The organism is Terriglobus sp. 2YAB30_2, from assembly GCF_052114765.1.
Classification (GTDB): domain Bacteria; phylum Acidobacteriota; class Terriglobia; order Terriglobales; family Acidobacteriaceae; genus Terriglobus.
Window position 1 is genome coordinate 228,823 of the sequence record NZ_JBFRFJ010000003.1, and the last position, 57,671, is coordinate 286,493.

Genomic DNA, 57,671 nt, shown 5'->3' on the forward strand with positions numbered 1-57,671 from the left:
ACTCCGGCGGATTGTGACTGGAGGTGATCATCACACCACCCGCCGCTTTGCGGCCACGCACGGCGTAAGAGAGCGCAGGTGTCGGAGTAATGCCGTTTGCCAGAAAGACCGGAATCCCGGCAGAGGCCAATACCTCGGCTGCTACTTTGGCAAAGCTCTTCGAACCGAAACGGGTGTCATACCCGATGCAAACGCCGGCTGCCGGATCTTCGTGCTTCAGCACGTAGATCGCAATTGCGCTGACAGCAACGCGGACATTGGCATAGGTGAAATCATCGGCAATGACACCGCGCCATCCATCCGTCCCAAACTTAACAACGGTCTTCACTTCGCTCATCTAGATCAGCTCTTTTCTGCCGAGTTCCTGCAGCGCCTTGACTACCTTGCCTACATCCTGGGAGTGCTCGCGGGTGGTAACCAGCAGAGCGTCTTCCGTCTCAACCACCACAAGGTCGTTGACACCTACCAGCGCCACCGTGCGCTCCTTCGCATAGACGTAATTGCCCTTGGCATTCAGAGCGATCACGCCCTGACCATCGACGACGTTACCGTGCTGATCGCATCCCGGCGCGGCAATCGAACGCTGATGCTCATGCAGGGCGGCCCAGGAACCGAGATCGTTCCATCCGAACTCCGCGGGGATGCAATAGATACCCGAACTCTGCTCACCCTTACCCGACCGTGGCTCCAATACGGCATAGTCGATGGAGATGTTCTCGCACTCCGGATAAAGGCGCGCAAAGACCTCGTCAAACTCCGGCGTGCCATAGGCCTGCGCAATCTCGTCCAACTTCACCGCGACCTGCGGCACATGTTCGCGCAAGGCATTGGCAAGCGTGCGCGCCGTCCACAGGAAGATGCCGCTGTTCCAGGAATAACGCCCGGTCGCGACGAATTCAATCGCCGTGGGCTTGTCCGGCTTCTCCGTGAAGCGATGGACATGACGTACAGGCAACAGCAGGCCCGGCGCCGGCATGGCGACGTCGCCCTGCTCGATATAGCCATAGCCAGTCTCCGGCCGGGTCGGCGGAACACCCATCACGACGATGTTGTCTCCAGCAGCGGCAACGGCAATCCCGGCACGCAACGCAGCAGCGAAACGGCCGGCGTCCTTCACGACATGATCGGAAGGAAAGATACCGATGACCGTGTCCGGCTCATCACGCTCCATCAGAAATGCAGCAAGACCGCACGCCGGCGCCGTATTACGGGCTGCCGGCTCACACAGAATGTGACCCACCGGTACATCCGGCAACTGTGCGCCGATCTTCTCCGCGAGGACCGAGTTCGTGATCACCCAGATGTTCTTGCGTTCCGTGGTCAGCGCCAGGCGGTCCACAGTCTGCTGAATCATCGTCCGTTCGCCATCAAGCGCCAGGATCTGTTTTGCTGTGGCCTTCCGGCTGCGAGGCCAAAAGCGCGTACCACTGCCGCCTGCCAGAATGACAGGCACAAAATTGGGGGCTTTCGAGGATGTCTGTTCCATCAGTCTCCGCTGGAGTTGTTGCCTATGGCTACGACAGTTTCGCGAAGAATTCCTTCATGCGGGCGACACCCTTGTCAATGACGTCCTCTGACACAGCGTAGGAGAGACGTACATGCTCGGTGGTACCGAACGGCTCACCAGGTACCGTGACCACATGCGCTTCGCTTAACAACTTAGATGCAACATCTGCCGCCGAGTTGAGTCCGCCCTTACCAAGAAATGCCTTGATATTGGGATACACATAGAACGCGCCCTCAGGCACAGTGCAGGTGAGGCCCGGGATAGATTTGAAGCCTTCCAGTACACGGTCACGCAGACGGATGTAGTCCGCACGCATCTCCGCAATGCACTCCTGGCTCGCCGTCAGTGCTGCAATCGAGGCATACTGCACGGGCGTAGAGACGTTCGACGTGCTCTGGCTCTGCAGCTTGCTCATCGCCGCGATCAGGGCCTTCGGTCCAAGCGCATAACCCGCGCGCCAGCCGGTCATGGCATAGGTCTTCGACAACGAACCAAGCACCAGGACATGCTCCTTGCAGTCGGTGAACGATCCGCCGCTGATGCAGGCGCCGGTGAAGTTGAGATACGCGTAGCACTCATCCAGCAGAACGTAGATACCCTTGGCATGCGCCAGGCGGACGATCGACTCCAGATCAGACGGAGCGATGATCGCGCCCGACGGATTCGACGGCGTGTTCAGGATGATGACCTTGGTCTTCGGCGTAACGACCGCTTCGATCATCTTTGCGGTGATGCGGAAGTTCTCCGCCTCGCTGCTCTCGACGTATACGGGAATGCCGCCCGCGTACTGAATGATGTCCTTGAAGCTGACCCAGTACGGTACCGGCAGCACAACCTCATCGCCATGATCGACCAGCACCTGGATCGCGTTGAAGAGCGCATGCTTGCCGCCAACGGAGAAGACGCACTCCTCTACGGAGTAGTCGGTGCCAAAGTCTGCCTTGTGGCGCTCGACGATCGCCTTGCGCACCTCGGGGATACCGGCAACAGCGGTATAACGCGTGTGGTTATCCTCGATCGCTTTGATCGCCGCATCTTTGATGTGACGCGGAGTCGCGAAATGCGGCTCACCTGCGCCGAAGTCTGCCAGGTCAATTCCCTGCGACTTCATCTTCAGAGCCTCAGCGGTAATCGCCATGGTCGCTGAAACTTCGATGCGGTTGATGCGGTCGGTCAGAACCTTCTTCTGCGTTGCTGTTGCGGTGGTCATAGTACCAGTGTCGCAGATTCAGCCGTGGGAGCGAAACCCCCAAAGAGCGTCATCCGACTCCTGGCTGCGCTACACTTTCGCCCGCAGACGATCCATGACCAGCGCCGGCACCAGGCCGCTGACGTCCCCGCCCAGCTCAAACACGCCCTTAATGAGCCGCGAGCTCACATAGGTGTACTTTTCATGGGGCAGCATAAAGATGGTCTCAAGCTCGGGGTCAAGCTTCCGGTTCATCATGGCCATTTGGAACTCGTACTCGTAGTCGCTGATCGCCCGGATACCACGCAGCACCGCCACGGCTTCCTGCTGGCGGGCAAAGTCCACCAGCAGGCCGTCAAATGTCTGGACGGAAACATTCGGGAAGGCCTCCGCAGCTTCGCGGATCATCTCCAGCCGCTCTTCCACCGTGAAGAGTGGCGTCCCCTTGTTCACATTACGCAGAATTGCCACCACCAGGTGGTCCACAATCTTGGAGCCCCGTGCGATCAGGTCAAGGTGGCCGTTGGTCAACGGATCGAAGGTTCCGGGATAGATGGCTCGTACGGGCTTCATCGCAAATGCAGCATACACGCTTATGCTGGAGAGGTATGGTGAACGGCTTCCTTTGCTCGGTCTGCGGGCAGATTCATCCTCCAGCTCCAACCAGCTACAGCATTCAGGCTCCTGATGCCTACATCGCCATTCCGGACGAGGAACGAGCCAGCCGCGCCCAGATCTCGGCCGAGCAATGCATCCTCGACGAACGACAGTTCTTCCTTCGCGGACGCATCGTTCTGCCCATCCTGGATCAGCAGAACCAACCCGCACCGGAGCTTCTGGACCCACGCTCAGGCGCAGCTCCGGAGATCCGGATCGAAGCTCCCTACTTTGCCTACGGCTGCTGGGTAGAGGTAAGCCCGAAGAACTTCTTCCGTGCCCATGAACTCTGGAAGACAGCCGGCCGAGAGAACGGGGCCCCCTTCCCCGGCTACCTTGCCAATGATCTGCATCACTATCCCCGTACGCTCGGTCTTGAAGTACTGGTGGCAACACAACCGGTAGGAAGACGCCCCCATCTGACGGTCCTCGAGCAGACGCATCCTCTGGCACAGGAACAGACGGTGGGACTCAGCACAGAGCGAATCCAGCAGATCGCGGAACAGATCCTGCATCACCCGCAGTCCAGATAAGGTTGGCTGCTCGCGCCTCCATTTCAGTAACCGGGTGCCCCACCCTCACAACGTTAGGGTGGGCAAGGAAGCCACAGATACCCGTCCTAGCGGTCGTAACAATACCATTCGAGCTCCGCTCGAACGTCCCATGTCCCCGAGGGACATGGGGCACCCGATGTATTGCTACTCAAGGCTATAAACGCAACAAAGCCGCCCGAAGGGCGGCGTTGTTGCACACACGCTCGATTACTTGCGTCCGCGGACGACTTCCTGGGCTGCCGCCTGACCGTTCTCCGGCACGGCCGGCACATCCGCCGGAGCAGCGCCGATCTTCAGTTTCGCGCGCAATTCGCTGTTGATTCGTTCGAAGGTGTCCTTGTTCTCCTTCAGGAATCCGCGCACGTTCTCACGGCCCTGACCGATGCGCTCGCCCGAGTAGCTATACCATGCGCCGCTCTTCTCCACGATGTTGTTGACCACAGCCAGATCCAGCACATCGCCCTCGCGGGAGATACCTTCGCCGTACAGGATGTCGAACTCAGCCTCGCGGAACGGAGCCGCAACCTTGTTCTTCACCACCTTGGCCTTGGTGCGCGATCCGGTGACAACCTCGCCTTCCTTCACCGCGCCGATACGGCGGATATCGATACGAACCGAAGAGTAGAACTTCAGCGCACGTCCACCGGTGGTGGTCTCGGGRYTACCGAACATSACGCCGATCTTCWYGCGGATCTGGTTGATGAAGATCAGGGAGGTGCGGGACTTGGCCACCGTTCCGGTCAGCTTACGCAGCGCCTGCGACATCAGGCGTGCCTGCAGACCAACGTGCGAGTCGCCCATCTCACCATCGAGTTCGGCCTTGGGCACCAGCGCCGCCACCGAGTCGACAACCAGCACATCAATGGCGCCGGTACGAACCAGGGCTTCCGTGATCTCCAGTGCCTGTTCGCCATAATCCGGCTGGCTGACCAGAAGGTTGTCGACGTCGACGCCAAGCTTGCGGGCATAGATCGGATCCAGGGCATGTTCGGCGTCCACAAACGCCGCCAGGCCGCCGGCCTTCTGCGCCTCCGCGATGATCTGCAGCGTGATGGTCGTCTTACCCGAAGATTCAGGACCGTAGATCTCAATCACGCGGCCGCGGGGCACACCACCCACACCGAGGGCCGCATCGAAGGAGATGGACCCGGTCGAAATCACCGAGATCGGAACGATGGCCTCACGCGCGCCCAGGCGCATGATCGATCCCTTGCCAAACTGTTTCTCAATGCCGGCCATTGCCAGCTCTACTGCCCTTAAACGGTCATCCGCCACGTTGCGTGTCTCCTCAATCGGTCCCGCATCCCTCTTGCCTGCTGCAGGAAATCAGAGTCTAGCAGCAAAGCGACGATAGAAGCAAAGAAAAAGCGAAAACATTTTCGCCTCTCGCGGTGGAAAACGGGTACAAAACCTGCCGCGCTATGATTCGGAAACGACCATGGCCACCAAGTCCGCCAAGCCAGCCCCTGCTCCTGCCAGAAAAACCTCCGCCCCCACGAAGACCGCTGCTAAAAAGGGCACTCCCAAAAAGAGCACCTATAACCCGCTGGCGCCGGAACGCATCACCGCCATTCTGGACGGCCTGCGCAAGGCGTATCCCAATGCCGTCTGCGCGCTGCACCACAACTCCGCCTGGGAGCTGGTGGTCGCCACAGCCCTCTCCGCCCAGTGCACCGACGTCCGCGTCAACATAGTCACGCCGGAGCTCTTCCGCACCTTCCCCACACCCAAGGCTCTGGCCGAGGCGCCTCTGCCCGCCATTGAAGAGATCATCCGTACCACCGGCTTCTTCCGCGCCAAAGCGAAAAACATCCAGGGAGCCGCAAAGGCCGTCGTTGAAAAGTTCGGGAACAAGGTCCCGCAGACCCTGGAGGAGCTGATCACGCTCCCCGGCGTCGCTCGCAAGACCGCCAACGTCGTTCTTGGCTCATGGTTCGGTATCGCCGTCGGCGTAGTGGTGGACACTCACGTGGTGCGCATCTCACGCCGGCTCGAGTTGACCGAGCATACGGACGCAGTGAAGGTGGAACGGGACCTGATCAAGATCCTTCCGAAGGACGAGTGGATCAACTACTCGCACCGGATCATCTACCACGGCCGCCAGGTCTGCATCGCCCGCAAACCCCGCTGCGCCGATTGCACCCTGGAAAAGCTCTGCAACTCCAGCGACAAGACCTGGAGCTCCCACTAAAACGAACTTTCCGAATCGTCCCAACCGGGTGCCCCACCCTCACGGAGTTAGGGTGGGCGGGACTACCCAAAATTCCGGACGGACACCCACAACTCTTGCTTCAAGGCGCTTGGGTTTAGTGGCTTACTCTGCCCACCCTAGCTCCGCGAGGGTGGGGCACCCGGGCAAGGAGAATAGTTGAAAATAACCAAGCATATTTAGTTTATTTTCATATATATACATAGCATAGTGAATTACACGCTTGAAGAAAATATTGCTCAGGCGAAGGCCAGAACAATTGCACCTGCGGTAATCAGCAAGCCACCCAATATCTTCAACGGTGTCAGCGCCTCTCCCAGAAACATCCACGCAAAGACGATCACCAATGCCACACTCAGCTTGTCGATCGGGGCCACACGAGATGCCTGTCCAAGCTGCAGCGCACGGAAGTAGCACAGCCAGGAGAGCCCCGTTGCCAGGCCCGAGAGCACGAGAAATGTCCACGACCGGGTATTGATATGGCGCAGCTCGCCGTGCTTCCCCAAAGTCAGAGCAATAGACCAGGCGAAGACGAAGATCACGCTGGTACGTACCGCCGTCGCCAGGTTGGAGTCGATGTTCGCCACACCGATCTTGGCAAGGATGGCCGTGGCCGCCGCGAAGACCGCCGAGAGCAGCGCCCATACCAGCCAGTTCATACCGGTTGCTCCAGGGCAGACGCAATCGCCTTCGCGAGCGAGATCACATTGGCCTCCTTCGCTTCGACAGTCGGCAGGTAGCCGGCGTCACGCAGCGTGGCAGAGGTAATTGGCCCGATGGTCGCCAGGATGGTCGACTCAGGCAGCCGTAAGCCACTCGCTTCCAACACCTGCAACAGATGATGCACCGACGAAGACGAGGTAAAGGCAATGGCCGCGGGCTGAGCTGGGCCAGCAAAGAGCTCCTGCAACAGGCCAGGAGCCGCAGCAGGAATCACGGTTCGATAGGCCTCGGCAATCTCCACCGTCGCGCCCGCATCCTCAAGCGTTGCAGGCAGAACATCACGTGCAACCGCGGCACGCACCAGCAACATCCGAGCTCCGGCGGCATGAGGCAGAAGGGCCTCGGCCAGACTTTCGCCGGTCGCCTTCTCCGGTTGCAGCATGATGCCGAAGCCAGCTCGCTGCGCTGCCCGTGCCGTAATACTTCCAATCACCGCCAGGCGCAACCCCTTCGGCAGGTCTCCATGGAGGCGCTGACGAAAGACCTCAACCGCATTGGCGCTGGTAAACAGCAGCCAATCGAAGGTTGAGAGCCGGGCAATCGCATCGTCCAGCCTGGCAAAGCTCTCCGGCGGCGCAATCTCGAGTACAGGTACGATCACCGGCTCGAGACCGGCTTCTTGAAGTGCATCAGCCAGCTCAGAACTCTGATGCAAAGCGCGGATGACGAGGACTCGATGAATCATCACGAAACAGACATAAAGTTAAACCGTTGGATGAAGAAGTTCGTTGGCCCCGCGCCGCTCCAGCTCTCCGGCGACAAACTCACCGAAGCTCTGCGGCGTGTCTTCCTCTTCGGGAGTACGCGAGATCTGCACCATCCGATCGCCATCCTCGGCGACAACGCAGGCCAGCATGCGGCGGAACTTTCCTTCTCCGGCGCAGTGCGCTCCGATGGGCACGCTGCAGCCTCCGCCCAGCGCCGCCAACACCGCACGCTCGGCATCCACACACCACGCGGTCGTCTCGCAGTGCAGCAGGCGCACAGCGCCGCGAACCGCAGCGTCACCCGAGCGGATTTCGATCGCCAAAGCCCCCTGTCCCGGAGAAGGACAGATATCCTCCGGGTCGAAGCGCTGGCGAACCCAGTCCGGAGGCATGTTCAGCTTCTCCGGGCCCAGGCGGTCGAGCCCGGCGGCAGCCAGGACCAGTGCATCACACTGCCCTTCCCGCAGCTTGCGCAGGCGGGTATCGATATTGCCGCGGATCGGAACAAACTGGAAGTCCGGCCGATGCGCCAGCAACTGCGCCCGGCGGCGCGGGCTGGTGGTGCCGATACGAGCGCCGATCGGCAGCGTATGCATTAGCAGCCACTCCGGGCAGATGAGTGCATCGCGCGAGTCCGCTCGTTCCGGAATCGCTCCCAGCTCGAAGGCCGGGTTCAACTCGGTCGGCAGGTCCTTGAGAGAGTGCACGGCCAGATCGACCTTGCCGGCGGCAAGCGCCTCTTCGATCTCCTTAGTAAAGATTCCCTTGCCGTCCACGCCCACAGGTGCAACAAACCCGGGTTCCTGCATCCGGTCGCCGGTGGTCTTGATGATCTCAATGGAGACCTCGTGGCCGTGAGCGCGTAGCAGGCAGGCGACATGTTCAGCCTGCCAGAGCGCCAGTGCGGATCCACGGGAGCCGATACGAAGGTTCACTTAGACTCTCCTTCCTGTTGGGGAGCGAAGGCGCGGCGCAGCGCATCCAGAGTCTCGGCATCGCCATCGCGTGCCGCTTCGCGCACTCCGGCCATCGGTCCATGGAGAAACTTGTTCACCAGGCCGCGGGTCAATGCCTCCACCGCCTGCTGTTGTTCTGCGGTCAGCCCGGTCAGCCTGGACTGCGCTCGGCGCAACTCCGCCTCGCGCATGGCTTCAGCAGTTACCTGCATGGCGCGGATAGTCGGCACCGCGTCCAGGGTCTGCAACCGCTGTTCGTAACGATCCACCTCGCGGGCGACGATGCGCTCGGCCGCCTGCGCTTCCTTGCTGCGCTCGGCCAGGTTGGCGGCGGCGACCTGTTGCAGGTCGTCGATGTCATAAACAAACGCTCCGTCGATCTGGTTCATCGCCGGCTCTACATCGCGAGGCACCGCAATGTCGATGAAGAACATCGGACGGCCCTTGCGGCGCGAAAGCAGATCGCGGCCCATCTTTACGGTGAAGACGGCCTCCTGCGATCCGGTCGAGGTCACGACGATGTCCGCCAGGTGTGCCTGTACCGCGAGAGCATCGAAGTCCATCACCGAGCCCTGAAACTCTTCTGCGATTCTTTGGGCACGCGAGCGGGTGCGGTTGGCAACGTACAGCGTTCCCGCGCCCTGCGCGATCAGGTGCCTGGCCGCCAACTCTGACATCTTGCCGGCGCCCACCAGCAGGATCGTCTTGCCCTTCAGCGAACCGAAGATCTTCTGCGCCAGATCTACGGCGACGGAAGCGATCGATACCGAGGTCGAGCCGATCTGGGTCTCGCGACGCACCTTGCGAGCCACCGTGAAGGCGCGCTGCAATAGCGGCTCCAGCGTCGACTGCACTGCACCGACCTCGCGGGCAACGGTGTAACTCTCCTTCACCTGGCCAAGGATCTGCGGCTCGCCGACCACCATGGAATCCAGCGAAGAAGCAACACGGAAGAGGTGGCGTACCGCCTCGCGCTCCGAATATTCGTAGAGATGCGGTTCGATCTCCTGTTTGGAGATGGCGAAGTACTCAGCGAGAAAACGGCGCAGGTCGGTGTTGTCCTCGTGACATGTCACCAGTTCCACGCGATTACATGTCGAAAGAATCATGCTCTCGCGCACACCCGGCTGATGCAGCAGCGACCGCGTCGCGTCTGCCAGGCGGTCGGACGGGATCGCCAGGCGCTCGCGTACCTCGATCGGAGCCGTATTGTGGTTCACTCCCAGCAGCGCAATCTTCATGAAGTGAACCTGTGCACGTTCGAGAACTGGTTTGCCGCCCAGGCGGCGATCATCACCAGGAAGACAAAGCTTGAAAGGTATACAGCTCGCCTGCCGCGCAGTCCGGAGATGCGCCGGATGTGGATCATCAGGATGTACGCGACCCACATGCCGAAGCTGAGCAGGACCTTCGGATCGGCGAAATAAGCCGGGCCAACCGTCTCCTGCGCGACCACGGAACCAATCAGCAAACCACCGGTCATACACGGCAGACCGAAGAGCAGCGACTTCAGCGCGATCTGGTCCATGGTCTCGAGCGGCGGCAACCATCCGGCCAGAGAGCCAAGACCTTTGGTCTTCAGACGGCGCTCCTGGACGAGATACAACACACTTGCCAGCAAAGAGACCATCATCGCCGCATAGGCCGCGAGGAGCAGAGACACGTGCAGCCAGATCCAGCCGCTGCGCACCAGGGCAGAGTCTGCAAAGTGCTGCCCGGGCACAAACGCAGCCACCAGCGCCAGCGTAAACGCGATGGGCAGCGCGAAAACGCCAAGCTGCAACGTGCGATAGCGCCAGTACACCAGCAGAAACGCTCCGGCAATCAACATGGCCATCAGCGCCTGCACCTCGCGCGCCTCAACCGGCACACGATGGTGAGCAGCATTCATCGTCTCGGACAGCGCAACGAATTGAAACACAACGCCCATGATGGCGGCAGGCAGGGCGATGTGGCGCCAGCGTGGGCGCTCATACAGCGCCGCCGGCAAAACCGCGAGGCTGGCAACCCCATACAGCAGAACCGCGACCCTGAGCCAGAGCAAAGACATGGCGAACTTCCAGTATATAAGGTCGCGGCCATCAGCTTTTACTTTCACCAGCTTAGCCACCGAAATTCGCGTCAGATCTCCGATTTAGCCGCACATTCACATGGACGATGATGTGACCCGCGCAAAGCCGATAAAATCGCCGGATGCGTAGTTGGAAACAGGACCTGTGGTCAATGGTGAGGCTGGCGACCCCCGTCGTTCTGGCGGAGCTGGGCTGGATGCTGCAGGGCATCGTCGACGTCATCATGGTGGGCCGCCTCGGCCCGGTCGGCATCGGAGCTGTTGCCCTGGGCAATGCGCTCTATTACGCGCCTTCCCTCTTCGGAATCGGCCTGATCCTCGGTCTGGACACCATGGTCTCGCAGGCCTATGGCCGCAAGGACTACGATGCCTGCCATCGCTGGCTGGCGCAGGGCGTTTATGTTGCCCTGCTCGCTACCCCTCCTCTTATGCTGCTGGTCTGGTCGCTCGGCCAGATGGTAGGCCACTTCGGCGTCGCATCTGCCCTGGTAGAACCGACCTCGCACTACGTCAGTACCCTGGTCTGGGGAACCCTGCCGCTGCTGCTCTATGCGGCGTCACGGAGATATCTGCAGGCCGTGGGCCAGAGCCGCCTGGTGACCATCACCTTCGTCGCCGCCAACATCGTGAACTGGGCCGGCAACTGGGTGCTGATCTATGGACACTTCGGCATGCCCGCGATGGGCGTTCGCGGTTCGGCCCTCTCCACCGTGTTCTCGCGCGTGATGATGGCCGTGATGCTTCTGGGCTTCGCCTGGAGATATGAGCGCCGCCGCGGACATCCACTCTTTGCCCGATGGGCCGGCCCGCACTGGCAGCAGATTCAGCATCTCGCCCGGATCGGCCTGCCTGCGGCGCTGCAGATCATCCTGGAGATCGGAGCCTTCGGCTTCTCCACGGTGCTTGCCGGAAAGGTCTCTCCCATTGCCCTGGCCGCACACCAGATCGCGCTGAACTATGCAGCGCTGGCGTATATGGTGCCTCTCGGCATCTCTGCCGCTGCCTCGGTCGCCGTTGGCCACGCGGTAGGAGCCGGAGACCCCGAACGCGCCCGCAGCGACGGATGGCTGGCCATGATTCTCGGCGTGAGCTTCATGGCCGTCGTGGCTGTGCTCTTCATCGCACTTCCCAGACCGTTGATCGCGCTCTATACGACTGATATCGCGGTGCTGACGGAAGGTGCACGACTGTTGTGGCTGGCGGCGGCCTTCGCCGTCTTCGATGCCGTCCAGACCATCGGCACAGGAGCGCTGCGCGGGCTTGGCCTGACGCGCGTCCCAATGCTGAGCAACCTCTTCGGCTACTGGGCTTTTGGCCTTCCTCTCGGCATGGCCCTCTGCTTCTGGAAGGGATGGGGTGTCGAGGGCATCTGGATCGGTCTGACAGCAGCTCTGATCGTCATCGCCTCAGCCTTGTTCTTCTACTGGCGCAGCCGCTCGGCGGCATTGGTAAACGGTGAGTTTGCCGCGCATCCGGCTCCGGCGGAGAGCCTCTGATTCCGGCCCCTGAAATACACAGGGCCGGACAAGTATTCTGAAGTCCCGTGTCAGAGATTTCACAGCCAGCCATGACGCCGTTTATGCGCCAGTACACCGCGGCGCAACAGGCCCACCCGGACTGCCTGATCTTCTTCCGCATGGGCGACTTTTATGAGCTGTTCTACGACGATGCCGTCAAGGTCTCGCGCGAGCTGCAGCTCACATTGACCGCCCGCGATAAGCAGAAGTCCGTCCCGATGTGCGGCGTTCCCTACCACGCCGCCGAAACCTACATCCAGCGCCTGCTGCGCAAGGGCTACCGCATCGCGATGTGCGAGCAGATGGAAGACCCGAAGACGGTGAAGACCATCGTTCGCCGCGAGGTCGTCCGTGTGCTCACTCCAGGCACAGCCATCGATCCATCGCTCGGCTCCGACGAGAACAACTTTCTCGCCAGCCTCGCGCCCGTCGGCAAAGATGCCTTCGGAGTCGCCGTGCTCGATCTCTCCACCGGCGACTTCCGCTCCACCGAGTTCCGCGGAGCCGATGCCTTCTCTCTTGCTCTCGATGAGCTTGGCCGTCTGCGGCCCGTAGAGCTTGTCCTCCCAGAAGGCTTTCATCCCGGCAAAGCTGGACTGCTGTCAGACGACGAGGTCGAGCTTCCCGGACTCGACGTGCGCACCCGCACTCCAGTCGAAGACTGGGTCTTCACCGCCGACTATGCCCTTCCTTTGCTGCAAGGCCACTTCCATACGCACTCGCTCGACGGCTTCGGTCTCGCCGGTCATACAGCCGCAGCAGTTGCCGCCGGCGCGCTGGTGCATTACGTGCGCAGCACCAAGCAGGGCGAGCTGCAGCATCTCGATGGCCTAAAGTACTACCAGCGCGGCAGCTCTCTTGAACTCGATGCCGTCTCTGTGCGCAACCTCGAGCTTGTCGAGCCATTGTGGACGCAGGAAGGCGTAGAGAGCACGCTCTTCCACGCACTGGATACGTGTTGTACACCGATGGGCAAACGCCTGCTGCGTTCTGCACTGCTGCGCCCCATGGCGGATGCGGCCTGCATCAACCGCCGTCTCGATGCCGTTGATGAAGCGGTCGGCTCGCTGCGACTGCGCGAACAACTGCGCCGCGCCCTGGATAACGTCCTCGATCTGGAACGCCTGCTGGCGCGTGTCTCCATGGACTCCGCCGGTCCACGCGATGTGCTGGCGCTGGGCCGCACCCTTGGCGCCTTGCCGACCGTACTGGCAGAAGCTGCGGCATTCAAGGCCGAAGGCTGGCAAGTGCTGACCTCAGGCTTCGATGCCCTCACCGATGCCTATGCAACCATCATCAACACCATCGCCGAGGAGCCGCCGGTCACGCTCGCCGATGGCAACTTCATCCAGCCTGGCCGCGATGCCGAACTTGATGAGCTGCGTACACTCTCGCAGTCCGGCCGTCAGTCGATTGCAGCCATCGAAGAACGCGAGCGCGAACGCACCGGCATCTCTTCACTGAAGGTTCGGTATAACTCCGTCTTCGGCTATTACATCGAGATCACGAAGTCCAACCTGGGTTCCGTTCCTGCTGACTACGAACGCAAGCAGACGCTGGTCAATGCCGAGCGCTTCACCACGCCGGAGCTGAAGGAGTACGAGACCAAGATCCTTACCGCGCATGAGCGTTCGGTCGAGATCGAGAAACGCATCTTCGCGGAGCTGCGCACCACCGTGCTTGCCGCCGCCCATCGTCTGAAAGAAACCGCCCGCCGCGTCGCGGAGATGGACCTGATGGCCGGCTTCGCGCACCTTGCCGCTCTGCGCAACTACATCCGTCCGCAGATCGAACCCGAGGGCTGCATTTACGAGGCCGTGAACGGGCGCCATCCTGTGGTCGAGCGCCGGTTGGAGCTTGCAGCCAGCGGGCGTTTCCATCCCAACTCCCTGCATCTGGACGGCGTGGAAGGTCCTTCGCTGCTACTGATCACGGGCCCCAACATGGGCGGTAAGTCTACCTATCTGCGGCAGGCCGCACTGCTGGTCATCATGGCGCAGATGGGTTGCTTCGTTCCCGCAGAGCGTATGCGGCTCTCCCTGGTCGATCGCGTCTACACCCGCATCGGCGCCAGTGACAACGTCTCGCGCGGTCGCTCCACCTTTATGGTGGAGATGACCGAGACCGCCGCCATCCTGAACACCGCAACCGAACGTTCGCTCGTCCTGCTCGACGAGATGGGACGCGGCACGGCAACCTACGATGGCCTTTCGCTCGCCTGGGCAACCGTCGAGCATCTGCACAACCGCATCGGTGCACGCACGCTCTTCGCCACGCACTACCACGAGCTCACCTTGCTGAGCGATCAGCTATCGAAGCTCGAGAATCTGCGGGTCGCCTGCAAGGAGACCTCTACCGGTATCGTCTTTCTGCACGCCGTGGAACGCGGCCCTGCAAACAAAAGCTACGGTATCGACGTCGCCCGGCTCGCCGGGCTGCCCCAGACAGTCATCGATCGCGCGCGCGACGTGCTGCGCTTGCATGAGAAGGCGGAGAACGCCTCGGTACGCGGAGCGATTCCGGCTCCTCCCCAGCCCGCCCTGCAGATGACCATCTTCACGCCGCTCTCGCAGAAGATTGTCGATCGCCTGCAGGAAACCGATATCAACTCACTTACGCCGATGCAGGCCCTTCAACTACTGGACGAGCTGAAGCGCGAGCTGGAGGGACAGGCATGAGCAAGCAACAGCCCGTACGCGAACCTGCGGCAATGACTGTCGCCGGCGTGATGTCCGGCACCTCCGCCGACGGTGTTGATGTTGCTGTCGTTCGCATCGCTCCCGGCAAGCACGCACCGAAACTAAAGCTGCTGGAACACCGTGCCTTCCCGTATCCCAAGGCACTGCGCAATGCAGTACTGGCGGCGATGGATGCCCAATCGATCTCTGCGGCAGAGATGGCGCGGCTGCACTGGCGGCTGGGCGAGGTCTACGCCGACTGCATTGCACAGACTCTCGCAACATCAAAACGCAGAGCATCGCTGGTTGGCGTTCACGGACAGACGATCTACCACCAGGGCGCGGCATCACCCTATCTGGGTAGACCGCTGAAGTGCACCTGGCAGCTCGGCGAAGCAAGCTGCATTGCTGAACGCCTTCGCATTCCGGTCATCAGCGACTTCCGTCCCGCTGATATGGCCGCCGGCGGGCATGCCGCACCTCTGGTGCCGATGCTGGACTACGCCGTCTTCGCGCACGCCAAACGCAATCGCGTGCTGCAGAACCTCGGCGGCATCGCCAATCTCTCCGCCATTCCAGCCAACACCGGCGCAGACAGGCTGCTCGCCTTCGACACCGGCCCGGCAAACATGGTCGTCGATGCACTGATGCAGCGTCTCTTCCAGAAGCCTTATGACCGCAATGGAGCCACTGCGAAGCGCGGCGTTGTCCTGCAACCGGTACTGGACACGCTGATGCGCGATCCTTACTTCGCCGCAGCTCCTCCGAAGTCCACCGGACGCGAGCAGTATGGCGCCTCCTTCGTCGACAAGCTGCTGAAGCTCAGCGGCAAGGCCCGCGGCGAAGACATCATCGCCACGGCAACTGCGCTTACCGCCGAAAGCATCGCCCATGCCTACAGGACATTTGTGTGGCCGCATCTCGGCATGAATGCTCCTCTTGCTGCGGGAACGGACTTCATCCCCGCCGGCGGTGGAGCGAAGAACGCCACACTGATGCGAATGCTGCGGGCACGGCTGGAGCCACTGGGTGTCACCTTCGTCCCCATCGAAACCTTCGGCCTGCCCGCAGAGGCCAAGGAGGCAGCAGCCTTTGCCCTGCTGGCGTGGCTCACCTGGCATGACCTGCCGGGCAATGTTCCTTCTGCCACCGGCGCATCGCGACCTGTCGTCCTGGGAAGGGTAACGGATGCACGCTAGGCTACTTACCGCCTTGCCTCTCATTGCACTTACGCTTGCCACAGGCTGCCGTACAAAGCCCGAAGGCAACATGGTGGTGATGGTCATCGAGTCGAGCCCGAACAACCTCGACCTCCGCATTGGCACCGACGCACAGTCGGAACGTATCGGCGGACTGATCTTCGATCCGTTGGTCCACAAGGACGAGCATTACAACCCGCAGCCCTGGATCGCGGAGCGTTGGGAGCAGCCCGAGCCCACGCGCATGGTCTTCCACATCCGCCACGGCGTCACCTTCCATGATGGCCGCCCACTCACCGCCGAAGACGTGGCCTACACCATCCGTTCCTTGCAGGATGGTTCCATCGTTACCAGCAAGGGAGCCAGCCTCTCCGCCATCAAGCAGGTTGAGACGCCCGATCCCTACACCCTGGTGTTGCACCTCGATAAGCCCGACGCTTCCCTGCTCTTCAATCTCTCCGACGGCCTCTTCGGCATCGTCCCGCGAGGCAGCGGCAAAGAGCTTGGAGCGGCGCCCATCGGCAGCGGCCCTTTCCGTTTTGTCTCTCAGGTGGTCGACAAAGAGGTCGTCGTCGAACGCAATCCGCAGAGCTGGTCAGGGGTACCAAAGATCGAGCGCGTACGCTTTGCCGTCATCCCCGATGCTGTGACGACTGCCCTGGAGCTGCGCAAAGGCTCCGCCGACATTGCCTCGAACGTCATCACGCAGGATATGGTGTGGGCGATGCGCAACGAGAAAGAGATCATTACCGATGTAGGCCCCGGCTCCATCCTGAACTACATCAACTTCAACTGTAACGACACCCTGCTGAAGCATCGCGAGGTGCGGCAGGCAATTGCGCTCGCCATCAATCGTCAGCCCATCCTTCACGCGCTCTTCCGCGATCATGCGCGCCCGGCAGCATCGCTTCTACCCAACGGCCACTGGGCACAGGCAGCAGCTACGGAGCTACCCGACTTATCCTTCAACCCTGAGCGCGCCCGCAAACTTCTTGACACTGCGGGCTTCCCGGTGCGGCCGAATGGATCGCGCTTTCAGTTGACGATGAAGACCTCGACCGATGAGACCACCCGTCTGCTGGCAGCCATCCTGCAACAGCAACTACGCGCCGTCGGGATTGACCTGCAAATCCGTTCGAACGAGTTCGGCACCTTCTACGCGGACGTCACCAAAGGAGCCTTCCAGATCTACGGCCTGCGCTGGATCGGATCGAACGAAGATCCGGACATTTTCCGCTACACCGTCTCCTCAAAGAGCTTCCCGCCCAAGGGCGCGAACCGTGGCCATTACAGCAATCCTGAAGTGGACAGACTGATTGCAGAGGCATCTGTTGAGCCCGACCAGGCAAAGCGCCGTCCCATCTACGTTCACATTCAACAGTTGTTGGCAGAAGACGCCGCCGGCGTAAATCTCTGGTATCTGGACAACACGGTCGTCCATTCCCGCCGCGTCACCAACATCCATCCCAATCCTTCAGCCAGCTACGACTTCCTGCGCGAAGCCGAGGTCATGCATTAAACCCATACACCGGGTGCCCCATGTCCCGATTTTGGGACGTGGGCATTCGAGCGCAGCTCGAACCTTTTGTTTGTCATTTCGTAGTGCAGCGGAGAAATCTGCTTCTCTCCCCATGCTTTCTCTCTGAGCGGAAAAGCGGATCGAGCTTCGCTCGATACCTCCACATAAGCTTCGCGTATCCACCCCAGCGAACTTTGTTCGCTGGGGACCCTGGTATGTGGGGCACCCGATATTGTGGCGCTCAATTCCTACTGCTCCGACATCATCGACTTACCCTGCCATAGACGGAAGGTAATACCCGTCGAGATCCCATACGGATGAATCGCCCCATACGAAAACTGCGGCCACATCTGGTACTCCACATCCACCACCTTCACGGCAAAGCGCTTGTGATACCACTCCACCCCACCTCCAGGAGCGGCGACGAAGTAGTTGCCGTTCGCATAACCAAAGGGAAAGTTGAAGTGCCCGACGCCGGCTAAACCCTTTACATACGGCCGCACGTTACGGGTCATGAGGTTGAAGCGTGGACCGGCGAGATACGTTGACTGGTTGCTTCCATTGGGATCGTTATGAAGCCGCAACCAGCGCGCCTCTCCTTCTATGCCCCAGCGGTGGCTGATGCTGGCGTCACCCCACAGGGTGACACCGCCAAGCTGACGCTGACCATAGTCAGACTGAAAGATGCTGAGTCCGCCGCCGGCCATCACGTGCGGACCCGGGCCCCTTCCCGCGGCAACGGCCTGCGCGTCCGCAGACACACTGCATCCCAAAGCTATCGATAGAGCCGCGATCGCGGCGAACCACAGCCGCATGATTACTGCCCCACCGTAAGAGTGACGTCTATCGCCTGTTTCGCACCGCTGGTCGTTCCAACTCCAGTGACCTGGAAGGTATAGGAGCCAGTCGGCGTCGTATTGGTATGCAGAGCGCCAGTGCAACCAGTCATTCCGCCGGCAATACCGATCATTGCCAGGGCCATCAGCAGACTTCCCAGCCAGCGGCGGCGCTTACGCATGCCCATACCCAATAGACCAAGTACGGTCGCGCCAGGCCACAGGATCGTAGCCAGAATCGGTGTGTCCGTCCTGCGTACACTCGCGGACGCTCCCGCGCCCAGCGGATTGCCGGTATCGATCTGGAGCTGTACCTGTTGTGTAATGTTCGCGCCCAACTTCAACGAATTCGGCGAGAACGTACAGGTTGCGGCAAACGGAAGACCATTACATCCGAGATTCAGCGTGTCGCTAAAGCCGTTCAACGAGGCGATAGACAGCGTTACCGTAGCATGATCGCCGCCGGTCAGATTGATCTTTGACGGGGACAATGCAAGGGTAAACTGCTGCGCCTGAGAAACCACCACATCGGTCGATGATGAGGCCGAGCCGGCATACAGAAAGTCTCCGCTGTATGTCGCCACCACATGGTACGTTGCCGCTGACGGCGATACCGTCAGGGTTGCAAGACCATTCGTATCAACAGTGGCAGTGCCAAGCGTTGTCGTACCCGAGCTGAAGAGGACAGCACCGGTCGGCATCACCGGCCCCGTGCCCCGTACCACTGCCACCAGAGTGACGGTCTGGCCGGTCTGCAACGAAGTGGCAGAGACACTCAGGCCGGTTGTCGTGGGCCGTAGATCCATCTCCTGCGTCAGCGCTGCGGAGCTCGTCAGGTTGAGCGTATCGCCGCTGTACTGAGCGGTGATAACGTGCTTGCCTGCAACCAACGTAGCGCTCGAGATGCTGGCATTGCCATTTGCATCCAGCGTGGCCTGTCCAAGCAATGAGCCACCATCGAGGAACGTGATCGATCCCGTCGGCTTGCCGTCTACATTGGTGACCTTCGCCGTCAGCACCACTGCCTGTCCCGTAAGCGCCGGGTTGAGGCTTGATACCAGTGCGACCTGGCTGTTCTGTCGTACCAATACCTGAATGGATGACGAATCAGCCGCCGTATTCTTCGCATCGCCGGCGTAATGAACGATGAGCGTATGCGGCCCGATCGTGAGCGAAGACGTGATCAGGGTCGCCGCACCATTGGCACCAAGCGTCCCGGATGCCACAGATGTTGCGCCGTCAAGCAACGTCACCTGCCCGCTAACATCGCCGCCGTTGCCCGTCACCTGGACCTGCACCGTGAGTGCCGCACCATAGATCAGGGTTGTCGCGCTGGGAGCCCCCTGCACGGTCGTCGTCGCGGAAGTAATCTGTTGCGGCCACACTTGAGAGCTGGCCGAAGCATTTGTACTATCGCCGCTGTATGTGGCGGTAATGGAATGCGTGCCTACTGCAAGGTTCGCGGTCGAGAAAGTAGCCACGCCGTTCTGCAAGGGAGCTGTCGAGAGCGATGCCGAACCATCCTTGAACGTCACCGTTCCCGTGAGATTGCTGCCTCCTGTGACAGTCGCTGTAAACTGCACGCTGCGGCCGGCAATCGAAGGATTGGTATCGGACACGACGGCGACCGTGATCGCTTGTAGCACCGTCAGGGAAAGCGCAGTCGACGTTGCTGGGGTATACGTTGCATTGCCCGCGTAGACCGCAGTGATGGTGTGAATCCCCGGCGTCAAGGACGACGTCTGCACGCTTGCAACTCCGCTGCCATTGAGAGTTGCCGTCCCAATCGCCACACCGCCATCCAGGAACTGCACCTGGCCTGGAGGAACTCCGCCATTACTGGTCGCGGTAGCCACGAGTGAAACCTGCTGACCGCTTACCGTGGGGTTTGCGCTCGCAGCCACCCGCAGGGTGGTCGTCGCCTGCACGATCTTCTGCGAAGTATTCGAGCTAGATCCGGTATTATTTGCGTCACCCGCATAGTCTGCCGTGATGAGGTGATCCCCGACAGAGAGAGTGGCGACTGACAAGGTAGCCCTACCGCCATTCAACGAAACCGTTGCAAGGGGGCCCCCGTTGTCTTTGACAATTACCGAGCCCGCCGGAATTCCGCCCGAACCAGTGACGGTAATCGAGAAGGTCACGACGCTTCCAGCAATCGCCGGAGATCCATTGCTCGTGATCACTGTCTGGGTCGTAGCCTGCCGGACGGTCACCGGTGTGATGTTGGAGTTGCTGGTTGCGTAGTTCGTACTGCCGTTATAGATCGCACTCAAGGTGTGCGATCCAACTGAAAGTGACGTCGTTATCAACGGCGCCACACCGTTGGCAGGCAGAGTCACGGTATTCAGGAGAGTTGCCCCATCATAGAAGGTGACCGTTCCCGTAACCGTTCCACCGGTGGTTTGCGATGGAGTCACCGTCGCTGACAGTTGTAATGGAGCTCCGGCATCCACCGTAGGCACATTGGAAGACAATAACGTCGTGGTGGAGATGGTATCGACGGTAAAGTTCAGTGCCGAAGTGCTGGTGGAGTTGTTCGTATCACCGCTATAGACAGCAGTGAAGGAATGTGTGCCGCCGCTCAGGCCTGTAGCTGTCCATGTAGCAATGCCACTGCCATTCAGGTTCGCAGTGCCCAGAGTATTCGAGCCATCTTTGAAGGTCACCGAGCCGGTCACCGCAACCAATCCGCTGTTGCTCACAGTAGCCGTCAAGGTTAAGGGTTCACCCGCTTTGATCGACGAGGGCGCCGCCCCGAGTGTCGTCGAACTCGTGTCCTTATTGACCGTTTGCGGCCACACGCTGGAAACAGCACCGATGGTATTGGTATCTCCGCTGTAGCTCGCTGTAATGCTATGAGCGCCGACGCTAAGAGTATTGACCGTTATCGTTGCAACCCCGGAGCCGTTGATCGGTATCGCTCCAAGTGTGGCCGAGCCGTCCTGAAAGGTGATCGTCCCAGTAGGAGAACCGGCAGCCGTTACGGTAGCCGTAAACGTCACCTGCTGCTTGATAACAGATGGATTCAGGCTGGAGCCAAGGCTTACCGTTGCTGCCTGCTTAACCACCTGAATCAGTGCCGAAGAGGTACTGGGGTTATTCGATACATCGCCCTCATAGCTGGCGGTGATGGAATGGCTACCCAACGTGAGCGAACCGGCCGTCAGCGTTGCAACACCTGGCGCTAGGTTGACCGCCCCAAGAGACGTCGAGCCGTCATAGAAGGTGATTTTTCCGGTGGGGATATTGGTCCCACTGGTCAGCACCTGAGCTGTAAACGTCACCGCAGCACCAAGCGCGGAAGGATTGGCACTCGAGGAGAGGTTTACCGTCGTCGGGTCGAGCGTAAGCACTTCGCCGCTCAACTGAAGGACCGCCGGCGCATTGATGGCGGCGGACTGCACCTCAATGCTGCCATTGACTGGGCTTCCGATTACCTGAGGATTGAACTGCGCACCAACCACACAGCTTGCGGAGCTCGCCAGAGGAGTATTGGCGCCACAGGTAGTCAATGAACTGTCCAGCGAGGCATTCGATACAGTCACAACATTGGTACTCGCCATCAGCGCGTTGCCGGCGTTCTCGACGGTAATCGTTTGCGTCGGCGAGGTGCGTCCTACGCGAATAGGGTCAAAGGTCATCTTTGCGAGATTCGTCGTGATCTTGCGGACGCGATTGTGGAACATATCCGCGATGTACAGGTTGCCGTAACCATCCAGCGCCATCGAGTACGGACCATAGACCATGGCCGCATTAGCCGGTCCATCATCTCCCTGGAAAGACTGTCCGCCCGTGCCGGTAATGGTCTCGATCAGCCCGGTGACGGCATTGATGCGGCGCACACGGTTGTTGCTGGTGTCAGAGATCAGCAGGTTTCCGGCGACATCGAATAACAACGCTCCCGGGTAACGCAGCTGAGCGCCTGAGGCCGCACTGCCATCACCGGAGAATCCTGCTGTCCCCGTTCCGGCAACATGCTGGATCACGCCGGAAGTGACGCACCGCACCATGTGATTCGTCTGGTCCGCGATACATACGTGACCATCGGCCGCGACAGCGACTCCCCAGGGAAGATTGAGCTGCGCCGAAACGGCACTGCCTCCATCGCCGCTGTACCCTGCCACGCCGGTTCCGGCAAAGGCATTGATGTTCCCTGTTACCAAGTCCAGCTTGCGCACCGCGCTGTTACCGGTATCGGCAATGTAAAGCACTCCGGCTGCCGGATCGACAGCAAGCCCATTCGGTCCATTTAGACGGGCGGAGGTTGCTGCGCTTCCATCGCCAGAGTAGCCGGCTGTTCCCGTTCCGGCGACGGTACGGATGATGTTCGTAGCAAGGTCCACCGCACGAACTACGTGGTTGTAGTTGTCGGCGATGTAGAGATTGCCCAGCCCATCCAGCGCTAACCCCGTGGGATTGCTAACAGAAGCTCCCGTCGCGGGACCGCCGTCACCGGTGTATCCGGGGTTACCGTCCCCGGCAATCGTGGTAATCACCTGGGTCTGAGCATCGATCCGCCGGACACGATTGCTGCTGGAGTCAGTGACGTAGAGGTTTCCCGCAGCGTCCACCACGATGCCCTGGGGTAGAAACAGGGTTGACGCCGTAGCTTGCATACCGTCGCCACGATAGATCCAGGTTCCGTCGCCCACGACCGTGGACATCGTACCGGGCAACCAGCCAACCAGGGGGCCGGAGCCGGTTCCGCTCAAGAGAACCCACCCCATCACCGTGCCGCTGCCACTCTTCAGAACAATGCCGCCGGAGCGCAGGCCGGGCGATTGCGGCGCGAACTGCACTGAGACCGAACAGCTCTGCCCCACGAGATAATTCGTGCCGATATTGCTATTGCAGGTCCCGCCGCTGACCTGTGAGAAGTCGTATCCCGTAAGTCCCTGCGTGCCTACCGCGATTGAACCGAGTGTTCCGGCGGAGGTTATCGGAACCGTGATGGTCTGGGTGCTATTGCCGGTCCCCACGGCAACCGCCGATGGGAACTGGAACACCTGCGCTGCGGAGGGAACCGTCGCGAAGACGGCAGCAGCAAGCACGAGCGGGAAGACGGGCAGAAACGCGCACACACGTTTCCACAAGGTGAAGAGAGAACCAAGACGGCAAGACTGCACGGAAGCCGGACCTCGAAACAAATAGCTCCAGCAGTGTTTTTAATCCGGCGATATTCCGTCGTACGGGCCGATCTATCGGGCCACGATACGTCGGTGACATAGCATCCGATGTTTCGTTCTCAGCGGGATTGCGTAGGTCGTCGGGGGAGAACCTGCGGAAGTGTTAACCAGGAAAGTACCACCGGTAACATTATTCCTGTCACCAATTTTCGAGGTTACTGAGTATGCAGTCCCGATTTGGTAATTGCGAGGCGGATCTCGTCTGCCTGCATAAATGTGGCCCAGATCATCTCGGTACGCAGATTCTCGGCCATCAGTACGCCGATTCCCTGGTCGATTCCCAGGACATCGTCGTTGTACCAGTGCGCCGAGGGCCGCAAAGCATCGGTAAAACCGTATCTTCCCCAGGCTTCCCTGCCATAGCGATCCCGCAGCGACATCAGAACCCGCAGGCATTCCTGGGGCAGAAACGCCACCGACCCCGCCGTAGCGCACGGCACCACGCTGCCGTCAATGTGGCCAAGCACCGGCGGACCTCCCCAGGCCTGGTACCCGCGCTGCGAGTCTGAGGCAGTTACACCCCAGTAGTCGTCGTTGTACCACTGTTTCATCGAGAGGCAGAATGCCCTGTGCGCCCGCGTCGCGGAGATGGAGTTATCGAAGTAGTTTGCAAACTTATCGCGCAGATTGCGGAAGTCGAACCATGCATGCGAGAACTGGTGCGTAAATAGCGGATCAGGCCCGCTGATATAGCGAATTCCGGAATAACTCGCAATCGGCCGCCGAAAGTACTGCCAGTAAATGCCATCGATCGGATGGGTGTTCGATCCAATGGCAAGCAGCACCAGCATCATCAGCTCGCAGTAATGCTGCCAGCGGACAGCCAGAAAACCGAACTCCGGCGTCCATCCCATGCTGAACTGGGTTTCCTTGTTCAGCATCCAGGGAAAATCCACACGGTCGTAGATCTTCGTTGCCAGCTCGGCGATCTGCGGCCCCAGACCTGATGTGTTCTTGAAGTACTCTCGCGCCATGAGAGCGCCACACAGAAAGATGCACGTATCAATGGAAGAAAGCTCACATTTGAAGGCGCGTACTCCCGTCTCCATATCGTTGTAGTGGTAGAAGAAGCCGTGCTCCTGCGGCATTTGCTCCCAGTGGTACTGAAGTGTGTGCAGCACACGCAGACGAATATCGTTGCGTGGCAGGTAACCACGCCAGTCAGCGATACACAATGCCGTCAGACCGAACCCGGTTGCGGCGATGCTGGAGACACGCCGGCTCTCTTTGCCATGAGACGACGGGATCTGGGCCAGGGCGCGATCACGCACCTGACCGGTCTTGTCGCTTGCCTCTTCCCAGAAGTAGCGGCAACCCGCCTGAGTCAGATCCTCGAGAAACGCATCCTCAGGCGCGGTAAGCTCCCGCTTTTTTGCACTGCCAAATGGGAAGGCAAGCGCTGTTTCGTTCAGTCCCAGTCCTGCCGCACCAGCGGCAACCAGTTTCAGCGCATCTCTCCGGTTCAACGAATCTCCACCAGCGCCAGGCCCTGCGCCGGAACATGCACCGCCAGCTTGCCACCACGAACTGCAAGCCTCTCCGGCGCGGCCAGGGCGCCGGCTTTCTTCAGTGCTGCAATCTGTGCCTGGGTCGGCGTTGCCGGCCTACCCATGTCGTCATATGCCTTCACTACATTGCCGTGGTTTGCATCAAGGCGCCATACTGTCGCGGAGACCGCCCCTCTACCCTTCACCACCACCTCGAAGGTCTTTTCGGGGACACCGTCATAAGTCTCCTGTGTATACGATGCTCCGGTTCCCGCCGGGGGTGCGTAGTTCCACACAGCAATCGCCAGCGCACCCGATTTCGTTTTTGTCGCCAGCGCATCGTCGCTATCCAGTTCCAGACGGCGATCTCCCAACTTGTGCAGCAAAACAAACGCGTTGAAGGCCGGCTTCGGAATCCCGCGCTCCGCAAGCAAGCCAAATCCGCCGTAAAACGGTGTCTTCACAACACCTTGCTCCTCAAAGACATCGGAGAAGGTCCAGTAACTCATCACGTCGACCAGGCCATCGCACTGCCGTATCGTGTCAGCCAGCCACGGCCCCATGAAGATGGAGTCCGTCACGTTTGGCTCATTGGCATAACTTGCGTTGTATTCACTCAAGATGAATGGAATATCTGGATAAGCCGATGCCGCAATCTCGGTGTGCACTTTGCTGACTGCGCGACACACCATGCTGTCGCGCGGAATCCGCTCCTCGGTCTTGAAGACATCTTTCGCCGTGTCGTTGGCATAGACATGGCTGGAGACAAAATCCACGGGAACGTCGGCCTGCTTGCAGTGCGCCAGAAACTCACCGGCGTAAGCGGCCTGTGCCGTGGACGGACCACCGACGCGGATACGATCGTTCACGCCCTTCAGAGCGCGGGCGGTGTGGTCATAGAGATCGTAGTAGGTCGGCATGGAGGGCTTACCGCCCCAGAAGTCGAGGTTCGGTTCATTCCATACCTCGAAATACCAGGTGGCCACTTCATCGATGCCGTATCGAGCGACAAGATGCCGGGCGAAGGAGCGAATCATGTCATCCCATAACGCATAGTCTTTCGGCGGCGAGATGTTCTGCTTGTACCAGAAGGCGTGCACTTGATTCGGATCAGCCGCCAGCTTCTTCGGCATAAAGCTCAATTCCACAAACGGCTTTACACCATCCTCCAAAAGGCCGTCATAGATCTGGTCAATGTAGGAAAAGTTGTAGACGGGCTTTCCCTGCGCATCCACATCGAAGAGGCCAACCTCATCCATGAAGATGCCGTGCGGACGCACATAGGTGAATCCTGTTGCCTTCTTCACCGTCCGCAGATCCTGCCGGTAACTCTCTCGCAATGTGAGAATGGCGCGGCCGGAACCGAACATCTCCTCCCAGAAGTGAGTCAGAGGTGTTCCCTGATCTCGAGCATTGACAACAACCTGTTCAAAATCCTGCGCCTGCATGGACGCGGCAATGGCTACTACGAGCACCGACAAAGATTGAATCCAGCGACGCATGGTCTCCCCTTACTTCCTTGGACGCAAAATAACGCCGCGACGGCAGAAACCGTCGCGGCGCTCCCTTCAGACTGTGGTTAGAAATTGAAACGACCGGTGAATTCGATCACGCGCGCACCAAGACCGCGTTGCGCGATGCCGAACTGCTTGTTCGACACAATGCCATCGGCACTGATGGTATTGGTGATGCTTGTCGGATCCAGGTTGAGCTTGTTGAGAATATTGAAGAAATCGGCGCGAACCACGAACTTTGCATTCTCTCCCAGAAAGCCCCACTTCGGCAGCCCGAAGCCCTTTTGCGCGGTCATATCCAGATTGAAATATCCGGGCCCACGAAGACTGTTACGCCCGACGCCAGGCGCCGGAGGAATTCCCGAGCCTGCGGTGTAGTTGGGAACTGTGAAATATTTCAGCGCATCTCCGCCATAGTTGCTGCCGGTTTTGAAGGCATCGTTGCTCTGGCTGGTGCCTGCTCCGCCCCGGTAGCCGCCTGCACGCAGTGAGCTGTACCCGCTGCCGCTATATACGATGTTACCGCCATAGTTGGAGTAGAGAGGCTGCCAGGGATAACCCGAGTGCCAGTTCATAATGCCGCTGAACTCCCAGTTGCCGGCAATCTTCTCTTTCCAGTCATTCCCGCGGAAGAGTACCGGGCGGAAGGTTCCATACAGCTTGACATTGTGTTTTACGTCATAGTCTGAGGGGCCGGTAGCGTAGCGAATGTCATATGGGTACTCGCCAATGTAGTAATCGTTCGATCCGTTATCCATCGACTTTGCATAGCGATACTGCGCATCGATATCGAACATGCGCGAGAAGCGATGATTCAGCTCGACCCATCCCGCATTGAAGTTCGCATTGGCATCATTCACGTAGTAGTACATGTTTTGAATGCGGGAATCTCGAATGTTTGGATAGTTCCAATTGAGGTTCAACTGGCGCGTGTAGTGTCGGGTAGAGCTTCCCTGATATCCAACGGTCGCCACCCAGTTTCCGCCAAGCTCCTGACTTGCGGTCAGGGAATAACCGTAGGTCACAGGAGTCTGCAAGGAGAGGGGGAACCCAGTCAGAGAAAGTGCCGTCCCGCCCACAGGCAATCCCTTAGAGTCAAAGGTCTGCTTTGCAGATGGATTGGAGGGATATCCATCAAATGAGGTTGGGGTACTGGGAGTCTGATACAGGATGCTGCCGCATCCGGTACGAGCATTCACATTAGTACACTGCAGCGTAAGATTTGTAACCAGCGGAGGATTGGCGCGGCCATTCAACGTGATGGCCTGCTGCATGCGATTGTAGCCAATGCCAAAACCGCCGCGGATAACAAAAGGCTTACTCCAGGCCATCTTCGGTGTGAAAGCAAAACCAACCTGAGGACCCCAATTGTTCTTGGATGCCCCGTAGAGATCCCCACCAACGCGAATGGAAGCTCCGGTCAGGAGTGCATTCCCTTGGCCGAGAACAACATTGCTGAGGTTGTTGTACTTCTCGCGCACCGGGGTGAAGTACTCCCAACGCAGGCCAAAGTTGAGTGTCAGATTTGGAAGCGCTTTCCAGTCATCCTGGATAAAGCCCGCCCAGATGTTAGAACGGATATATTTCTTGTTCGACGTCGGGGAACCGGTGCGAGGGTCAAAGTTACCGCTCTCTTTGTACGGCACGTCGTTTGCTACATCCCATAGATTGCGAAAGAAGTACTGCGGCCGAGCTGCACCCGCCTGCACATCATTGTCCTGCTCCCAATAGAGATCTGCTCCGGCCTTGATAGTGTGAGAACTGACAGTCTTGGTCACCACATCGCGGAAGTTATACGTCGTCTGATAAAAAACTCCCGGCCCGGGTGCTCCTGCGGGCTGAAGGGCGGTCTGCATGGTTCCCGGCACATCGGTGGTAAGCGTCGGTAATCCCCACGGTTCCTGTGGGTTCGAGGTTACTTCATTGAAGTACCAGCGAGTTACATTCCCACGCGCTTCATTTACCAGCGTCGGGTTAAAGGTGTGGTTCCACAGCAGAGATGCGGCATAGTTCAAACGGTTCGAATGCCAAAGGTTTGCGGAACGAATCGGGCCGTTGTACGAGGTTGAATTGCTCGGGACCCAATACATGGTGTAAGTCAACAGATCATGATGCGTGATCTGTGCGTCTGCTCGTCCTTGAAACTGTTGGAATGTATTTTGAACTGGATTGGCGGTGGTGACATTGAAGACATCGGGAACCCCATCGAATCCACCTCCTACACCAGGTGTTCCGCTGCTGACATAGGTGGGATCAGGAGTTCCCAGAGCAGTTGACGTTGGAGATCCTAGATCGAGCCCTCCATTCACGTCACGGCAACTCGCGGACGAAAGACCAATGTCGCTGCAGGTTTTGGCATTGATACCGGTATAGGAGACTCCCATACCCTTGTAGTTGTACAAGCGCGTACCGATGCCATTTGCTTTACGGCTGGCTAAAGTCTGGATGTATTGCGGAGTCTCATACCAATCGTTGCCAAAACTGATGCTGTTATTTCGCAGCGTCTCGTAAGAGAAGAAGAAGAAGAGCTTATCCTTCCAGATCGGCCCACCGACACTGCCACCGAATTGGTTGAACTTATTGGAATCACGCAGTGTCTTTGTACCTGGTCCGTTGTACCGCTGATAAGCATTCAGTCCTGGCCGGTGAAACTTAAAGAAGCCGCTGCCATGCCAGCTATTGGAGCCGGCCTTCGACACGACCTGCACCTGGCCGCCGCTATTATGTCCGCTTTCAGCATCGTAGGGATTCGCCGAGACGCGAACTTCCTTAACGCTCTCTTCATTCGGTGTGATCACAGCGGCGCCGCCCCATGCGAGGCTATTGACCGATACACCATCGACCTGCATGTTATTGGAGATATTGCGGGTGCCGTTCGCGCTTACCTGTGCCTGATTCTCTGTCTGAAAGATGCTGCTCGTCGTGCTCGCTCCGCCGGGGCCGGCATTCCCCGGAAGATTACTAGCGCCGCCGGCGCCCGCACGGGATGAATCACCAAACATGCCGGGAGCAAGCTGCAGTAATTGGAACGGATCGCGGCCGGTTGATGGCAGCGACTGTATTTGCTCTGTCGAAATCGTTCCGCCTACCTGTGCGTTCTGCGTGTTGATCAGCGGTGTAGCATCGGTCACTTGCACGGTTTCGGTCACAGCGCCGACATGGAGCTTCACATCCAGGCCCGTCGTCACCTCGCCTTGCACCGTGATGTTGGAAAGTTGCTCTTTCACGAAGCCGGTGGCTTCCACCGTCAGCATGTAGTTCGAAGGAGCGAGGCGCGAGAACGAATATGTTCCATCCGCGTTTGATGTGGTTTGCAGTGTCCGGTTCGTCGCCTTATCGACCAGAGTGATCTTTGCATTGGGAATCACAGCCCCATCCGGATCAGTCACCGACCCCTGCAGTCCGGCACGATACTGCGCCAGCACAACGGCCGGCATTAACAGCGCAAGGGCCACGAGCATGGCCGCACGCATCATGCATTTCCTGTTGTTCTTCATCCTGCCTCCAAAAAAGCCGCACCGGGAGCCGTCACATTGCACCAGGAGCCATCACATTCAGGAGCCGTCCATTTTTATGTGGGGAGACGGCAGACTTTTTCGGTACCTGGCCCGCAATTGGTCACACACCTGGACACACGTCATGTGTCCGCAGTCCATAGCCGCGCACGTCATCACGCAGTTTCCAATCCCGGAAAACCGGCTGGCAGGAAGATGCAGGTCTCGTCAGAAAGGGTTGTCTTTTAAAGGGATGACTTCAGGGAGAACAACGGTTAACTACAAGGGAACGCGACCGTCAGAGACAAGGGTCAGCGCACTACGCCCATCTGGTCGAAGGGCCAGAAGACGAGCACGGCTTTTCCGTAGATATATTTCCGGCCCACAGACCCGAAGTCACGGCTGTCGCTCGATACCGAGCGATGGTCACCCATCACCCAATAACTCTCTGGACCAACCGTCTGCAGCACCACGGAACGCTCATCGCGGAAACGCGCGGGCACATATGGCTCCGGTACGAGATTGCCATTGACGTACACGCGGCCATGACGAATCTCCAGCGTGTCGCCGGGTAACGCAATGACGCGTTTGATGTAACTCTTCGAAGGATCGCGCGGATAGTTGAACACCACCACATCGCCGCGATGAATATCGCCGACGCGATATGCGACCTTGTTGATGAACAGGCGGTCCTGATCTTCGAGCCTCGGCAGCATCGATGTACCTTCCACCACGACCGGCTGGTAAAGAAAGACGATGATAAACGCCGAGATCGCGATGGAAATAACGAAGTCACGAATCCATCCCGTCACCTGACGGGCGGGCTGCTGCGCTTGACTCGGTTTTAGCTCGTCGTGCATGACCACCTGAAATATTAGACGGGGTGATACCACTAATCTACTACTTCAGACCCAATCCCGGCTTCATCTGCCGGCCGTCCAGGCCCTCCGGAGACCATTCCTTCACAATTTCCCGTGCAATTTTGGCAATGGTCCCCTCTCCCTCGTTATCCGTCGTCCAGCTCGTGTCCTTGTTCTGCCAGGTGAAGATGCTGATCACGATAGGTCCCGATTTGGCCGCCACGATCGCCACATCATTCCGCACTGCATTCAATGAACCGGTCTTATTGGCAATCGCTGAACCGGCCTCGCTGGAGTCCAGAGTCTCCAGATAACGCGGGATCGTATTGCGGTAGAACTGATTCCGGAGCATGTTCAGCGCGGTCTGACAGATAGCCTCGTCCTGGGGCTGTGCCGGACCTCCCAGATCGCAACGGCCGATCTTCTCCATCACCATCGCCATCTCGTGTGCCGTGGTCTTTCCCAGGCCAAACTTCGGCTGATCTTCGGGCATAGGCTCGGTGGCGGGCTTCATCACCTTCTTGTAGAAGTGCGTGTCTTTCAGGCCGAGCGCCAGAATGCGGTCATTCACCGCCTTCACGCCGAAGCGGTCGATCGCCAGGTTGGTAGCCGTATTGTCGCTCAGGATGACCATCAGGGTAAGAACGTCCTTCAGAGTCAACTCTTTAGGAGGATCCATAAAAGTCAGTACGCCGGAGCCGCTGACCGCCTCGCCCGGCTTCAGCACGATCTTTTCGTCCCATTTAGCCTTGCCGTCACGGATCTGCTCCATGGCTTCATACAGCATCGTCAGCTTAATGACAGAGGCGGTCTGGACCGGTGCATCCTCGTCCACTGCAATGACTTTGCCGGTGTTGAGTTGCCGCGCGTAAACGGCAACCTTGCCATGGTGCGCCGTGACCAGCTCATGGATCGGTACGGGGACGCGCTGCTGCGCATACGTCAGGGATGTCGTTCCGAGGCAGAGGCAGGTCTGAAACCAAAGTTTCCGGAAATGAAACATAAATGGCACCTTAACATAACAAAGGATCAACCAACACTTTCACGTACTATAGCCATCCAAGCAAAGGTATCGTTCCAGTCCACACGCACGATCAGTAAGAAAGGACTTCGCATGTCTCGTTCGTTTTCTCTCGTAGCCGCCCTTATTTTGGCCACGGTCGGTTTCACCGGATGCAAGAGCTCACAGCCCACGACACCTCCAGGGCAGTCGCCTGACAGCGCCAGCCTGCCGGTAAATGGTCAGCCGGCGCCCAGCGGAACGGCGCCCGCAACCGCTACTGGTAACTCTGCTGCCCCGGCCCCGCCGCCGGCCGCTCGCGCTGCCCGTCCCGCCGCCCCGGTCGTCACCACGCTGACGGTTCCGGATGGCACCCGGGTGGGAGTCCGCGTAAACCAGACCATCTCCGCCAAAGCCTCCAATGTGGGTGACGGCTGGAGTGGCGTGCTGAACTCCCCGATCGTCGTCGGCGAAACCACCGTCTTCCCCCGCGGCACCGAAGTGAGCGGCACTGTGATCGCGGCCAAGGGACAAGGACGTTTCAAGGGCGCGGGAGCTCTCGGCATCGAGTTGAGCGAGATCGGTGGAATGCGCGTTTCCTCCTCCCCCTACGAGGTCGCAGTGAAGGGTAAGGGCAAGCGTACTACCGGATTCATCGCCGGCGGCGCCGGTCTGGGCGCCTTGATTGGCGGCCTGGCTGGCGGCGGTAAGGGCGCTGCCATCGGTGCTGCCTCCGGCGCCGGAGCCGGCACAGCTGGTGCGGCCTTCACCGGAAACAAGGATGTCACGATCCCCGCGGAGACCCTCATCAACTTCACCCTTACATCTCCTCTGACCGTTCGTAAGTAGTCAGGACTGGAAACCAATAGCGGCGCGGAGAATCTCTCCGCGCCCGCTACACTTAACAGCGTGAAGGTCTCCGTAAAGTTCCTGCTCTCGGCCACCAGTCCGTCGCATTTCCCTGCCCCCACGGTGCCTGAGGTCGCGTTTCTGGGCCGCTCCAACGTCGGTAAGTCCAGCCTGATCAATGCGTTGCTGGGAACGACCGTCGCCCGGGTCTCGTCCACGCCCGGCCGCACACGGGCCATCAACTTCTTTGCCCTCTCCACCTCGCCGAATGCACCCGCGAAGATGATCTTTGCCGACCTGCCGGGCTACGGCTACGCCAAGATCTCGAAGTCCATCTCTGCGGAGTGGCCTTCATTCATCGAGCCATACCTTACCGATCGCGAGTCGCTGGCGCTCTCAGTCTGCCTGGTCGATACCAATATCCCGCCCCAGGCGAGCGACCGCATGCTGATCGACTTCCTGCAACAGCACCAGCGGCCGTATCTGGTTGTCGGAACCAAGGCAGACCGGCTCTCGAACAATACGTTGGCGAAGTCGATTGCACTGCTGAAACGGGAACATCAGATCGACGATCTGGTCCCGTGCTCGGTTAAGAAACCGGATGGGACAAAGGCTCTATGGTCGCGGCTGCTGGCAGCACTGCCGTCATAGTGTCCCGTTCCTGCTCCCGTCAGCCATAGATAACACCGTGGCGGCCGCTCGCGGCGAAAGAACTTCGGAGCACCGACAACCCTACCGCGGCGCGCATCACCGTGCCTTCAGAGCCGTGTAGAGCCTCCAGGAGGAGAGGCGGACGGTCTACCATGTCGAATACATGCTGCCGTCGGTGCCGATCTCCTGCGATCCGCTATGGACATCCTGGATGCCCGTGTCCGTCTGGTCGACGGAGCTGTAGGTACCGTCGGAACTTGTCTGCCAGGTATCGGTGCGATGGGTAAAGGGATCGGTCGGCATCGCTTTCAGATACCCCGCCTGTACCAGGTCTTCCAGGGTCTGCGGACCTTTCTCCTTGTCGACGGTGTAGGAGTCGATCGCCTGCCGCATGGTTTGCAGGTCTTCCTTCAGGACAGCCTCTTTGGCCTTCTTTACCGCATTCTGATATGCAGGGATAGCCATGGCCATCAGCAGAAGAATGATGGTCATCACAATGATGAGTTCAATCAGAGTGAAGCCGCGCTCGGGGTTCCGCTTCCTTAGAGCATTTTTCCGGTTGCTGGATATCCCGGTAGAGGAGTGCAGCGGCGTTTTCATTGCGGAAAACCCCCATAGATGCCGAAGCCCTACTCTACACCTCCAGGAAAAATGCTCTACCATTCGGAGTACCTCGATCCGTCAAGTCCTGTGCCCGTGCTGCGGGTGTGCACATCGAAGACATTTTGTCCGCCCCAGCTATCGCTGCTCGGATCATCCTGCATGGAACGCAGCCCCCAGTCGGTATTTCCGGTCATTGGATCTTTAGGAATCTGCCTGAGGAAACGCACCTTGTGCCCCTGTACATCCACACCGTTCACCAGGGTCTCCAGGTCCGGCGGATAGTTCATGCTCTCGAGCTTGGTCTGAAAGGCGCCGCGATCGGCAGCGTCTTTATAACGGTCAATCGCTGCACGCATCTCCCACAAATCTCGCCGGAGCTCCCGTTCTCTTTGACGCTTGAGCTGGAACCGCGCAATCGGAAGCACCGCAGACGCAAGGATGGCGATGATCGCCGTTGCTACGATCAGTTCCACCAGGGTGACGCCCGCCTCCCCCCTTCGGTTTGGAGCATGCTTCGGCATGGCTTACTTCACGTGCACAATGGCCTGAGAACCGACAGCCGGCAGATTCACCTGAGCCGAGTTCTGCGCGCCCACCTTCGTCAGCATGAGGTTGGAATCACCCGCGGCAGTGGCCTTGAAGGTCAGCACACAGATGCTTCCCTGTCCATCGACACCCTTTGTAGAAGGCGGGCGCGAGGCGGAGATCGTGACCATTCCATTGCCCTCATCGCGATGCGCCAGAGCTACAGCCTGACCATCACGGCCCAGCATCTCCCCACTGTCCACGTTCACCAGTTGCAGGACCTGCGGATTGAACTGCATCTGCAGCGGCACCGAGTACAGGTCGCGAGCATTCGAAGCCATGACTGCCACCTGGAAGGTGCTGCCAACGGCCTGGGTTGCATTGCCCGGCGTAATCGCAAAGCTGACGGGCGCCGCTACCGAAGCCGAGGTGGTAGCCGAGCCGTCCTGCTGAAGTTGCTGAAGAGCAGCATTTGCCGCAGCGGCAGCCGTCGTACGCTGTGCAGGCGGGACAAGCGACCCGCCGGGACCGGCAGCCCCGGTCGTCCTGGTTGACGCAGAATCCTGTCCCGCTTCGCGGCGAAGCTCAATCGACTGGCTTGTGCCCGTATCGACGGCACGCGTGTTCATCCGGCTCAACATGCTCTCCCGCACCAGGTGCGGAATCAGCAGGAAGACAACTTCATCCTGGGATTGCGTCTTTGACCTGGAGCCAAAGACATATTTCAACAGCGGCAACTCACCGAGACCAGGAGTCCCACTCACACCCAACGAGTCCTGGCGGGTTAGGATACCGGCCAGAATGCTGGGCTCGCCTTCCTTGAGCTGAATCACATGCTCCACCGAACGCTGACTGATGATGGGTTGGGTGACCGAGCTGATGGTCACCGAACCGCTCTGGGAGGTGACCTCGATCTTCATCTTCAGCGTGATGTCCCGGTCCGTGTGCACTGTCGGCGTCATGTCGATGTTGACGCCGACATCGATATAGGTGAACTGCGTGTTCACGAGTGCGCTAACCGCGGTCGTCGTACCGGAAGCAAAGGATCCGGTCGCGATAGGAATCTTGGAACCGATCTTCAGCGTAGCCTTTTGTCCATCGGTGGCGCGAATGCGAGGGTTCTGCAGAATGCGCGTGTCACTGTCCGTAAGCAGCGCATTCACCGTGCCGGTTCCGATAGCCACGTTGAAGTTGTTCCCATTGAGGTGGGCCAACTGATTAAGCGTGAGGCTGCTGTTGCTGTTCGAAGAGGAGGAACTGGAGTTCGAACTCGAACTGGAGCTCGATGAACTGGTATTGGAAGTATTCGACGCAACAGGGGTGACTGCAAAGGACTGCGGAAGCGTAATACCCAGATTACGAACCTTCTCGCGGTTCACTTCGAGTACGGCTACATCGACCACGACCTCCGGCTTGGTGCGATCGAGATCGTTCAGAAGCTTCTGCGCCAACAGAAGCTGGTCTGGCGTAGCCCGCATCACGACCGCGTTCTGGCTGGGAATGGCGAAGACGCCGACGTTCTGCCCGGTCCCGAAGACGTTGCGCAGCGCAGTGACAATTTCGTTGGTGTCGGCAGTTTGGGTGGCATTGGTCAGATAAAAGGTCTGGACCGCCATCTCGTCCAGATCCTGACGCTTATTACGGGTGTTCTGCGCCACCAGGATGGTGTTTTCTGTCACCGGCTTCCAGAAGGTACCGGAGATGGCGCCCACAATGCGCAGGGCGTCATACAGTGACACATTATTCAATTCCACAGGGATACGCGTGGAGGTATAGGCCGGATCAAACAGCACATTCAGGCCCGCGGCCTTGCCGATGGCCTGATAGATATTCTTCGTGTCTTCCACCATGCGAAGCGTGATGGGGTCATTCGAGATGGGCTTGAGAGAGACCGGCCCGCCCAGGCCGGCGATCTCAGCCTGAGTGGCCAGAATTCCGCTCTCCAACGACTGCTGTTGCTGTGTCGGAGGAGCAGCCGCCATCTTCTGAGTGATGTCCAGCTCCTGCTGTGCAGTCTGGTTCGCAGGATCGATCTGCAGCGCACGCGTGAACTCAGTAAGAGCTCCGCCGAGGTCGCCTCCCTGCCGCACAAGGCGTCCGCGATCTACATGTGCCGTTGCCGCCTCAAACCGCAGGCGTTCCGTCTTCACCTTGTAGCGGATATCTCTTGGCTTCTTTGCGAGGGCCTGGCGATATGCCTCATATGCCGCGTCGTAGTCTTGCCGTTCCTCGGCCTGCTGCCCTCGTTTATAAAACGAGCCGGCAGACTGGGCATGCGCTGCCACGCCGGTGGCGGCGAGAATGGTGACGACGAAGGCTGCATTGCGAAGGGACGTGAAGCTGCGATCCATGTTTCTATAGAGGCTCAAATATGTGGGTGAAATCGGACCGCTCCCCGCTTGCTGATGGCGAAAGTATAGCATTCCGTTTCTCTTAGACGCCGACACTGCCCCTGAGGCTGGCCGCCGAAGACATGGCAGAGTTGGAATCTTTTGCCGCGTGTTAACATCAAACGTCCAGATGGCCCGTTCTGTAAGCCAACCCGTTCCCGGAGCTGTTAAGGCGCGTCCCACGCGTCCGCGTGATCCCGTGGCGACGGGAGAGCGGGACGCCGCGCAGAATCGCGCTGCCAGCCACAATTATTTCCTGACCGACCGTTTTGAGGCCGGTGTTGCCCTGCGCGGTACTGAGGTCAAATCCGTCCGCGAAGGCAAGGCCAACCTGAAAGATGCCTACGGTCTGGTAAAAGACGGAGAAATCTACCTCCTTAACGCGCACATCGGTCCCTTCTCTCATGGCAATGCCATGAATCATGATTCGCTGCGGACCCGCAAGCTGCTGCTGCACAAGGAGGAGATTCGCAAGCTAGTAAGTAAGACGACACAGAAGGGCTTTACGCTTATTCCGACGCGCCTTTATTTCAGACATGGGCTCGTGAAATGCGAGCTGGCCCTGGCCCGAGGCAAGCAGGATTGGGACAAGCGTGAGACCGAGCGGAGTCGGGAAGCCGACAAAGAAGCCCGTGCGGCCGTGGCACGCGGCCAGCGGCGCTAGAGCAATTTCCCAGTAAGTGTAATGTAGAGCTTCCGTATCTATGGGCGTCTTCCGCAATGAAAACGCCGCTGCACACCCTTTCCGGGATACCCAGCAACAGGGAAAATGCTCTAAAGCAATTCTCCTAAAGGTGTGGAGCGGAGTCTGGGCTGTTTGCGCCGTTTTCCTGCGAAGGAAACGGCATTCGCAGTTTTATCCAAAGCCACAGAATTAGGAGAATTGCTCTGATTGTCGATTGCCGACATTCCGTCTACGATGGAACTTTCCTGTCCAGCGTTGGAGCATTTTCCCTGTAGGTGTAGAGTAGGGCTTCCGCATCTATGGGCGTTTTCTGCAATGAAAACGCCGCTGCACTCCTCTTCCGGGATACCGAGCGACAGGGAAAATGCTCTACCATGAGGAATATGCAGACCAAGCTTGTTTTTGAGGATGCCGCATCCTCCGCCTCCCCCCTGCTAACAGTTTTCGCCCTCGACCAGAACACAGAAAAGGAAGGCGACCCGAAGATCGCCCTGCTCTCTGTGTCTGCCGCCGTACAGTCGGCAGCCGCTACCGTGCTGACCTCCGGAGAGTTCAAGGCGGGGGTTGCGGAGACTCTGCTGCTGCATAACCCCGCCGGGCTGAAGGCAGCTCGCCTCCTGATTGTCGGCGTGGGCAAAGCAAAGTCCCTTTCCGCCGTCGAGCTGCGGAAGGCCGGCGGTACGGCAGTCCGCTTTGCCAAACCTCGCGGTATTCGCGAAGTGGCAATCATCTTCCCTGAGGCGCAAGATCTTGCCATCGAACCGGCTCGTTCTGCACAGACCATTGTTGAAGGCGCTGTGATCGCCGACTTCGATCCGGATACCTATAAGTCCGACCGCAAGGACCAGAGCATTGCCACCCTTAGCGTGTTTGCTCCTTCAGGAGTGCGGGCAGCCATTGAGACCGGCGTTGCCGCGGGCGAGATCATCGCCTCTGCACAGAACTTTGCCCGCTCGCTGGTCAATGAACCGGGGAACAAACTTACCCCTACCGTTCTTGGGCAGCGCGCCGCGGAGATGGCCCGGACATCCGGCCTTGCCGCTGAGGTGTACTCCACCGAAAAGATGAAAGAGCTGGGCATGGGAGCTTTTCTCGGCGTGGCCCAGGGCAGCTATGAACCGCCCGCGCTCATCGTGCTGACCTATACGCCTCCGTCGGCTCCCGCAGCCGATGCTCCGGTGTTTGGCCTGGTCGGTAAAGGCATTACATTCGACACCGGCGGCATCTCCATCAAGCCGGCTGATGGCATGGAAAAGATGAAGTACGACATGGCCGGCGCGGCCGCCATGCTGGGAGCCATGCAGGCCATTGCCGCACTCAAGCCGCCGTTCAAGGTCATCTCTGTCATCTGCTCCTGCGAGAACATGCCCTCGGGCCGCAGCTACAAGCCGGGCGACATTCTCACCTCAGCCAGCGGAAAGACGATTGAGATCAACAATACCGATGCCGAGGGCCGCCTGGTGCTGGCCGATGGCCTCTGGTACGCCAAGCAGCTTGGCGCGACCAAACTCGTCAATGCAGCCACCCTTACCGGAGCCTGCGCCGTTGCCCTGGGGCTGATCAACGCCGGCCTGTTCACCAATGATGAGGCCATCAGCACAGCGTTTACTGGTGCGGCCAAGATCGCCGGAGAAGGTTTCTGGACTCTTCCCAGCTCCGACGAGTATCTGCAACTGATGAAGTCTTCCATCGCAGACCTAATGAACACCTCCAACACACGCTGGGGCGGAGCCTCCACTGCAGCGGCCTTCCTGAAGGAGTTCGTCGGTGAAACCCCCTGGATCCACCTCGATATTGCCGGCCTGGCCTGGCAGGACGCAGACAAACCCTGGATGCCGAAAGGTCCGTCGGGTTTCGCCGTGCGCTCCATCGTGGAATGGGTTCGCTCGACTCAGTAAAAACAAGAAGTAGACGCTTCAGAATGCCCCAACAACCAACGATTCTTTTCGTCGATGACGAACCCGTCCTGCGCGAGCTTCTCCCCCTGTGGCTCGCGCAGCATGGATACCGCGTGCTCACTGCCTCGAGCGGAGAAGAGGCCTTAGCGATTCTGCAAAGAGAAACCGTCGATGTTCTGCTGACCGACTACAACCTTCCCGGTATCAGCGGAGCGCAATTGATCGAACAGGTTCCGGACAAGCCTTCGCTCGTCCTGTACTCCGATGCAGCCGACTTCCCGGAGACGGAAAAGCACCGCCTCAAAATTCGGGAAGTGCTCTCCAAGCCTATTCGGCGCGAGATCCTACTCTCCGCGCTCAAGGACATTACGATTCAGGGTTAGGCTGCAGATCTCCGCAGCCCGGACTTAGCGATCTGGTGGATCGTTCTGTCGTTGAACACCTTCAGGTCATCTGGCTTGCGGCTGGTCACGAGCCCCTTGTCTTCGACAACCTCGCGATCCACCCAGCTGGCTCCGGCGTTCATCAGGTCCGTCTTCAGCGACGGCCATGAGGTCATCGTCCGGCCCTTGACCACACCGGCTTCAATCAGAGTCCACGGTCCGTGACAAATCGCTGATACCGGCTTGTCCGCCGTGAAGAACTCTTTGACGAAGCTGACCGCATTCGCATCCATACGAAGGCGGTCAGGATTCATCACACCACCTGGTAAAACCAGAGCATCGTAGTCCGAAGCCTGGGCTGAATTGAGATTGACATCGACCTTCACGGTCTCTCCCCAGTCTGTCATGTCCCAGCCTTTGATCTCCCCGGCTCTCGGAGAAACAATCTCCACCGTCGCTCCAGCCGCCTGCAGGGCCTTGTAAGGCTCCCTAAGTTCCGACTGCTCGAAACCATCCGTGGCCAGAATCGCAACACGTTTCCCAGTCAGATCGTTTGCCATCTCTTACCTCCATGTGGGGAGATAAGACAGCGTTCCGGCTCTCACCGTTGCCCGCCTCGCCAAGGAGAGAAAGCTCCCTACATCACCTCGGGAGCTTCAATCCCCAGCAACGACAAGGCGCGAACCATCTCGCGTTTGGCGACAGCCGCCGTAGCCAGAAGGAGTTTCTTCTTCGCCTCATCCGTCTCGGTCAGGATGTGATGCTTGTGGTAGAAGTTGTTGAACTGTTGCGCCAGCTGGAAGACATACTTTGCCAGGATCGCCGGTTCTGCATTCTGGATGGCCTGCTCAATCACCATCGTCAGCTTCGACGCCGTGAGCCATACCTCCCAGATGCTGACGCCGCTCTCCCCTTCCAGCAGATCCCCTGGTGCGAGGTCGGACACCGCGTCCTGCTCATCGACACCCGCTTTACGGAAGATATTTGCGGCGCGCACGATGGCGTACTGCACGTATGGTCCGGTCTCACCCTCAAAGCTCAATGCATCGCGGAAGTCGAATGCGATGACGGTATTCCGTGAGTACTTCAGCATGAAGTAACGCAAAGCGCCAACGGCGATCTTACGTGCGGTTTCGAAGCGGTCTGGCTCGTCCAGTTCAGGATGACGCGAGTCCACTTCGACCTTCGCTGCAGCAATCAGCTTGTCCAGCAGGTCATCCGCTTTTACGCCGAATCCCTTGCGCCCGCTCACCTCGATGTAGGCACGCTGCTGATCTTCTTCGCTGATGGTGTAGCCCAGTTCAATCGCACAACGTGGCGTCAACGCCACCATCTCGTAGTTCAGATGAGTGTAGCGATCAGCGGCATCCTCGTATCCCATGCCGCGTAGAGCCTGAATGACGTTGTTCTGCGGATCATTCTGACGTGAGTCGATGACGTTGTAGATGGCATCCGCGCGGCCGAAATATGGATGCTGCTCTTCGCCGTGTTCGGTCGAGATCCAGCACATATGGTTTGGGTATTGATGGAACGGCTTATAGCCGAAGTCCTTGCCCAGCAGGCCGAACTTCCACAGATGATAAGCAATGTCCTTACCGACGTAGGTCACCGTGCCGTTTGACCGTACGATCACCTTCGCATCCTCATCCGGCCCTTCGGTGGGGACCTCAGCGCCGGCGCGGCGCATCACCCAGCAGCCTTTGTTTTTGCCCTCGGTCTCCTGGTAGAGCACTCCCTTCTCAATCATCAGTGCCCGGGCCGCATCCCAGAACTTCAGATGGAGGATCTCGCTCTCTCTGGGCAGGAAGTCATACTCGATGCTGAGCCGCTCCATGGTCTCGAGATGCCGGCGCAGTACGGCTGTTGCAATCAGATCGGCAACCTCGGCAGTCTCATTGCCGCCGTGCTCGATGGCGTGCAGTGTGTCGAGACGCAGCTTCTTCCGTGCTTCCTTCTCCGCCTCATCGGCCGTGTACCACTGCGAGACACGCGCGTACAGATCCCACATGTAGTAGTCGACTCGTTCGTTGCTGGCCGCGAGTTCTTCAAGCAACGACTTCACGCCGGCAAGCGAGCGGCCTTCCAGGGCCACCATGCCTACCACCACATCGGCGACCTGCACTCCGGTGTTATCGATGTAGTTCTGAACGCCGACGTCATAACCGCTCTTATATTCGTCTTTGCGCAGCAGCCGCTGAAAGGTATCTCCCAGAATGGCATTGCGCAGGTGACCGATGTGGGCAGCCTTATTGGGATTGATGCTGGTGTGCTCCACCAGCCGGAACCCTGGGCCACCAACGTCGGCGTGCTCAGCGGTTGCAATACGGCCGGCAACCACGCCGCGATCGAGCTTGATATTCAGGTAGCCCGGACCGGCGATCTCGACCGAGGCGACACCCTCGATCGATTCGAGCTCAGGACGAAGCTCCTCGGCAACCGCTCGCGGCGCCTTTTTCACCCGTTTCGCCAGTTGCAGCGCTACAGGCAGCGCATATTCGCCGAACTCAATCTTCGGCGGCTGCTCCACGGCAACCTGGGGCAGTTCAATTCCGTATTTTTTCTCAACGACAGCGGCAATCTGCCGCAGCAGATCTAATTGAATCTTGCGATACATACTCTCTCTACTTTACGGAAGCTCAGCCGGAAGCTCTTCCACTTCCTGCACCAGCGAGGGATGTGGACCACGCTGTGCGCGGTGCGACAGAAACATGACACCGCCTGCGACTGTCACCGTGAACAGGATAAAAACATGGACGACCAAAGCAAAGGCCACCGCAGGTGTCTCCGCTGCGCCGTGCGAGACCATGGCCAGTTTGGCTGTGAATTCGAAGGTACCCACCGCTCCCGGCGAACTCGGAATGAGATAGGAAAGATTGCTGAAGGCCAGGGCCTGCCAGGGACCGATCCAGTCGCTCACCACCCCCAGTGTCCGCGCCACAGAGACGAAGATGATCCCCTCACATGCCCACAGGACGAAGGATTCCAGAACCAGCACCAGCCGCACCGGCAGAGAGATGAGGGCAATCGCATCCAACGCCGAGATCAGCCGCGCCTCAAGCTTGCCCACCAGTCCCGGATGCGGCAGCAGATTCAGGAGCCTTCTCAAGGGAGACTTCAGTGCTCCTGCGGCCAGCAGCAGCACCAGTACTGTGCCGCTCACCCCCAGCAGCAGCACGCGCGCCACGATCTGCGATTTATGCGAGATCAGCGTCGAGTTGCGGCCCATCGTGAGCACGAACAGGAGCAACAGCGTGAAGACATCCAGAACGCGCTCCAGAACGACAGTGCTTAGAATCGCGGGCGCGTTCGAGTCCAGATCACCGGCATAGCTGAAGACGCGGAGAAAATCTCCAACACGGAGCGGCATGATGTTATTGGCCGCAAAGCTGGTCATCAATACCCGGGCGCAGGTGGAAAACTTCGCGTGGCTTGAGGCACGCATCATCAGCCACCACCGGTGCGACCGCAGCGTATAGCCGACAACCAGAAAGACTACAGCGGCCAGCATCCATACAGGCTCCACCAGCCGCACCTGCCGCAGACCGGCATAGTTAACGCTGCGGAAGGTGTACCAAAGAAAAAAACCGCTGATGAGAAAACCGGGGACTGTTTTCAGCAGATTGCGGCGCTGCTGCGGCGTCATGCGGTTATCCTTGGACGGGCCTTGGGAGCAGGCACGGGCAACAGTTCATGGGTGCAGAGCATCGTCCTTATTATAGTGAGGACGACACCAGGGCCAATTCCTTCCCAGATTGAGCGATACCGAAACTTTTTCCACATGCCTGTTCGTCTAAATGCTTAGACCATCGGAGCTCTTCTAACCATTGGCCACGTTCGTAGTAACGCAACCGCGACCGGTAGAGCGCACTGTTCGCCAGTTCACCGCCTCCCGTAGCGGACAGGCCCTGGTTCTGGCTGTTCTCACCCTTGCGGCCCTGGTCATTCATGGATACCACCCTTACAGCGAAGATGGCGGCATTTATATCGCCGCTGCCCAACACGCGCTGCAGCCCCAGCTCTTCCCTCACCTCAGCCAGTTTGCCGATGCACACGTCTCCTGCCTCTTCTTTTCGCGGATGATGACCGGCATCGCGACGATGACGCACCTGAGCCTGACCTGGATCTTTTTTCTAGGCTATCTGGCGTCCGTCTATCTCACTCTGAGCGGGCTGCACAGCATTCTTCGAACGTGCCTCCAGACCCAGGCGGCCTGCTGGTTCGCTCTGCTTCTCTTCACCGCGATCATGTCGATGCCTGTCGCAGGGACATCGATCATCATGGCGGATCCCTATCTCACCTCGCGTTCGCTTGGTCTTCCGATGGTGCTCTTTGCCATCGCCGAATCTCTGCAAGAACAGCCACGCTGGATGCGTGTTGCGATTTTCCTTGTGCCGGGCGGCCTGCTCCATCCGCTGATCGCCGCCTGCGGGATCTACCTGATCGCACTGATTCTGGCCCTGCGCAGCGGAAGCCGCGCCATGGTGTATGGCGTCATCGCATTTGCCCTGGCGACGTCGACAGCCGTCCATTGGCTTGCACCTGTCGAATCCCCTGCGTATCGCGAAGCCGCCGTCTCCCGAACCTACTGGTTCCTCACCCGCTGGAGCTGGGATGAGATCGTAGGTGTGATCGCTCCGATTCTGTTGCTGTTGACGCTGGACCGTTTTYGGCCTGCGTCCTTCACCGACACCTTTTCGACCTTTCTGCGGGCTCTCTGCCTGGGCGGGATCGTCACCATCGTCGTCAACCTGCTGTTCGCACACCCCGAGAGCGGCAACCATCTGGTTGCCAGTCTGCAGCCTCTTCGTTTTTTCACATTTCTTTATCTGGCAATGGCCCTGGCGCTCGGCTCACTGCTCGCTCTGCTGCCTCGCAGAATTGTTGGCGGATTCATCATTGCCGCGCTCGCAGCATTTCTCTTCCTCGTCCAGCGCAATATCTATCCGACTACGGCCCACCTGGAACTCCCCTGGCGAGCCTTGTCGAATGAGTGGGAACGCGCCTTCCTCTGGGTACGGGAACACACGCCGCAGGACGCAGTGTTCGCGATGGACTCCGACTACCATAATCTTCCGGGCGAGGACACACATGTCTTCCGCGCCATTGCGTTGCGCGATGCGTTGCCGGACTACTCCAAGGATGGAGGGATCGCAGCCGTAAAACCATCCATCGCCAGCGACTGGGTCCGTGGTGTCGCTCTGCAGCGTGATCTCGACGACCTGGATGATACGAAACGTATCGCCAGAATGAAACTGGCGGGTGTGACCTGGGTCATTCTTCGCCCCTCAGCCAACACCCGCCTTGATTGTCCCTACATCGATCACGATATCCGCGTCTGCCGGATTCCGTAGTTCTTAGAGAACCGCCCTAGTTGCTCGCCGCCGAGGTTGTAGCCGCCGGTGCAGGCTGCAACACGACGTTCTCCTGATCCTTGGCCTGCAGCTTGTTATAGAAGGTCCGGATTGTCGGATAGTCAGTGACTGGATAAATCAGACCGTTGCGCGCCAGGTTACGCCGAACCGTGATCGTGTTCGTCACCTGCTGGCTGCTGATGTCATACAGCATGCTCTCGAGGATCTTATCCTGCGCTGTCGCGGGAGCCGACTCCACCTTCATCCCAGCCGGAAGAACATACCGGACGGCATCGCGCTCCCATACTTCATAGTTGAAGTAGACCGGAAGCTCACGCTTCTCATGCGGGAAAGCCGCCTTGGCACGCGACTCGTAGATGTCACCCGGAAGGATCATGCGCTTGGAGGTTGTAGCGCCTACCGGCCCACCTACCTTGAGCGATACCTTCAACGGCTTTTCATAATCATAGAGCTGTTCAATCTTCGTGACCTCTGCTTCCATGCCGCTGGGCAGCATGGCTTCTACAGCGTCCTTCAGATCACGATTCAGCTCTGTTTCGTCGGTGCGGGTTGCACGTTGACGCCAGCGTACGGCAGGAGCTCCCATAAAAGTAAATACGCCGACCCCTGTTGCCTTGCCTGTCTCATCGAGTTTCAGGTCGGCAACTCGCTGCACCTGGGAGTATTTATAGCTCTCGCCCGGCAGCTCCGCGACCTTGACGCCCTGGTCGGTCTGGCGGATACCACCGGCATACGTGTGCTTCCAGTCCAGATGTCCATAAGGAACATACTTCATGCCTGGATCGAAAAACTGTTCTTTGCCATCGACAACGACAATGGCGATAAGATCGTCCAGTTGAACAAGATCAAGCCACGAAGGAAGAAAGATACGATCATCACGTCGCACCACCGCCATACCGTAGGCTTTCATGCCGGCTGCGCGCGCCATTGCGAGAAAGAGCTTCGTCAGATCGTCTCCGCTGCCGCGCTTGCGTGTGAGGATATCGTCCGCAGTCTTAGCCGTTTTTAGACCATTCGCTTTTTCTTCGGACTCGGTGCGTGTACGGGTAAAGTCCGTATTATCCATCAACATCACTGCCGCATAGATCTTCTTCAGCTTCTCTTCCTGTGTAGCAGCTCCCGTCGTTACTTCGGTCGTAAAGGCGTGTACCGCCGCTGAAGCTTCAGCGAACTTATCGACTCGCTTGGACCAGTTCTTCCCCTCGTTTTGCCAGAATTCATCCGCGCTGCGATAGCTCAGGTAATAGAACATGACTCGATAACTGTTGCTCTTCATCGGCGGCATATAGTCTTCTTCAACAAGCGCCGACACATCATTTGCATTCAGCTCGAAGATAATCTGGCCGTTGTTCCCGTTAACACCCGGCAGTTGAGTTTGCTTCAACTCCGTGCCTTTGGGCAGGATCGGCGTCCATGAGATGCGACTGTTTGTCTTTCCATCTGAAGAGAGCAACTCACGCGTTGTGGGCTTCCATACATAGTGCGATTTCACTATATAGAGATCCTCCTGAACGGACCATCTTGGCAGCGTATACCAGTTGTCGTCCCAACGCCCTTTATAGCGAATCTCAATAATGCTGCCCACCGTGACATCGGGCAACGTAATCACCTTCGCGGTGTGCTGATGCTCTTTATTTTTTACGATGACTTTCTGGTAAGGCTTGCCCGTAAACGGAATAACCGTGCCGTCGGGATGAATTGTTCTTGCCTGCACATCATCGACGGTATACGCCCACCCACCTGACTCTCGATTCTGGAAAAGCTCTATGTCAGCATGTTTAAGGCCTTCTTCATTCAGAATCTTGATACGGACATAATGACTCTCCATATGGAGAGCATCTTCAGTCAGTTCGTCATAGTTCAGAATAATGGCTGAAGCTCCGGGAGCTTTGGGAAAGCTCGTCATCTTCAGTTCATCCTGCGTTGGCGTAATCCATTGATCAGCGGCATGCGCAGCGCCGCTTCCTACGACCAACGCCGCTGCCAGACACGCGGCTCTTACTGCACGAAACATCTCAGCCTCCGAAACCTCTTATTACTTCTTTTTCAGCACGACGTTGCTTTGTTCGTCGTACCCAATCACACTTGCGAGCCGCTGAACTTCTCCATACTTCTCAGCAGGTAACTCCACTTGCCTCACGACATAGCTCCGCGTGTAATGGAGTTTGTTTCCTTCGACCTTGCTGGAACTCTCGTAGGAGGCCCAGCCCATATCGACCTTTACCGGGTCGGGCAATTCATCAGCCACATAGCCTTCTGGAAGTTCGATCTCATAGTCGTCTTTCACTTCTCGTGCAGCTCCGAGATCAATGGGATACACGCGGACACTCTTGTCTGAATTCAAAGTGTCTGCCCCGAGAATTCTGGGACGCAGCATGAGTAATGAGCCGGCCGGCTTGGCATAGCTTGATGCCTTCAAGGCATAGGACATCTTCAGGTCTGTCGTAAGCTCCATTGCGTTTTCGACCCTGAGCCCGTCATAACTGACGTTCACCATGTCATAGCCGAGCAGGCGCTCCATCACTTCGCGTTGCTCTTTTTCACTTGCCTTTCTGAAAAGGGAGCGATACTGCCTTCCGATATCTCCGCGCATCGACTCTTCAATCCGCCCAGTGATCGCGCCGTCTTCACTCAATTTGAAACTGCCGTTCCGATGCACGGTATTGGCTGCCGGATCGATGATTGGAAATTGCACCGCCTGGCTATCCTTACCATCGACCAACAATCCATAGCCACCCTGCAGCGAAGATTCGAGATAGCCGAACGGCGTATATTCCGACGTAGGATCGAAGATCAAAAAGCGCTTTCCACCTGTCGTCGTCAAAACCTCCCGAAAGCGTGGAGAGTCATACCCTTTGGGAATCTCGATAGCGGCGATCACATGGTTCCCCGCCCTGGATGGCGCCTCCGGACTGACATATCCACGATCGCTGTCGACCAGAACCCATGTTCCGCGAATCCCAACGCTGGAAAGCATGGCAGAAAGCAAGGTCGCCTTATCTTTGCAATCCCCATACTTGTTTTTGAAGATGGACTCGGCAGGATGAGGCTGATCGCCACCAATGCCAATCTCGATCGCGACATAGCGAATCTTTCCCTGAACAAACTCTCCGATCGCCTGCACCTTATCCGCAAAATCGGTTCTGCCTGCGACAAGTTCCTGCGCTTTCGCAGCCACTTCCGGTGATGCGTCGTTGCGTCCTTTTGCGAGCGCTCCATACCACTCGCCAACACTCTGCCAATCACCTTTGGTTGCATTTGGAGTCGCACTTGAGAAGTAGTGAACGGACAAACGTTTCGTTTGTCCGCGCCACTCAGGAGCCATCACGAGACCGCGAAAGTCGACCGCAGGCTCATTTTTTATCTCCCAAAGGAACCTCCCTTTTTCGAGGTCGACTGCATGAATGTCCTTATTTCCCTTCCAGACCTCTTTGTGATCCATTCCTGGTGGCAATTCGAGCGTGAGCCTTTCCGTCAAAATAGGAATGTTACTTTGGACGTGCCAAATGTACTCCGTGGAATTAGGCTGTAGATCTTCTGTTTCATATTCCATAGCCACCACGGCGCCAGGATCCGCCGCCGGAGCTTTTCCTTCGCGATAGCGAACGTCAGAATAGGCTTCAAAACTCGCTACCGCAGCATAATCCGTAAACTCATTGTCTTTGAGTTCGTACTCATGACCATCCGATCCAATACTCCAGATCTTCAAAGAGCGGATTTTGGAGGTTGACCGGTATGCTGTGCCGAGTTCGGCCTCCCGTCGTCCCTGTGGCCGCAAGATCTTGATTGCTTCGCGATGGTGCTCTACGGCATGTAGATCGCCGCTCACGGTGTAAGTAGTGTCCGAAAGTAGGACAACCGCATTCGTATTTGCCGGATATGACGGTAGAGGCTGCTTCGCAGCCTCCTTCAGCCAGTCAGGAAGGACCGGTTTCTTTTCCGCTAGTGCGGAAGGGCTAAGCAGCGCGACGAAGCAGGCACATGCGAGGAGACGAACCGAGGAAGGAAAGGCAAGAGAACGATTCAGAAGCACAGCTACAAACCCTTTGCAGATCAAGCCAACGAGCGGGCCAAGTAATGACTGGCGGAGAAGAGTTTCTTCCCCCGCCTGACGTACCAAATTTGGTGATGTAGCTGCTTTATACCCCGCACACTGAGGCGTGGCAAGAGAATTTGCGCGGGCTTTTAGAGCATTTTCCCGTTTCCGAAAACGCCCATAGATGCGGCAGCCCTACATCACGCCCACAGAGAAATGCTTTAGAGCATTTTCCCTGTTGCTGGGCCTCCCGGAAGAGGCATGCGGTGGCGTTTTCTTTGCGGAAAACGCCCATAGATGCGGCAGCCCTACATCACGCCCACAGGGAAATGCTCTAGGGCACACGTAACGGGCGGAAACCGTCGTACGGGAACAGGCCCGTCGGGTAATCCTCCGTCGGCACCTGCGGCTTGAACAGGTAGCGGAAGAAGAAGCCGGCCGTAATGGTGTTGTAGTTATTCGTATTGTTGCCGTTCAGAATGCCGCCGACGTACCAGTGGTCTGCGATGCGGTAGCTCATCTCTGAGTTAAGCGAGTAATTCAGGCCGGTGCTGGTATTGACCGGATACTCCCCGCAGGTATGCGCCGCGATGGAGGGCAATGTGCAGCCCGAGTACGCCCCGGTCTGCTGCGACGTATCCAGGGGATAGTACTTGGCGTAGGCTTCCTGGAAGCTCTGTACGCCGACGGCGCCGGCAACCGTGTAGTGCCAGTTCGTGCCGTAGAAACCGTTGAAGGTGACTGGAACAGCGCCCAGGAAGTAGGCGTTGGGGCTGAAGTATCCGCCCATACCGTACGTCATGCCGCGCTGGTTGTTGTCATAGTGCATGCCAAAGAAGCTGGCGCCGAGATTCAGGCTGCCATAGCCCGGGAACTGCTTGACGCGCCAGTAGGACCCGACCGTCCCTTCAAATTTTCTGTTCTCCAGAACGTGATATCCGGTCAGAGTGGCGCCTGCCGCACTGACGTAGAAGCCCGAGCGCTCATTGCCAAAATCGAGACGCATACCGCCGCCGGTGGAGACGACGCCGCCCCAGATGTTGCCCGGAAAGACCGGTGTGGCTGAGCCCGGATCGCGCATACCGGAGTAGGACAACTGCGTGTCCTTCACATTGTCACGGTCGGCGAACAGCAGGAAGTGGCCACCGAAGGGGCGCCAGCGCCCGTGGCCAATGACATTGGTTACGAGAAACTCGTAGGGGGTAAAGCCAACCGACAACGCCATGTTGGTGGTTACCAGTTGCGCCTCGCCACCAAGGCCAGCCGTGAGCTGCTGCGAGGGCTGATTGATGGCATTCAATGGTAATGTGCCCAGAATCGGTACCGTACCGGTGGCGTTCTGGTATGACGCAAGATCGAGTGTGCCCGCATTCAGGAAGACAGCCCGAGGAATGATGCTGAGTCGCAGTGTCTTATTCGCAACCAGCGTCGCCTCAAAAGGAGATTCCAGATCGAACAGCCGGTTCATGCCGGAGACGCCGCTGCGGTAACGTGCAAGAGCCGTCGCGCCGATCCAAGAGGAATAGCTTGCCTCCAGCGAGGCCAGGTCCAGCTCGGTTTGTTGCCGCTCGCTCAGCGGAGGTCCCGGAGTCAGCGCCGCGGTACGATCCCAACCGCCACGCAACGGCGGAACATTCTTTGCCACCAGCATGGGATCCGACGGAGGATTCCCCAATGGGTAGCTCGGTCCCAGGTCAGGATACGGTTGGCCGCTCAGCGCCACAGGAACCCCGGGATAGAACAAGGGAGCCTGCTGCGGTCCGGTCGACGTCCCCTCTACGGAACGGCTGCGCACCGTCCGGCGACCGGTGGTAGCGGGACGATGCCCGGGCTGCGGATACTGCTGACCGTGGGTCTCTGTTCCGGCAGCCGCGCCGGTATTCTGCGCGAGGTCTCCACGATACTGATAGTTCGACTGCGTCTGGGGAGCCTGAACGGTCGAGCCCACGCCACCCTGCGGCTGGGGAATCTGGGTCTGCGCGGCGTTGTACGGCTGACCGTTGTACTGCGTCTGCGTCAGCGGGGCTACATCAATAGAATCCTGCGGAGGATGGCTTGTGCCCACCAACGGTCTGGGGTCGGACTGTCTGCGGCGCGTGACAGCTGCCTCGGCGGCCGCGATGTCCGGATGCGAGGATGACGATGGCACCCGTCCCGTGCGTTTGGAGTTCGGCACATACTTCGCCGTCGGGACAACGTCGGTAGGCTGCTGCACCGTCGGCTGGATGGGCTGGAGATCCGAACCAAGATTTACCGGGGACTCCTGCGCCATATAAGCGGCATTCTGGTTCACGCTTTGCGGGCTATACGGAACGTATGGACCGTACACATCAGAGCGGGCCTGCTGTGCAGGAGGGCCATAGGCAGAGAGCGGACCTGCGCCATTGACCGCACGCTCCGTCAGCCGCCGGATCTGCTCCCGCTGATACGCCATGTAGTCATTGGCATTGACGGCATTGCCATTGGTATCGGTCTGCGGGAAGGCCGGCAGAGCACTCTGCGCGGTAACATCGGGTTGCTGCTGTCCCAGAGGAGCAAGCGCGGGATTCGCCTCAGCCTGAGGGATATAGTCCTTCAGCCTGGTGGTCGTTCCCGGACGAGCCGGCGTGCGCTGCTGCTGGTAGGCCGGGTTCGTCATATACGACGGAACAAGAGTGCCGGCACCGTTTCCTTGAAGCTGTACCGGCGCGGTTCCGTACTGGTTCGAGTAGCTGGGAAGATATGGCGGAGGCGCCGGAGTTGCAATCTGTCCCGTCGCCATAGCCGAATCCGATCCCGGGGCCATCAACTGCGCCAGGTCCAGAGCCTGTGTTGCATTGGGCAGACGGCCGCCATTCTGGGCCGCAAGACTCATCTCGGCAGCGAGCTCAGCCCCTGGATCTCCCGGAGGCATCGCACTGAGACTTGCCTTGTAATAATCTGCCGCACGTCCGCTGTCACCGCGAGCCTGCTCAAACTTCGCCGCCATGATCAGCATCTGCGCATCTTTCGGATACTGATCGAGGCCATAACGCAGCCAGGTCTCGGCATTCTTGGTATCGTTCGCCGCCAGGGCCGCTCCGATGGCGGCCTTGTAATCGGTCGCCGAAGCTGTTGTCATGTCCTGCGAACGGAAGATCGCAACTGCCTGCTTCGGCTGACCGGCGCGGGCATAGCCCGTCGCGAGCGCGCGAATCACCGCTGGATTATCGGGAAAGGCCTTTGCCGCGGCGTTCAGAATCGCCAAGGCACGACGGATGTTGTTGGCCGCCACTGCCTGGTTGGCGCGGCGCACTGCCCAGTTCGCCCAGATGGTCTGCACCGTACGGCGCTGCTCTTCGTTCAGATCGTTACGGCTGCCAATCATCATTAACTGGCGATAAAGACCGGAATCATTCTGGGAGTTATAGAGCAACCAGGCGTCCTGGATATCGATATCCGCGGGAGGCGCCATATTCTGCTTCGCATAGTGCTGTTGCACACGCTGCAGAAAGACCATCGCCTGCTGCGGCTGCCCCAGGCCTCCGTAGATACCGCCTACGGTCTGCAGATACTCCGGGTCGAGCTCGAGCTGCTTGCGGGTCTGCTGCGGAATCTGCTGAACCTGCGCCAGAGCTTCCTGATCATGACCGCTGGCATGAAGCGCCGTCAACAAACCTTTCCAGCTATCGAGCCGGTCAGGATTCTCTGTCAGGACCTGGCGATAGATGGCATACGCCTGCTGCCCGTTGCCGCGCTTCATGTAGATGCCCGCCAGCTCCGTCTGCATGGCAACCGATGGCTTCTGCCCTGCCATGCTTGCCTGCGAGACGGCCTTCTCCAGCATGTCCTGCGCAACATCGAGCTTGTTCTGTGCGTCGTAGACCGCGGCTACCGTGCTTACGAAACCAGGATCGCGGAGCGCCTGATCGTACGCGGAGGGCGGCATGCTCTCCAGCGTCTGCTCGGCAAGCGCGTCATTCTTCATGGCGTGCTCAACGCGTACAAGTCCCTGCCAGGCGGTGACATTCGCAGCATCTTCACTCAGGACCTGGCGATAGAGCCCGGCGGCCTGATCCATGTGATTGCCGGCCAACAGGAGGCCTGCGTACTGCAGCTGCGTTTCGATTTTGATACCGCGCCCATCAGCGGGAAAAGGGAGCTCAAGGGCTCCCTTCAACACTCGCTGCGCATCTGCGTCTCGACCTACGGCCGAGTAGGCCGAGGCCAATGTTCGCAGGAAGTCCGGGTCTTTCATGAGCTGAGCTCGCACCCCCGCCGGCATCTTCCGTTCTGTCGCCAACGCAGAAGCTGCGTTCCCCGACTGATACTGCGCCGTGAACAAACCTCTCCAGCCGGTAATTCCGCTGGCCCTCAGCCTGATGTACTGCTCGTAGTACGGAACCGCGGCTTCAGGCTGCTGCGCCTTCATCAACGTTCCAGCCAGACCTTCGAGCGCTTCCGGGCTGCCGGTCTTCATGTCCAGCGCCGAACGGAAATGCTTCTCCGCGGTCGTCAGATCATTCTCATTCAGCGCTGAGGTTCCCTCGCCCATCGTGTACCAGAATCGCGAGGTCGAGAGCGCATTTTCCAGACCGGCATCGCGCGCTCCGTCCTGCTTGGCCTGCTCCAGGAAGCTGATGGCTCCGCCGAAGTTCGACTGCTGCATGCGGATATAGCCCATGCCTGCCAGCGCACGCGGATTATCCGGGTTCTTCCCCAGCAGCGCCTTGAAGCGCTCTTCTGCTTCCGTCAGCCGCTTTCCATTCAGTGCCGCATAGGCTGCCTGCTCTTCCTGGCTTACCTGACGGTTTGCAACGATCTCCGCCTGCTCTTCAGGAGTCATCGCCGGCCCCTGTGCCGCAGTGCGGGCTCCCGTGCGGACCGATGCAGCGACGCGAGCTTGCGTGCTCTTCATCGCCATCTCCAGCGCGGGATCCTTGTGCTTTGCCAGATAGGAGCGAATGTCAGAAAGAGCGGCCGGATTCTGCGCATCCCAGGTCAGCGACTGACGCAGCGCTTCCATGGCTCCCGGATCACTCGGATGGCGCTCAAGATAACGCCGGCCTTCGGCGCGGGTCGCCGGGTTGTAGGTCAGAATGCGTCCCAGGGAGATCTGGTAACGCGAGTCCTGCGGATACTTATCGATGAGCGAACGCAGACCGGCGATGGCATGCGGACGACCGTCTTCGGTTGCCGATTCGGTCTCGTAATAGGCCAACGCCCAATCGCCCGGCGGCGGCGTTCCACCGAAGACCTGGCGATAGATGTTCATCGCCTGTGCGTATTGACCGCCCTGCGCCAGCTTGCCAGCCTGCTGCAACTGCTGCAGTTGGTTCTGCTGGGTCATCATGTTCTCGGCACGCTCAATATTCGGGTCGTTCGGACTGACCGCCCGCAGACGATCCAGATATTGCTTTGCCTGCTGCTGATTTCCAGCCAGCTTGGCGGCACGCGCCAAACCGCCCAGCGCCTCAGGATTGTTCGGGTCAGCCAGAAGGACCTGCTGCCAGGTCTGGGCCGCCATGTCCATGCGTCCCTTTACTTCAAGAGAGTGCGCCTTATCCAGCAGAGCCGCCGTTGTAGACGTATTTCCCTGCGCTCGAGCCATGGCAGTGGCGCCCAGCATTCCGGCGCATAGCACCAGAGTGGCTGTGAGCGTTCGTATTGGTGGCAGATTCGTCATTCCTACTCGCAAATCGGTTAGGCGGCGAGGGGGTATCTAGAGAGACACCGCGTCGCAGCTTAGCTTACCGCTTTTCTTAGGGTTTGTCCCTGTTTTTTTCCGCTATTAACTGCGGAATCACTAGTTTACGGCCTGTGTTGTTACTTCCACTTCAGCTTCAATCGTCCTTCTTTGTCAATGCGAAACCGCTGGTCCTGCCACCCGGTGGCAAACATCACGAGGTTCTGGTCGTAATAGTCGCCATTCCTGCCATAGAGTCCCGTCGATGGATCCTTCAGAGCCGCCAGACGATCCATCTGCGTCTTGGCCTGTTGTTTCAATCCCATCATCTGCAGATAGGGAGCAAGAGCCGCTGAAAAGCCAACGGGAGCATCCGCATTCAGCACCTTGCCTGCTGAGTCCACCTGCAGCGGCGGAGCCAGATTGGTCCGCATGTAGTTCGTCATGCCGCCGAGAGGCGCCGCCAACTCTCGAAGCCCCGGAGTTCCCGCGTCGCAGATCCCGAGCCACAGATAGATGCGAATAGCCTCGTAGGAGCCCACCGGGACACCTTCATTCTTCCCGCTAGCCAACTGCGCCGGAGTCAGAGAAGGACGCACTCCACCTGGGCCAGCCAGAACCCAATCCATGGCAAAGCCGCCACCACTTCCCTGCGCCAGCAACTGAGGCATCGAATCCAGAACCGTCGACCATGGCCCCTGAGGGTTCTCCTTCGCCAGCCTCACGAGGATAAAAGGCGGCAGATAGCTGGGATTCAAAATGTAGGTCGTCGGTTCGGGGTGAAATCCCTGTGGCCCTGGAAGGATCGTCGTTCCCAGCCCTGGCGCCAGAATAACTTCGCTCTGCGCGATGCGGCTGGCCATCACCGTCCCCAGCTTCGCGTAACGATCATCGCGCCAGATGCGTCCCGCTTCCAGCAGGGTGTAGGTCATCCACAGATCAGCGTCCGAAGCCGCATGGTCGTCCAGCACCTTCCATTGGCCTTCGGGAGACTTGCCCCAATTCCAGGCGGGCAAACGCAGCGTCATGTCACCGCCCGCAAGGTTCTCCTCTGTCCACTTCAGCAGCTTGTCAAAACGGCCGCGGTCCCCGGCAACCAGAGCGAAGAACATGGCATAGGCTTGTCCTTCGCTGGTCGTGCGGTCCTGCGCCGTACGATCGATGACGCGCCCCTGCGGGTCAATGAACTTCGCGGCGTACTTCTCCCACAGATCCCAGGACTGTTCCGCCCGGCACCCCTGGCCGAGCCAGGCCACAAGTGTCACCACCAAGGCAACGCAGGTGCTCACGCTTGCACGGTTTGTTCTGCTCCGCATCTCCGGCTCTCTTTACTCGCCCTGCAGGCGGACTCTGGCCCGGTGCCGCAACCATACACGGACGAGACCGGCCATCAGGAAGGAGAAGCCCATGACCAGGATCACTACCGTCCAGGAGAACTGTGTGAAGAACATCTTCAGCCGCGCCCAGAGCGATAGATAGCCCACATGGTAGACATAGTTGCCGATGCGATACGACGAAAATTTCTCGCCGTGCAGCACGCTAACGGACTGCGCAATATCGGACGACTGAGAATCCCGAAGGAAGGTCGCCAGGAACTGCGGAATCACGGAATGATCCCGTGCGGCGATCACCACGACGGACCTGCCCGAGTTGTTCGGCCACTCGATGCCTTCGAGGATCGTATCCGGCAGACCACCGGCCATCGTCAGCTCACCGGTCTGTACATGATCGCTGGAACGTACCTTCCACCATGCGTTCTGCAGAGGCGTGAAGAAGCCCTGCGTGTCCTGCACATGCAGGCCGCCTCCATCGATGCGCACGGGAAGGTCGTTCTTCAGCATGCTCAGGGCCGGCTGATCCTCAACGGTTCCAAGAACGATGTAGTCCTTCTTGGAGTCGCGCTTCATCCCGTCGGCGGTCACAACCGTAACATCGGTGACCGGGTAGCCGGTCTGCGCTCCAAAGTGACCCATCAGCGTCAGGTACTCTTCGATCTCGTCGGTCTGCGCGTTGTCGGGAATGACGACGGCGGTCTCTGACAGATCCTTCATACGGGTGAAGGGATATCCGGCATTGGCGAAGAGTTCGAGATTCGGCAGTACCGCCCAGTGGGGAATATCGCGGATATCGAGATAAGAACCCTTCAGGATGGCGCCCTGCAGATTCAGCGGAGCTGTGTCCTGGCACTTACCCTTCTTCGCGATCTGGAAGACAAACTTCAGCATCAACGAATTGGAGAAGGGCCGCATGTTCACGACCGGTACCGGAATGGGTGTCTGCAGAATGGCGCTGGCGCTTTCCTGGTGCGGCATCGGCGTCGAGCTGACATACGCGCCATTCATATACACCTGCAGCGTGCTCTCGTTGGCCAGGGGCACCGGGTTGTAGCGGTACTCCATATGGAACTCGAGATTCTGCTTCGTCACGCAGTCGTAGCAAAGGTCCGGAGGCACGCGCATGTAGACGCCCAGGGGAACGCTGCCGTCGCCCTGCAGCTCTGCCTGCTGTGTGATATCACCCAGCGTGCGGAGCTGATCGGTCGGCAACCAGCGTGGAGCATCATCCGGCTGGCTGGCAGCCGGATGTTTCACCTGCACGCTGACCTGGCTTCCCTGCCACATCGAACGCTGCAGCGCCAATGCCGTCGCGGCCTTCACCGTGTCTTCCGCGCTATCGCCGGTAAGAATCAGCACCTTCGAGTAGGGATCGCTGGGGTTCGTTCGCATGGCCACCGTGGGCCCACTACTTCCCGTGACACTTAGAGCTGCC

The 57,671-nt window shown here is 58.9% G+C and carries 40 protein-coding genes (2 of these 40 only partly in view); 12 read left to right on the top strand and 28 right to left on the bottom strand.

All coding sequences use genetic code 11. The features are described 5' to 3' along the window. The 4 genes from AB4Y89_RS06345 to coaD all read right to left on the bottom strand — a co-directional run. Positions 1-337: the start of a phosphoglucomutase/phosphomannomutase family protein gene (locus tag AB4Y89_RS06345; protein ID WP_442300064.1), read on the bottom strand. The gene continues 1,097 nt to the left of window position 1, outside the view; the window shows 337 of its 1,434 coding nt (coding positions 1-337); its start codon is at positions 335-337; the stop codon falls past the left edge of the window. After that, a complete protein-coding gene (locus AB4Y89_RS06350; RefSeq protein WP_442300065.1) occupies positions 338-1,486 on the bottom strand; it encodes a mannose-1-phosphate guanylyltransferase in 1,149 nt (382 codons plus the stop codon). 28 nt (positions 1,487-1,514) lie between these two features. After that, positions 1,515-2,717 carry a pyridoxal phosphate-dependent aminotransferase gene (locus AB4Y89_RS06355; protein ID WP_442300066.1) on the bottom strand — a complete coding sequence of 401 codons (1,203 nt, stop codon included), beginning with the start codon at positions 2,715-2,717 and terminating at the stop codon, positions 1,515-1,517. A 69-nt stretch (positions 2,718-2,786) separates the two neighbouring features. Beyond that, a complete protein-coding gene (gene coaD / locus AB4Y89_RS06360) occupies positions 2,787-3,269 on the bottom strand; it encodes a pantetheine-phosphate adenylyltransferase (protein WP_442300067.1) in 483 nt (160 codons plus the stop codon). 35 nt (positions 3,270-3,304) lie between these two features. Here coaD and AB4Y89_RS06365 point away from each other — a divergent pair, with 35 nt between their 5' ends. After that, a complete protein-coding gene (locus AB4Y89_RS06365; RefSeq protein ID WP_442300068.1) occupies positions 3,305-3,886 on the top strand; it encodes a DUF2199 domain-containing protein in 582 nt (193 codons plus the stop codon). 228 nt (positions 3,887-4,114) lie between these two features. Here AB4Y89_RS06365 and recA read toward each other — a convergent pair whose 3' ends face one another. Beyond that, complete coding sequence (gene recA, locus AB4Y89_RS06370) at positions 4,115-5,182, bottom strand: recombinase RecA (RefSeq protein ID WP_442300069.1); 1,068 nt, start codon at positions 5,180-5,182, stop codon at positions 4,115-4,117. Between the two features lie 163 nt (positions 5,183-5,345). Between recA and nth the strand changes: the two genes are divergently transcribed. Then, positions 5,346-6,098 carry an endonuclease III gene (gene nth, locus AB4Y89_RS06375; protein ID WP_442300070.1) on the top strand — a complete coding sequence of 251 codons (753 nt, stop codon included), beginning with the start codon at positions 5,346-5,348 and terminating at the stop codon, positions 6,096-6,098. Positions 6,099-6,355: 257 nt separating this feature from the next. Here nth and AB4Y89_RS06380 read toward each other — a convergent pair whose 3' ends face one another. The 5 genes from AB4Y89_RS06380 to AB4Y89_RS06400 are packed head-to-tail and all read right to left on the bottom strand — an operon-like array spanning position 6,356 to position 10,552. Then, on the bottom strand, positions 6,356-6,775 hold the full coding sequence (locus AB4Y89_RS06380; RefSeq protein WP_442300071.1) for an EamA family transporter: 420 nt from the start codon (positions 6,773-6,775) through the stop codon (positions 6,356-6,358). Further along, the gene (locus AB4Y89_RS06385; protein WP_442300321.1) at positions 6,772-7,524 is read right to left on the bottom strand and encodes a uroporphyrinogen-III synthase; all 753 of its coding nucleotides are present in this window, start codon (positions 7,522-7,524) and stop codon (positions 6,772-6,774) included. Before AB4Y89_RS06385 ends, AB4Y89_RS06380 begins: the two co-directional genes overlap by 4 nt. 18 nt (positions 7,525-7,542) lie before the next feature. Next, complete coding sequence (gene hemC, locus AB4Y89_RS06390; protein WP_442300072.1) at positions 7,543-8,481, bottom strand: hydroxymethylbilane synthase; 939 nt, start codon at positions 8,479-8,481, stop codon at positions 7,543-7,545. Continuing rightward, on the bottom strand, positions 8,478-9,743 hold the full coding sequence (gene hemA / locus AB4Y89_RS06395) for a glutamyl-tRNA reductase (RefSeq protein ID WP_442300073.1): 1,266 nt from the start codon (positions 9,741-9,743) through the stop codon (positions 8,478-8,480). The genes hemC and hemA overlap by 4 nt, the downstream gene beginning before the upstream one ends. Beyond that, positions 9,740-10,552 (bottom strand): cytochrome C assembly family protein, encoded by an 813-nt coding sequence (locus tag AB4Y89_RS06400; protein ID WP_442300074.1) that lies wholly within the window; start codon positions 10,550-10,552, stop codon positions 9,740-9,742. Before AB4Y89_RS06400 ends, hemA begins: the two co-directional genes overlap by 4 nt. A 143-nt stretch (positions 10,553-10,695) precedes the next feature. On the opposite strand from AB4Y89_RS06400, the gene AB4Y89_RS06405 reads away from it, so the two are divergent. The 4 genes from AB4Y89_RS06405 (at position 10,696) to AB4Y89_RS06420 (ending at position 17,486) form a co-directional block, all read left to right on the top strand. Next, a complete protein-coding gene (locus AB4Y89_RS06405; protein ID WP_442300075.1) occupies positions 10,696-12,069 on the top strand; it encodes an MATE family efflux transporter in 1,374 nt (457 codons plus the stop codon). A 71-nt stretch (positions 12,070-12,140) separates the two neighbouring features. Beyond that, complete coding sequence (gene mutS / locus AB4Y89_RS06410) at positions 12,141-14,768, top strand: DNA mismatch repair protein MutS (protein ID WP_442300322.1); 2,628 nt, start codon at positions 12,141-12,143, stop codon at positions 14,766-14,768. Further along, on the top strand, positions 14,765-15,967 hold the full coding sequence (locus AB4Y89_RS06415; protein WP_442300076.1) for an anhydro-N-acetylmuramic acid kinase: 1,203 nt from the start codon (positions 14,765-14,767) through the stop codon (positions 15,965-15,967). The genes mutS and AB4Y89_RS06415 overlap by 4 nt, the downstream gene beginning before the upstream one ends. Further along, positions 15,957-17,486 carry an ABC transporter substrate-binding protein gene (locus AB4Y89_RS06420; protein ID WP_442300077.1) on the top strand — a complete coding sequence of 510 codons (1,530 nt, stop codon included), beginning with the start codon at positions 15,957-15,959 and terminating at the stop codon, positions 17,484-17,486. The genes AB4Y89_RS06415 and AB4Y89_RS06420 overlap by 11 nt, the downstream gene beginning before the upstream one ends. Positions 17,487-17,734: 248 nt before the next feature. Here the strand turns inward: AB4Y89_RS06420 and AB4Y89_RS06425 are convergent, their stop codons facing one another. The 7 genes from AB4Y89_RS06425 to AB4Y89_RS06455 form a co-directional block, all read right to left on the bottom strand. After that, complete coding sequence (locus AB4Y89_RS06425) at positions 17,735-18,301, bottom strand: hypothetical protein (protein WP_442300078.1); 567 nt, start codon at positions 18,299-18,301, stop codon at positions 17,735-17,737. Between the two features lie 2 nt (positions 18,302-18,303). After that, positions 18,304-23,406, bottom strand: coding sequence for an Ig-like domain repeat protein (locus tag AB4Y89_RS06430; RefSeq protein ID WP_442300079.1), 5,103 nt, complete (start codon positions 23,404-23,406; stop codon positions 18,304-18,306). 260 nt (positions 23,407-23,666) lie between these two features. Beyond that, positions 23,667-24,977, bottom strand: coding sequence for a glucoamylase family protein (locus AB4Y89_RS06435; protein WP_442300080.1), 1,311 nt, complete (start codon positions 24,975-24,977; stop codon positions 23,667-23,669). Beyond that, on the bottom strand, positions 24,974-26,500 hold the full coding sequence (locus AB4Y89_RS06440) for a GH39 family glycosyl hydrolase (RefSeq protein ID WP_442300081.1): 1,527 nt from the start codon (positions 26,498-26,500) through the stop codon (positions 24,974-24,976). Before AB4Y89_RS06440 ends, AB4Y89_RS06435 begins: the two co-directional genes overlap by 4 nt. A 77-nt stretch (positions 26,501-26,577) precedes the next feature. Next, the gene (locus AB4Y89_RS06445; protein WP_442300082.1) at positions 26,578-30,009 is read right to left on the bottom strand and encodes a carboxypeptidase regulatory-like domain-containing protein; all 3,432 of its coding nucleotides are present in this window, start codon (positions 30,007-30,009) and stop codon (positions 26,578-26,580) included. A gap of 308 nt (positions 30,010-30,317) precedes the next feature. Then, the gene (gene lepB / locus AB4Y89_RS06450; RefSeq protein ID WP_442300083.1) at positions 30,318-30,866 is read right to left on the bottom strand and encodes a signal peptidase I; all 549 of its coding nucleotides are present in this window, start codon (positions 30,864-30,866) and stop codon (positions 30,318-30,320) included. A gap of 40 nt (positions 30,867-30,906) precedes the next feature. After that, complete coding sequence (locus AB4Y89_RS06455) at positions 30,907-31,869, bottom strand: serine hydrolase (RefSeq protein ID WP_442300084.1); 963 nt, start codon at positions 31,867-31,869, stop codon at positions 30,907-30,909. A gap of 111 nt (positions 31,870-31,980) precedes the next feature. On the opposite strand from AB4Y89_RS06455, the gene AB4Y89_RS06460 reads away from it, so the two are divergent. Together AB4Y89_RS06460 and yihA are read left to right on the top strand one after the other, a co-directional pair. Next, positions 31,981-32,715: a hypothetical protein gene (locus AB4Y89_RS06460; protein WP_442300085.1), complete on the top strand. Its 735-nt coding sequence runs from the start codon at positions 31,981-31,983 to the stop codon at positions 32,713-32,715. A 60-nt stretch (positions 32,716-32,775) separates the two neighbouring features. Beyond that, a complete protein-coding gene (gene yihA / locus AB4Y89_RS06465) occupies positions 32,776-33,366 on the top strand; it encodes a ribosome biogenesis GTP-binding protein YihA/YsxC (RefSeq protein ID WP_442300086.1) in 591 nt (196 codons plus the stop codon). Positions 33,367-33,513: 147 nt separating this feature from the next. Here yihA and AB4Y89_RS06470 read toward each other — a convergent pair whose 3' ends face one another. Genes AB4Y89_RS06470 through AB4Y89_RS06480 form a run of 3 tightly spaced genes read right to left on the bottom strand, consistent with a single transcriptional unit; the run spans position 33,514 to position 36,845 of the window. Then, entirely contained in the window at positions 33,514-33,966 is a 453-nt protein-coding gene (locus AB4Y89_RS06470) for a type II secretion system protein (RefSeq protein WP_442300087.1), read from the bottom strand. A gap of 56 nt (positions 33,967-34,022) precedes the next feature. Further along, a complete protein-coding gene (locus tag AB4Y89_RS06475; protein ID WP_147649178.1) occupies positions 34,023-34,490 on the bottom strand; it encodes a type II secretion system protein in 468 nt (155 codons plus the stop codon). Between the two features lie 3 nt (positions 34,491-34,493). After that, positions 34,494-36,845 (bottom strand): cohesin domain-containing protein, encoded by a 2,352-nt coding sequence (locus tag AB4Y89_RS06480; RefSeq protein ID WP_442300088.1) that lies wholly within the window; start codon positions 36,843-36,845, stop codon positions 34,494-34,496. A 169-nt stretch (positions 36,846-37,014) separates the two neighbouring features. Here AB4Y89_RS06480 and smpB point away from each other — a divergent pair, with 169 nt between their 5' ends. From smpB to AB4Y89_RS06495, 3 genes are all read left to right on the top strand, one after another. Beyond that, on the top strand, positions 37,015-37,548 hold the full coding sequence (gene smpB / locus AB4Y89_RS06485; protein WP_442300089.1) for an SsrA-binding protein SmpB: 534 nt from the start codon (positions 37,015-37,017) through the stop codon (positions 37,546-37,548). Positions 37,549-37,952: 404 nt separating this feature from the next. Next, on the top strand, positions 37,953-39,467 hold the full coding sequence (locus AB4Y89_RS06490; RefSeq protein ID WP_442300090.1) for a leucyl aminopeptidase: 1,515 nt from the start codon (positions 37,953-37,955) through the stop codon (positions 39,465-39,467). A 23-nt stretch (positions 39,468-39,490) separates the two neighbouring features. Beyond that, entirely contained in the window at positions 39,491-39,850 is a 360-nt protein-coding gene (locus AB4Y89_RS06495; protein ID WP_442300091.1) for a response regulator, read from the top strand. Here AB4Y89_RS06495 and AB4Y89_RS06500 read toward each other — a convergent pair. The 3 genes from AB4Y89_RS06500 to AB4Y89_RS06510 form a co-directional block, all read right to left on the bottom strand. Then, positions 39,847-40,410 carry a type 1 glutamine amidotransferase domain-containing protein gene (locus AB4Y89_RS06500; protein ID WP_442300092.1) on the bottom strand — a complete coding sequence of 188 codons (564 nt, stop codon included), beginning with the start codon at positions 40,408-40,410 and terminating at the stop codon, positions 39,847-39,849. The genes AB4Y89_RS06495 and AB4Y89_RS06500 overlap by 4 nt on opposite strands. Before the next feature lie 77 nt (positions 40,411-40,487). Continuing rightward, positions 40,488-42,464, bottom strand: a complete 1,977-nt coding sequence (locus tag AB4Y89_RS06505) for an arginine--tRNA ligase (protein ID WP_442300093.1) — start codon at positions 42,462-42,464, stop codon at positions 40,488-40,490. A 12-nt stretch (positions 42,465-42,476) separates the two neighbouring features. Then, entirely contained in the window at positions 42,477-43,493 is a 1,017-nt protein-coding gene (locus AB4Y89_RS06510; protein WP_442300094.1) for a lysylphosphatidylglycerol synthase transmembrane domain-containing protein, read from the bottom strand. A gap of 181 nt (positions 43,494-43,674) precedes the next feature. Between AB4Y89_RS06510 and AB4Y89_RS06515 the strand changes: the two genes are divergently transcribed. Next, positions 43,675-45,201 (top strand): hypothetical protein, encoded by a 1,527-nt coding sequence (locus tag AB4Y89_RS06515; RefSeq protein WP_442300095.1) that lies wholly within the window; start codon positions 43,675-43,677, stop codon positions 45,199-45,201. A gap of 16 nt (positions 45,202-45,217) precedes the next feature. On the opposite strand, the gene AB4Y89_RS06520 is transcribed toward AB4Y89_RS06515, so the two are convergent. From AB4Y89_RS06520 to bcsA, 5 genes are all read right to left on the bottom strand, one after another. After that, on the bottom strand, positions 45,218-47,236 hold the full coding sequence (locus tag AB4Y89_RS06520; protein WP_442300096.1) for a DUF3857 domain-containing protein: 2,019 nt from the start codon (positions 47,234-47,236) through the stop codon (positions 45,218-45,220). A gap of 21 nt (positions 47,237-47,257) precedes the next feature. Then, entirely contained in the window at positions 47,258-49,051 is a 1,794-nt protein-coding gene (locus AB4Y89_RS06525) for a DUF3857 domain-containing transglutaminase family protein (RefSeq protein ID WP_442300097.1), read from the bottom strand. A gap of 541 nt (positions 49,052-49,592) precedes the next feature. Beyond that, a complete protein-coding gene (locus AB4Y89_RS06530) occupies positions 49,593-54,902 on the bottom strand; it encodes a cellulose synthase subunit BcsC-related outer membrane protein (RefSeq protein WP_442300098.1) in 5,310 nt (1,769 codons plus the stop codon). Between the two features lie 140 nt (positions 54,903-55,042). After that, positions 55,043-56,218 carry a cellulose synthase complex periplasmic endoglucanase BcsZ gene (gene bcsZ, locus AB4Y89_RS06535; protein WP_442300099.1) on the bottom strand — a complete coding sequence of 392 codons (1,176 nt, stop codon included), beginning with the start codon at positions 56,216-56,218 and terminating at the stop codon, positions 55,043-55,045. 12 nt (positions 56,219-56,230) lie between these two features. After that, on the bottom strand, positions 56,231-57,671 hold the 3' portion of the coding sequence (gene bcsA / locus AB4Y89_RS06540; RefSeq protein WP_442300100.1) for a UDP-forming cellulose synthase catalytic subunit. The gene runs 3,128 nt beyond the window's last position; the window shows 1,441 of its 4,569 coding nt (coding positions 3,129-4,569); its start codon lies off the right edge, out of view — the gene reads right to left on this strand; the stop codon is at positions 56,231-56,233.

Excerpts from the sequence above, each read along its gene's own strand:
- AB4Y89_RS06455 (WP_442300084.1), bottom strand. The coding sequence starts at position 31,869 with ATGTTTCATTTCCGGAAACTTTGGTTTCAGACCTGCCTCTGCCTCGGA.
- bcsZ (WP_442300099.1), bottom strand. The coding sequence starts at position 56,218 with ATGCGGAGCAGAACAAACCGTGCAAGCGTGAGCACCTGCGTTGCCTTG.
- AB4Y89_RS06420 (WP_442300077.1), top strand. The coding sequence starts at position 15,957 with ATGCACGCTAGGCTACTTACCGCCTTGCCTCTCATTGCACTTACGCTT.
- AB4Y89_RS06350 (WP_442300065.1), bottom strand. The coding sequence starts at position 1,486 with ATGGAACAGACATCCTCGAAAGCCCCCAATTTTGTGCCTGTCATTCTG.
- AB4Y89_RS06480 (WP_442300088.1), bottom strand. The coding sequence starts at position 36,845 with ATGGATCGCAGCTTCACGTCCCTTCGCAATGCAGCCTTCGTCGTCACC.
- AB4Y89_RS06405 (WP_442300075.1), top strand. The coding sequence starts at position 10,696 with ATGCGTAGTTGGAAACAGGACCTGTGGTCAATGGTGAGGCTGGCGACC.
- AB4Y89_RS06510 (WP_442300094.1), bottom strand. The coding sequence starts at position 43,493 with ATGACGCCGCAGCAGCGCCGCAATCTGCTGAAAACAGTCCCCGGTTTT.
- mutS (WP_442300322.1), top strand. The coding sequence starts at position 12,141 with ATGACGCCGTTTATGCGCCAGTACACCGCGGCGCAACAGGCCCACCCG.
- AB4Y89_RS06365 (WP_442300068.1), top strand. The coding sequence starts at position 3,305 with ATGGTGAACGGCTTCCTTTGCTCGGTCTGCGGGCAGATTCATCCTCCA.
- AB4Y89_RS06475 (WP_147649178.1), bottom strand. The coding sequence starts at position 34,490 with ATGCCGAAGCATGCTCCAAACCGAAGGGGGGAGGCGGGCGTCACCCTG.
- AB4Y89_RS06445 (WP_442300082.1), bottom strand. The coding sequence starts at position 30,009 with ATGAAGAACAACAGGAAATGCATGATGCGTGCGGCCATGCTCGTGGCC.
- lepB (WP_442300083.1), bottom strand. The coding sequence starts at position 30,866 with ATGCACGACGAGCTAAAACCGAGTCAAGCGCAGCAGCCCGCCCGTCAG.
- AB4Y89_RS06400 (WP_442300074.1), bottom strand. The coding sequence starts at position 10,552 with ATGTCTTTGCTCTGGCTCAGGGTCGCGGTTCTGCTGTATGGGGTTGCC.
- AB4Y89_RS06380 (WP_442300071.1), bottom strand. The coding sequence starts at position 6,775 with ATGAACTGGCTGGTATGGGCGCTGCTCTCGGCGGTCTTCGCGGCGGCC.
- AB4Y89_RS06470 (WP_442300087.1), bottom strand. The coding sequence starts at position 33,966 with ATGAAAACGCCGCTGCACTCCTCTACCGGGATATCCAGCAACCGGAAA.
- AB4Y89_RS06500 (WP_442300092.1), bottom strand. The coding sequence starts at position 40,410 with ATGGCAAACGATCTGACTGGGAAACGTGTTGCGATTCTGGCCACGGAT.
- AB4Y89_RS06530 (WP_442300098.1), bottom strand. The coding sequence starts at position 54,902 with ATGACGAATCTGCCACCAATACGAACGCTCACAGCCACTCTGGTGCTA.
- AB4Y89_RS06490 (WP_442300090.1), top strand. The coding sequence starts at position 37,953 with ATGCAGACCAAGCTTGTTTTTGAGGATGCCGCATCCTCCGCCTCCCCC.
- AB4Y89_RS06415 (WP_442300076.1), top strand. The coding sequence starts at position 14,765 with ATGAGCAAGCAACAGCCCGTACGCGAACCTGCGGCAATGACTGTCGCC.
- AB4Y89_RS06385 (WP_442300321.1), bottom strand. The coding sequence starts at position 7,524 with ATGATTCATCGAGTCCTCGTCATCCGCGCTTTGCATCAGAGTTCTGAG.
- AB4Y89_RS06355 (WP_442300066.1), bottom strand. The coding sequence starts at position 2,717 with ATGACCACCGCAACAGCAACGCAGAAGAAGGTTCTGACCGACCGCATC.
- AB4Y89_RS06425 (WP_442300078.1), bottom strand. The coding sequence starts at position 18,301 with ATGCGGCTGTGGTTCGCCGCGATCGCGGCTCTATCGATAGCTTTGGGA.
- nth (WP_442300070.1), top strand. The coding sequence starts at position 5,346 with ATGGCCACCAAGTCCGCCAAGCCAGCCCCTGCTCCTGCCAGAAAAACC.
- AB4Y89_RS06495 (WP_442300091.1), top strand. The coding sequence starts at position 39,491 with ATGCCCCAACAACCAACGATTCTTTTCGTCGATGACGAACCCGTCCTG.
- AB4Y89_RS06520 (WP_442300096.1), bottom strand. The coding sequence starts at position 47,236 with ATGTTTCGTGCAGTAAGAGCCGCGTGTCTGGCAGCGGCGTTGGTCGTA.
- AB4Y89_RS06440 (WP_442300081.1), bottom strand. The coding sequence starts at position 26,500 with ATGCGTCGCTGGATTCAATCTTTGTCGGTGCTCGTAGTAGCCATTGCC.
- AB4Y89_RS06460 (WP_442300085.1), top strand. The coding sequence starts at position 31,981 with ATGTCTCGTTCGTTTTCTCTCGTAGCCGCCCTTATTTTGGCCACGGTC.
- AB4Y89_RS06505 (WP_442300093.1), bottom strand. The coding sequence starts at position 42,464 with ATGTATCGCAAGATTCAATTAGATCTGCTGCGGCAGATTGCCGCTGTC.
- coaD (WP_442300067.1), bottom strand. The coding sequence starts at position 3,269 with ATGAAGCCCGTACGAGCCATCTATCCCGGAACCTTCGATCCGTTGACC.
- hemA (WP_442300073.1), bottom strand. The coding sequence starts at position 9,743 with ATGAAGATTGCGCTGCTGGGAGTGAACCACAATACGGCTCCGATCGAG.
- smpB (WP_442300089.1), top strand. The coding sequence starts at position 37,015 with ATGGCCCGTTCTGTAAGCCAACCCGTTCCCGGAGCTGTTAAGGCGCGT.